Origin of the sequence: Klebsiella sp. K5-45 (genome assembly GCF_030128605.1) — a bacterium.
GTDB classification, from domain to species: Bacteria; Pseudomonadota; Gammaproteobacteria; order Enterobacterales; family Enterobacteriaceae; genus Klebsiella; species Klebsiella quasipneumoniae.
Map to the genome: position 1 here is coordinate 1 of NZ_JAKUZW010000017.1, position 53,743 is coordinate 53,743.

Genomic DNA, 53,743 nt, shown 5'->3' on the forward strand with positions numbered 1-53,743 from the left:
TCGATTACATTGAAGTGTTCTACAACCGGACCCGGCGTCACAGCCACCTCGGCGGCGTCAGTCCGGAGGCCTTTGAACAGGCCTCGTCGTGAGGACAGGAAATGTCTACTGTTGTGGGGTCAGTCCATTAAGATGACTTAAAGAGAGGTGCCCATGAGCGGTAAACGTTATCCCGAAGAGTTTAAAATTGAAGCAGTCAAACAGGTTATTGATCGCGGTCATTCTGTTTCAAGCGTTGCAACACGTCTCGATATCACCACCCACAGCCTTTACGCCTGGATAAAGAAGTACGGTCCGGACTCATCCACTAACAAAGTTCAGTCAGATGCTCAGGCCGAGAGCCGCCGACTCCAGAAGGAGTTGAAGCGGGTTACTGACGAACGGGACATATTAAAAAAAGCCGCGGCGTACTTCGCAAAGCTGTCCGACTGAGGTACGCCTTTATTCGTGACAACTCCCTTTGCTGGCCTGTTCGTCTGCTCTGCAGGGTGCTGGATGTTCATCCCAGTGGCTTTTACGCCTGGTTTAAGCAACCGTATTCTCAGCGCCACCAGGTAGATCTGAGACTGACGGGACAGATCAAACAGTTCTGGCTGGAGTCCGGTTGCGTTTATGGTTATCGCAAGATCCATCTGGACTTGCGGGATAGCGGGCAACAGTGCGGAGTGAATAGAGTCTGGCGACTGATGAATCGTGCCGGGATAAAGGCTCAGGTCGGGTACCGGAGCCCGCGGGCACACAAAGGCGAGATCAGTATCGTATCGCCCAACAGGCTCCAGCGACAATTCAATCCGGATGCTCCGGATGAGCGTTGGGTAACGGACATAACTTACATCAGGACCCACGAAGGCTGGCTGTATCTTGCCGTGGTTGTTGACCTGTTCTCACGCAAAATTATCGGCTGGTCAATGCAATCCCGGATGACAAAGGACATTGTCCTGAATGCGCTTCTGATGGCCATATGGCGACGTAATCCTCTAAAACAGGTGCTGGTTCATTCAGATCAGGGCAGTCAGTACACAAGCCATGAGTGGCAGTCATTCCTGAAATCACACGGCCTGGAGGGCAGCATGAGCCGTCGTGGTAACTGTCACGATAATGCGGTTGCAGAAAGCTTTTTCCAGTTGCTGAAACGCGAACGGATAAAGAAAAAGATCTACGGAACACGGAAGAAGCCCGCAGCGATATTTTCGATTACATCGAAATGTTTTATAACAGTAAGCGTCGGCATGGTTCGAGCAATCAGATGTCACCGACAGAATATGAAAACCAGTATTATCAACGGCTCAGAAGTGTCTAGATTATCCGTGGCGATTCACTGTTTGGCTTTTTCGGTGACCATTGGCAAAAAATCTATGGGGGCGGATGCGGCAAGCTTGATCATCCCTGTTTAACCGAAATTGGTAAGGAAGCCAACTTTAGGTCAGTTAAAGCAATCGTTGATTCTCTCAATCGGTTGCGACCAGCACTCCAGCAGTTCGTTGAAGATCTTAATGCTGAAGGTGAAGTACGAATCTTTCATACGAACGAGTGGCAGGGAGAACGGAGAAAAGGTGTACATTGGAGCGGGGATTTGCCTTCATCTGTTGGCCTGACCACTTTAGAGCGTGTCAAGACAATGCTTGCTCGTGAAGGTTGGGATTTATCACCCTGCCACACAAAAATACTCATGCTAACGCATAAGCTTTTAGCAAATCAGCAAGGCTATTCAAATTTAGCGGCAATATTTAGATACAACGAATCATTTACGAAGAAGGAGAACCAACATATTGCTTTCTTTGTAGATAAGCTGGAACCAGCATGCGATGCTTTCGCTGCCCATAAATACGGAATGATGTTTGAAGCACTTGGAGGCATCTCACCTCTGTTGCGTAGCCATGCAGACAAAGCAAGCTGGCACAATGCCATGACACAATTGCTTGCTATACGTGAAACCGGGACTGTAGGTGATGTAATCAAACACTTACGTACCTGGAAGAAACCGAGACTCCCAGATTCTGTTGAAAAACGTGAGCAAGAATTGCGTAATTTTGACAAAATGGCGGGTGTTGAAATGCCACGAGTTTTGGAGGAATTAGAGAAACTCCATCAGATTGCTTATTCTGAAGTAAAAGCACTCCGCCATTATCTTGATGGTCACTCACCATTCGAAACGAAACACGGCGTCAAAGGGGCAGAGTTTGAAAATGTTCTGGTCGTTATAGGGCGAGGCTGGAATCAATACAACTTTTCTGAAATGCTGGAACTCGCCGGTGCACAAGTGATTCCTGCTGTAAAAGAAGAAGCATATGAGCGTAATCGCAATTTATTCTATGTCGTCTGTTCCAGGCCTAAAAAACGACTTGCTATCCTGTTTACTCAGAGCCTGTCGCCAGACGCGATGGCTACACTTGAAAGTTGGTTCGGGAAAGAGACTATTATGCCAGTCCCATAGCTGCTTATTGACAATAGTGCAAAGCAAGCCTCCTATTACTGACATTAAACACCTTCGCCAAATGGTGGTCATTTTGGTGGTCTTGACAAACTGGATTTTTAATTTAGCTTAATCTTTAGCCAGTTAATGGCAAAGGCGATCCCAGTCAGAGGAGCCAAATTTTAAAAAGCCTGCTTTCGAGCAGGCTTTTTGCTTTTCTGTCTGCCTGTTTCCTTGCGGACGAAAAATCTGGAGTCACCGCCGGGACGTTTGTTTCGCTCACCCGAGCGCTGACGCTCCCCAGCGGGGAACGCCAGCGTTTTCCTCTTTATTCCCACGTCACCGGTTAGCGGAACGGCGGTTCGTTGAAGGTGCGTAGCTTACGCGAGTGCATGTGATCCCCCTCGGCGCGCAGCAGATCGATGGCCCGGATGCCGATCTGCAGATGCTCAGAGATGGCCCCCTCATAGAAGCGGTTGGCCTGACCGGGGAGCTTGATCTCACCGTGCAGCGGTTTGTCCGAGACGCAGAGCAGCGTGCCGTAGGGGACGCGAAAGCGATAGCCTTGGGCGGCGATGGTCGCGCTCTCCATATCGATAGCCACCGCCCGGCTGAGATTAAAGCGCAGCGCCGAAGCGGAATAGCGCAGCTCCCAGTTACGGTCGTCGGTGGTGACCACCGTCCCGGTACGCAGCCGCTGCTTCACCTCCTCGCCCGGCATCCCGCTCACCTGCTTGGTGGCGTCGTACAGGGCGCGCTGCACTTCGGCAATGCTGGGGATGGGGATATCCGGCGGCAGCACCGCATCCAGTACATGATCGTCGCGCAGATAGGCGTGGGCCAGCACATAGTCGCCGATGGCCTGGCTTTCGCGCAGGCCGCCGCAGTGGCCGATCATCAGCCAGACATCCGGGCGCAGCACCGCCAGGTGGTCGCAGATGGTTTTGGCGTTGGCCGGGCCGACGCCAATATTAATCAGCGTGATCCCTTTGCCGTCGTGGGTGATCAAATGCCAGGCCGGCATCTGGTGCTTCTTCCACGCCAGATCGGAAATGGCCTGCTCCGGCGCTTCGGTTTCGGCGGTGATCCAGATCCCGCCGGCGCAGGAGAGAGCGATATAGGGGCTGTCGGGATCGAGGATCTGGCTGCAGCCCCAGCTGACGAACTCATCCACGTAGCGGGTATAGTTGGTGAACAGCACGTAGGGCTGGAAGTGTTCCGCCGGCGTGCCGGTATAGTGCCGCAGACGCGCCAGCGAAAAATCGACGCGGCGGGCGTCAAAGTGCGACAGCGGATAGAACTCGGTAGGATGGAACAGGCCGTCTGCGGTCTCATCGCCAATCTGCGACAGCTCGGTGGTAGGGAAATAGCGCGTCAGACCGGCGCTCATCGAGCGGTCGAGTGTCAGGGTGGAACCATCTATCACGTAAGGATAGGGGATCTCATGCTGCGACAGCTCGACGCTGATATGCGCGCCATAGTCCTGATACAGCAGGGTCAGCTGTTCCAGCAAATAGTGGCGGAACAGTTTCGGATTGGTGATGGTGGTGGTATAGCACCCTGCATGGGTGAAACGTCCCCAGGCGCGCGTTTTGAGGGCTTTATGATCGGCGCCGTCCCAGGAGACCGAGAGCTGCGGATAGACAAAAAGACCTTCCGCGCGGGCTTCGGTATCGGGGAGCGTATTATGGTCGATATAGTCGCCGATGGCTTTGCGTAATGCCGTGACCGAGGCTTCATAGCGCGCTTCCAGCTCGGCAAGCGCTTGTTCCGGGGTCAGACTGGCGGCCTTGTTATTCATGATTCGCTCCTTGTTTCAGGTCTGCTGACATTCCCGATAGTATGTCACAGCGTGAAAAGGGCGAAGGGGAATTTATCTGTCAGATGCGAAGAGACCCAGATCATCTCTGGCAAAGGGGTCGGACCCGATTTATTTGCCGGCGTTTGCCCAGCGCTCACTGCTATAATGGGTTGCTTTGAGGATCTTCAACGTCTGTGTCGGGTTATTATTCAGACAATAACGCGCATCGGCCAGCGGAGTAAGTTTATCGCCTTCCTGCAGGTCAAGGCGACAGGCTTCAATTTCAGCAATCATCGCTAATGTACCGCTCTGAAGCACGACGCAGCAGGGGCTGGTCATTGAATTTTTTCTCACTTTTTTTACCCACCACTCCATCTATATCTTCCTGTCCTGATCACATCCCTGCCGATAATTCATGTTTCCTGAAGGCCTGACAATAAGATTATCCCCTTGGTTTATACAGTGTTTAAAAATAGGCGACCTAACGTTGATCTCAGCGGTAGGCTTTTTTTCGCTGAACATGAATGATCTGCCGGGTTTAATTTGCCGGAGCCGATGACTATGCTGAGAAGCAGACAGTGAAAATAGCCTGTCAGGAATAGGGCAGCTGAGTTCGGCTATGCGAAAAATAATAGAGAGAGCGTCATGAAGCATCTTTTACGCCACTGGCGAACGTCAGGCGCCGTTATTGGCTCACTGTTAAAAAAAGGGATCGTTGCGGTGCTGGCGCTGCTGGTGGTGTTTCTCGCCGGACGGATCTATGAGTCCCAGCGCGGCCCCGCGCTGCATCGCTGGCATACCTGGCATGGCAACGAGATGACGGCCAAAGAGATCGACCAGGCGACCTTTGCCCAGTATCTGGCGCGGGAGAAAACGATTTTCGCCGATCTTCAGCGTGAGGTGACAGAGGCCTTGCCGGAAGAAGATAAAACCCCAGTCAACCGCTTTTATCGCCACAGCCGGGTCTGGCCGGGACAGTTTACGCAGGACTGGAACCGCTCTTTTGTACTATTGCCGCAGGGCAAACCGCGCGGCAGCGTGGTGCTGCTCCATGGCCTGACCGATTCGCCCTACAGCGTGCGCTATCTGGCGCAACTCTGGCGGCAGCGGGGTTATGTGGCGGTGGCGCCGCGTTTGCCGGGCCATGGCACCGCGCCGGGGGCGTTAACCGCCGTTGACTGGGAGACCTGGCTGGCGGCAACGCGTCTGGCGGTGCGCGAAGCGACGCGCCTGGCCGGGGCGGACGTGCCGCTGCATCTGGTCGGCTACTCTAACGGCGGCGCGCTGGCGCTCAAGTATGCCCTCGATAGCCTGGAGGACAGCCATTTACGCCAGCCGCAGCAGATTATCCTGCTGTCGCCGATGATCGGCGTGACGGCGTTTGCCCGTTTTGCCGGTCTCGCCGGGCTGCCGTCCATCTTCCCGGCGTTTGCCCGCGCGGCCTGGCTAAACGTGGCGCCTGAATTTAATCCGTTCAAGTACAACTCTTTTCCGGTAAAAGCGGCGAGACAGTCCTGGCTGTTAAGCCAGGCGCTGCAGCAGCAGATTATTCGTGCGTCCCGTCAGGGGGAGCTGAAAGCGCTGCCGCCAGTCCTCACCTTTCAGTCGGTGATGGATTCCACCGTCAGCACCCGGGCGGTGGTGGAGTCCCTGTATCGCTACCTGCCGGACAACGGCAGTGAGCTGGTGGTGTTCGACATAAACCAGGCGGCGGATCTCCGTGTCCTGTTCCGTCCCGCGCTCTATGCGGCGGTGAATACGCTGCTGCCGCCGGCGCCGAGGGCCTATACCACCACGGTGGTGACCAACGCGACGGCGCACACGCTGCAGACCGTCGCCCGCACTACGCTGGCCCAGGAACGGGAAGAGCATCGTTATCCTCTACACCTTGCCTGGCCGGCGGATATGTACTCCCTGTCGCATGTGGCGGTGCCGTTTCCCCTGAGCGACTCGCTGTATGGCCGCGAGCCGGACGAGAAGAACCGCTACGGCATTAGCCTGGGCACCATTTCACTGCGTGGAGAAACCGGAACGCTGAGCGTGGGGCTGGAGACGTTAATGCGCGTCACCTCTAATCCTTTCTTTCCATGGATGCTGGCGCGTATCGATGAGCATATCGCCTGCGGCGAGCAGGCGGCGGTGGTGGCCTGCCTGAAGGCGCAGGCCAGCGCGCAGGCGTTAAAAGAGGCTCAGGTGCAGGACGGTGCGCAGCAGAATACCGACGATCGCCGCGGGAACCACGAAGCGAAACAGGCGGACAAACCGTGAGCTGATGCCGAGGAAAATACCGATTCCGGGCAGATCGAAAGTCTGGATCAGCAGGCCTGCCGAGGCGTTGACCTGGCTGACGGTGACTTTGCCCTGCTGGATCAGCTCGGAAATGACGCCAAAGTAAGCGGTGCCTCCGGCGACGCACTTCACCAGCGCCGGCAGCACAAAGTTCTGCGGAATGTGCAGCCAGCCGAGCACCGGTTTCAGCAACTGCTGCAGCAGGTCGATGGCGCCAGCGCCCTGCAGCAGTCCGACGATGGTTAACGACAGGATCAGCATCGGCACCGCGCCGAGCGCCAGGCGGATGGCGTCGGAGCCGGCGCTATTGATCACCGCCAGAATGCCCTGACTGTTCTGCTCGGCGTTGGGCAGCGCTTCCGCGCGAGGATTCTCGGCGACCGATAAGCGCCGTCCGGTGACGTGCCAGGCGACGGCGGCCGCGCACAGGCCGCCGACCACTGAGATAACGATCGAGGCCAGCCAGTGGAGGCCGAAAGGGGTGAGGGGATAGAAGACGTTGCCTTGCCCCATGGCGAAGACCATGGCCAGCGTGGCGGCCATTTGCCGGTCAGAAACGCCGCGTTTGTCCATAATCGACAGCGTGGCCAGCGGGGCGGCGAAGCTGACAAAGTTAATCTGGATCAGGGCGAAGGCGCTCATCCCGGTTAAGCCGAAGGGCTTCAGCAATGGCGCAACCCAGCGCACAATCACATCGAGGATGCCGCGGACCTCCAGATATTTCATGATAATCAGCATGATCACCATGATCGGCAACAGCGTATACAGCGCGACGTCAACGGACGATTTGCCCGCCGCCATAATGATGCTTATGACATCCATTTACGTTCTTTACCACTCGCAAAGCCATTCGTTCGCGTCATCATAATCCCGTGGGGAAGGAAATGATATGTCAGGATCGCCCCGGGGACCGGCGCCATGGGGCGCCGGGAGGAGAGAATTACTGGCCGATGTTGACCAGCGTGCGGCCATGAATATTGTTGCTGAGGAAATCTGCGGCATACGCTGGCGCCTGCTCCAGCGTGATTTCGGTGGCTGCCTGCTGGTAGTAGCCCTCCGGCAGCAGCTGGGCCAGACGCTGCCAGACCGCGTCGCGTTCTGCGGTGGGCACCATGACCGAATCCACCCCCTGCAGACGCACATTGCGCAGAATAAACGGCATTACGGTGGTCGGCAGATCGAAGCCCCCGGCCAGACCGCAGGCGGCGACGCAGCCGCGATATTGCGTTTGCGCCAGCACTTTAGCCAGCATCGTGCCGCCAACGGTATCCACCGCGCCCGCCCACAGCTGTTTCTCCAGCGGGCGGGTCTCTGCGAAGTCGCTGCGCGGCAGGATGGCGTCGGCGCCGAGCTGGCGAAGGTAATCGTGCGTCGACTCGCGGCCCGATACGGCTGTCACCCGGTAGCCGAGCGCTTTCAGCAGTACCACGGCGGTGCTGCCGACCCCGCCGCTGGCGCCGGTGACCAGGATATCACCGCTTTCCGGGGTGATGCCCGCACTGACGAGGGCATCGACGCACAGCATTGCGGTAAAGCCGGCGGTGCCGATGATCATTGCCTGGCGCGCGCTGAGTGCCTCCGGCAGGGCAACCAGCCAGTCGCCTTTGACACAGGCCTCGGTGGCCAGACCGCCCCAGTGGTTTTCGCCCACGCCCCAGCCGGTGAGGATCACGGCCTGGCCGGGAACAAAGCGCGGATCGCGGCTTTCACTTACCCTGCCGGCAAAATCAATCCCCGGCACCATCGGGAACTGGCGGATGATTTTGCCTTTGCCGGTGATCGCCAGGGCATCTTTATAGTTGAGACTCGACCAGTCGATGGCGACCTGCACGTCGCCTTCGGAAAGGGCGGGCAGGTCAATCGCTTTGACGGCGGCCACGGTGCGGTTATCAATCTGGTCCAGAACTAATGCTTTCATGACTGAGTATTCCTCGTCTGAAGGGAGTTATCGGCGCTATCGCCGTCCTGTGCAGGTGTTATTGTCATCATATTGTGCGCAAAGAAATCCCAGTACTGGTTAAGGGGAGCGGCGGACTGGACCAGTCTGGCGCGCATCACCGCGCCTTCCCAGCCGATCCAGAACACCTGGGCCAGCGCCTCCGGTGAGGTGTCGCTGGCGATCGCCCCGGCAGCCTGCGCCTCGTGCAGGCAGCGGGCCACGCGCGCCTCCCATGCCGCCAGGATGGCCTGCAACCGCTGGGTAAATGCCTCGGGCAACAGCGGAGCTTCCTGCAGCAGGTTGCCTACCAGACAGCCGCGACGAAACTGGTATTTCTCCATTCCCTGACCGGCATCTCGCACGAAGGCCGCCATCCGTTCCAGCGGCGGCACGGCGTCGTCCAGCAGGAATTTATCTAATTTATGCGCAAAGTAGTCGCCATAGGCGGCAAGCACGGCGAGGCCAAAGGCCTCCTTGCTTTTGAAACAGTGGTAAAACGACCCCTTTGGCACGGCGATATTCTTGATTACCGCATCAATCCCCGCCGCGAGATAGCCCGTTTCGGTCAGCACCTCCAGGCCCGAGCGAATCAGCGCCTGGCGGGTGTCGACAAACTGCCGATCGGCCTTTGGCGGTCGGCCGCGGCGGGGCTTCAGGTTGGCGGAGATAGCGGGAATCATCATTTAGACCGTATGGTTTAATTGTTTGTCAGGGTACCCCCAATCCTGGTATGGGGCAAGCAATGTATGGCAGCGAAGGGCGGGATTTCGAGGCATTCGGCTTATGAAAGGCAACGCGGATTATCAATAATGGCTAATGCATGGATATCGGGCCGTTACGACAGAGAATATCAATCCGCTGAGGCTATTCCGCTGACCATATATCTCTCTGGCCGCTACGGAATGATAAGGATGAATGGTAGAGATTATATTGCCGGGCTGACGATGATTTGCAGACCATGGCGGATTGACAATGCCGGCATGATAAAACACATTGTCCCCCCTGAACGGGCGCCGGTTGCCACCTCAGTTTAAATAAACACGCCGCCAGACAGGAAAGCCTGTCCTTTATTATCGGCGTCTGGATAAATAACCCGCCGCTGAAACCACACCTGCGAAAAAGGAATAACAGCCTGATGTACAGAATGAATATTGCCGTCAAAGGAGGGGAGGAATGTCGCTAATCGCTATTGTGCTGGTCTTTATCATGGCCATCGTGGTGACGGTGTTCATTTCCCATCTTCTGCCCGTTAAAGTGCCGCTGCCGTTGATCCAGATTGCGGCGGGCGCCGCGCTGGCCGCCGGTGGTTTTCAGGTCGATTTCGATCCGCACATCTTTTTGCTGTTGTTTATCCCGCCGCTGCTTTTCCTCGATGGCTGGCGGATCCCGAAAGACGCGTTTTTCCGCGATATGAAGCCGATTCTGTCGCTGGCGATAGGCCTGGTGATGGTGACTATCCTCGGTATTGGCCTGTTTATTCACTGGCTTATTCCGGCGATTACCGTGGCGGCGGGGTTCGCCCTGGCGGCGATTCTGTCACCCACCGATCCGGTGGCGGTATCGGCAATGACCGCCAGCTCGCCGCTGCCTTCCCGGATGGCGCATATCCTCGAAGGGGAGTCGCTGTTAAACGATGCTTCGGGTCTCGTCGCTTTTAATTTTGCCATCGCCGCGGTGCTGACCGGCAGCTTCTCACCGGGAGAGGCGGTGATGAAGTTTTTCCTGATGGCGTTCGGGGGCATCCTCAGTGGGCTCGTGGTGGTGTGGGTCACCGGCAAATGTAATAACTTTCTGGTGCGGCGCACCCGCGAGGAGCCGGCCATCCAGATCCTGATCAGCCTGCTTATCCCCTTCGCCGCCTACCTGCTGGCCGAGGCGTTCCATGTCTCCGGCATTCTTGCCGCCGTCGCCGCCGGCATTGCGATGCACTATGAGCAGCTGTCGGGGCCACGGCTTCCCGCGACGCGCATGAAAAGCAGCGCGGTGTGGTCCATGCTGCAGACTACCCTCAATGGGATGATCTTCCTGATGCTGGGCGAGCAGTTGCCCCGCATGCTCAGGACGTTGCCGGCGGTAGCCAGCCAGGCCGGAGTCCCTTCGCCCTGGTATCTGCTGCTGTACGCCGTGGCCATCACTCTCGCGCTCGGTCTGATGCGTTTCGCCTGGGTATGGCTGTCGATGACGCTGACCATTTTTCGCCGTAAACGCCGGGGCAAGGCCATCACCGTCCGTCCGCGATTCAGCATCCTCGCCGTCATGGCGCTGGCGGGGGTTAAAGGCTCCGTGACGCTCGCCGGTATTCTGACGCTGCCGGCGGTGCTGGCGGATGGTTCACCATTCCCGGGCCGCGAACTGCTGATCTTTCTCTCAATGGCGGTGATCCTGATGTCGCTGGTGGTGGCGGCTATCGGTCTGCCGTTCATGACCCGCTATCTTGCCGATGATTTACCCCATGACACCGGCAAGGACGATATTGGCGCCGTCATGACCGAAGTGGCCATCAACCGGCTAAATGCGCTACTCGACGAGCCGGTGGAGGATCCCACTGAGCAGGCCCTGCGGGCGGATGCCGGCAATATGCTGCTGGAAACCTACCAGCGTCGGCTTCACTATAACGACAATGACGAAGGGCAGGACGTCGGGCTGGAGCTGGCGAAGCGCGCCAGGCTGGAGAAATATATGCAAAGAGAGGTCATTATCGCCCAGCGTCAGGAGCTGTTCCGGCTGCGTCGCGCCCACAACATTAGCGATATCACCTTTTATGAGGTGCTGCGGGAGATAGACCTGAAGGAAGAGAGTTTGCGCTAGGGGCGCCATTGCTGGAGGGGAGCCTTCGCCCTCCGGCCGCGCAGCTGGCGCGGAAAAGCAAAAAGCCTGCTCGAAAGCAGGCTTTTTTAAATTTGGCTCCTCTGACTGGACTCGAACCAGTGACATACGGATTAACAGTCCGCCGTTCTACCGACTGAACTACAGAGGAATCGTGTGAACGGGGCGCATATTAACGATGCCACCCGGCCTTGTCAAAGCCTGATTCAAAGAATTGCGTTCGACTGCTGACAATTTCAGCAACCTCCGCTCATGCGCTGTTTTTTTCAGCAGATTGCACCGTTGTAGTGCGAATGTACCCCTAATGGGGCATACCACAATCTGCTTACCGGGCAAATAAAAACCGGATTGCTATCACTATCCCTTATAACACCGCCTGTGGCGGGCAGCGGCAGCGGAAATGAAAAGCTGGCAAGCAAATTGCAAAACCAGTTTCATCATACTTCCAGCGTTGACGCTGGCGTTCCTTACAGGAGGCAAAATGAACTTAAGACGACTGAAATATTTTGTGAAAATCGTCGATATCGGCAGTCTGACCCAGGCCGCTGAAGTCTTGCACATCGCCCAACCGGCCCTCAGCCAGCAGGTCGCGACCCTGGAAGGTGAAATGGACCAGCAGCTGCTGATACGCACTAAGCGAGGGGTCACGCCAACGGAAGCCGGTAAAATCCTGTATACCCATGCGCGGACCATCCTGCGCCAGTGTGAGCAGGCGCAGCTGGCGGTCAATAACGTCGGTCAGACGCTGCGTGGCCAGGTCTCGATCGGCCTGGCGCCGGGCACGGCGGCCTCTGCCATTACTATGCCGTTGCTGCAGACGGTGCGTAATGAACTGCCCGAGGTGATGGTCTATCTGCAGGAGAGCAGCGGCACGGCGCTGAATGACAAGCTGCTGGCGGGCCAGCTGGATATGGCGGTGCTGTATGAGCGTTCGCCGGTGGCCGGCATCGTCAGCCAGCCGCTGCTGAAAGAAGATCTCTACCTGGTCGGTACCCGCGATTGCCCGGGGCAGAGCGTGGACCTCACGGCGGTGGCGGAGATGAACCTGTTTCTGCCGCGCGATTACAGCGCGGTACGGGCGCGGGTCACCGAAGCGTTCACCCTGCGTCGGCTGTCGGCGAAAATTATCGGCGAGATTGAATCCATTACCACCCTGACCGCGGCCATCGCCAGCGGCATGGGGGCGACGGTCCTGCCGGAATCCGCTGCCCGCTCCCTGTGCGGCGCGGCGAACGGCTGGATGGCGCGGATTAGCACGCCGTCAATGAGCCTGTCGCTGTCGCTGAACATGTCGGCGCGCGGCGGTTTGTCGCCGCAGGCGCAGGCGGTGAAGGAGATCCTGCTGTCTCTGGTGAGCCGTCCGTCGCTGGAGAACCGCGAACTGCAGCTGGTGAGTTAAGCTATATTCTCTTAAGGAATAAGTTGCTGGTTTTTATTATTTGTTACCCGGGACAACAGACTTTAACAATAGCAGATACGTTAAGTCCATTGGCCCGGAGGAAAGGGTGAACTTCCAGCAACTGAAAATTATCCGTGAGGCGGCCCGTCAGGATTACAACCTGACGGAAGTCGCGAATATGCTCTATACCTCGCAGTCAGGCGTCAGCCGCCATATCCGGGAACTGGAAGAGGAGCTGGGGATCGAGATCTTTATCCGTCGCGGCAAACGCCTGTTAGGCATGACCGAGCCGGGTAAAGCGCTGTTATCCATTGCCGAGCGGATCCTCAATGAAGCCAGCAACGTCCGGCGGCTGGCGGATCTCTTCACTAACGATGCCTCCGGCGTCTTAACCATCGCCACCACCCATACTCAGGCGCGCTACAGCCTGCCCCCGGTGATTAAAGCTTTCCGCGAGCTGTTCTCCGACGTTCGCGTCGAGCTGGTGCAGGGCACCCCGCAGGAAATCGAAGCGCTGCTGCATAACGGCGGGGCGGATATCGGCATCGCCAGCGAGCGTCTGAGCAACGACCCGACGCTGGCGGCTTTCCCCTGGTTCCGCTGGCATCACAGCCTGCTGGTACCCAAAGACCATCCCCTGACCCAGGTGTCTCCTCTGACGCTGGAGGCGATTGCCCGCTGGCCGTTAATCACCTATCGCCAGGGGATCACCGGCCGTTCGCGGATCGATGAGGCCTTCAACCGCAAAGGGCTGATGCCGGATATTGTGCTGAGCGCCCAGGATTCCGATGTCATCAAGACCTACGTCGAGCTGGGGCTGGGCGTCGGGCTGGTCGCCGAGCAGTCCGGGGATGCCCGCGAAGCGGACACCTTTACGCGCCTCGATACCCGCCATCTGTTTGATGCCAATACCGTGTGGCTGGGACTGAAGCGGGGCCAGCTACAGCGTAATTACGTCTGGCGTTTTATCGAATTGTGCAATGCCGGACTGTCGCTGGATGAGATCAAGCGCCAGGCGATGGAGCCGGAAGAGGCCGCTATCGACTATCAGATTTAAGGAAATGCTGGCCAGCGGATCGGGGAGAGGAAATACCGCTATAATTCACACATGAGAGTCGCGACTGAGGAAGGGAAAATGACGATGCGGCGTGTGAAATTACTTTGTTCGGCGCTGATGCTGCTCGCCAGCCACAGCGCGCTGGCCGTTAGCTATCCGCTGCCGCCGGAGGGGAGCCGTCTGGTGGGCAGCGCATTTACCATTGCCGTGCCGGAGAATAACACTCAACCACTGGAAAGTTTTGCCGCCCAGTACGGCCAGGGGTTGAGCAATATGCTGGAAGCTAACCCCGGCGTCGATGTCTATTTGCCGCACTCCGGATCGACGCTGACCATTCCGCAACAGCTGATCCTGCCTGACACCGTGCGGGAGGGGATCGTCATCAACGTCGCCGAGATGCGTCTCTATTATTACCCGCCGCTGGGCAATAGCGTGGAAGTCCTGCCAATCGGCATTGGTCAGGCGGGACGCGAAACGCCGCGTAACTGGGTGACGGCGGTAGAGCGCAAGCAGGAGGGACCCACCTGGGTACCGACCGCCAATACCCGCCGCGAGTATGCGAAAGAGGGCAAAACGCTGCCGGCGATGGTGCCCCCCGGGCCCGATAATCCGATGGGGCTGTATGCGATCTATATCGGCAGGCTGTACGCCATCCACGGCACCAATGCCAACTTTGGTATCGGGTTGCGCGTCAGCCAGGGATGCATCCGCCTGCGTAATGACGACATTAAATTCCTGTTTGATAACGTCCCGGTGGGAACGCGCGTCCAGCTCATCGATCAGCCGGTGAAGTACAGCGTGGAGCCGGACGGCAGCCACTGGCTGGAGGTGCACGAGCCGCTGTCGCGCAACCGCGCGGAGTTTGAATCCGACAGAAAAGTCCCGTTGCCGATGACCTCGGCGCTGCGCGAGTTTACTCAGGGGCCGGGAGTGAGTTCTTCGCAGGCCGAGCAAACCCTGCTGCGCCGCTCCGGCATGCCGGTGAATATCAGCGCCACAGCGGCGCAGGGAAGTTTGTAGCGGTGGAAAAAGTTAAGCCTTGATGCGGGATGGCGGCCCGGCGGGACCCGAAAAGCAAAAAGCCTGCTTAAAAGCAGGCTTTTTAAATTTGGCTCCTCTGACTGGACTCGAACCAGTGACATACGGATTAACAGTCCGCCGTTCTACCGACTGAACTACAGAGGAATCGTGTGAACGAGGCGCATACTACTGGCCCGGCATTTTTGTGTCAACACTAAAATTAACTTGCTGATTCAAATGGCTAAATTTAGCTCAACACGTTGTTTTAGTGAACAGTGCGCCGATCGTCTTCGTCCTGCAGGCCATTCTCCCGTCTGCGCGCCAGCGGATCCTGGCGGTAAAAATGGCAAAAACGCTGCCACAGGGCCGGGAAGCGGGGCGCGAACAGTTCAGGCGCGCTGAAAAAATATTCCGATAGGACGGCAAAGCACTCAGCGGGATCGGTGGCGGCATAGGCGTCAATGCTGGCTGCGCTTTCCCCCACCAGATCTATCTCATCCTGAATGTTGTTCATCGCCGCGTGGAGATCGTGCTCCCAGCCGGCGACTTCGCGCAGTGGGATCAGCGGCACCCCGCTGGCCCGATCGCCATTCCGCGTATCGAGCTTATGCGCTACCTCATGCACCACAAGGTTAAAGCCTGACGCATCAAAAGAGTCCTGAATATCCAGCCAGTTCAGCACCACGGGACCCTGCTGCCAGCTTTGCCCCGATTGCACCACCCGCTGGTTGTGGACCAGGCCAATATCATCCTCCCATTCATCATCCACGACAAACGGGGCAGGGTAGATCAGCACTTCATGAAAACCGTCCAGCCACTCTATCCCCAGCTCAAGTACCGGCAGGCAAAAGAGCATAGCTATCCGCGCCTGATGCAGCGGAGTCAGCTCCAGTCCCTGAAGCGCTACCAGACGTTTTTGCTGTAGGAAACGGCCAGCCATCTGCGTCAGCTTATGCTGCTCAGCGGGCGAAAGGTGGGCTAAAACCGGAATGGCAAGCGCTTGCTCCCAGGGCATCTCTGCGTTGCCGGACTCATCATCTGCTTTCCAGGGCCATTTAAACATCATATTGCTCGCAAAGTCGTCACTTGAACACGATTACCGAAACGGGAGCTATTAAAATGCCAAAGATCCTGGCATTATAGCAACCACAACAGCGGAGAGATGCCGGAGCGGCTGAACGGACCGGTCTCGAAAACCGGAGTAGGGGCAACTCTACCGGGGGTTCAAATCCCCCTCTCTCCGCCACTATTCAAACACTTACAGCATTCCATTTCAGTGACCTGCCTCCCGATGAGAAAAATTGAGAAAATCCACTGAGAAAAATTCTAGCGCCGAAGCATGCTCCGACGCCAAAGAATCATCTCATTTTCTTGTTCAAAGTTGGGCTGATTTTAACTTTCCTGTCGTAAACAAGTACCTGTGACTCTGTCTTATGACCACTGAATTTTTGCTTGTCTCTGCCAGATCCTTCATAGTCTGAGATCCCTTTAGCCTTTAGATCATGGAAGGTGCAATCAAGTGGCCTACCAAGTTCTTCAGAAGCCGCATTTCTCGCTTTTCTCCATGCTTCATTAAATCCCTTATATGAATAACGCTCACCATACATTGTCCTGATAACAGGGCCATCCTGTCCCCATTCCCTGCAAATATCAACAGCCGCACTGAGACGCTCAGTCCAGGCTTTGATCTGTTTAATACCAGTCTTACCTTGCTGTATGAAAATTCCTTTATCAAGAATCTGATTCCAGTTCATTTTAAGAACATCAGAAACCCTTGCAGCGCATAGATACGCAATTTCCATCGCGGCTTTAACTGCAGGAGTCGCATGAGTGAAGATAGCAATGTACTCTTCATCGGTTATGTAGCGGTCGCGCTGGGGTTTAGGAAACTTATCGACACCAACACACGGATTACCTGGTACATAGCCACGCTGATACCCCCAGCGGTATACACGAGACATTGAACTATGTTCGTGATTAGCCTGAACACGGCTTCTTTTACCACGTGCATCCATGTAGCGCCGGACGTGTTCAGGTTTAATGGCCTTTGCTTCTGCATCGCCGAAAACCGCTAACAAGTATTTTTCATGTGCCAGGTAATCTTTTTGTGTCCTGGGGGCAAGGTCTGCATAGTCAGCACTATTTAAAAATTTTTTCCACAATTGTTGAAAGGTGAGTAGTTTTTTTCGACCTTCAACGACTTTCTCGTAAGCTAACCAAACCTCCGCTTTAGAAGCGTTTGCTGGGGCTAGATTCTCGGTAGTACCTCCTGGCTTCCAGTAGTAACCAGAAGGGCGGAAAAACACACCCTTCGGCATCCACTCATTACCAGGCGCTCTTTTACGGCCCATATTATCTCTCTACAGCGTCAAAGTTCATGCCTGGAGTAGGCATATGGCCTGCTGGTGGAAGTATGCGCTGTACGGGATGGTTAATATGAAACCAGGTCGTTTTGATTGCTCCGTCCCGGCGTTCAATAAAAAAGATCCCGTTCTGGGTTAATACCTCTTTCTGCAGTGACTTTTGGGGCGAACCCGTGGCCTCTGTCAGTTCTTCATCAGTCAGGAAGCGATCGCTCATGAGTTGTTCTCCACTGAACCGGCTGCAACCGGTTATCTGCCACTATATGAACAAGACGAACAGCCACCACGCAGTCCGTCATTACACCTTTTACACAGCTGGTGGTCCTCCCTTACCCCTTTAAACTGGTTATAAATTTCCGCTGGTACAATTACCGGCATAGGAACCAATAAACGTTGACTCCGTAGTGATGCGATTTCTGCAGTGCGTTCGAGGTACAACGATTTCCAGTCACTTGCTTCAGTCTTATATGCGGTCAAAGCATCCCGCATGCGCCGCCAGCGGCGACGCTTCAGCTTGTTCGCTTTCACTTCACCTCCTGCAGGGCGGCTGCGAAATGCTCAACACCTTTAGCCCAGATTTCTTTGATGGTTGTCCAGGAGACAGGTACCGTGATTTCAATTCTCCCGCTGCCGTCGCAGGTTTCGCACTCATCATCACCAAAGCATTCCGAGCAGTTTACGAACTTGGTTTCTGAAAACTCACCTGATAGCGCCCCCTTTGCGCCGTTCTCAGCCGTTAACCTCATTGGCACCATAACGTAACCGGGAGGTGCAACGTAACTAACCTCGACAGTGCGATCCGGACCGGATGCCAGGTCAATGCCGATTATGGGAAAGTTGCCAGTAAGCGCTGGCTGCTCGTTGATGTGCAACCGCGGTTCACCGTCTTTCGGCTCCGGCCATGAGCGCTGTTTGTTCACCGCCAGTTTTTCGATCATCGCTTGGGTAATCTGCTCATCTGTAATACCTGCACGGCGCTGGGCGTCCCACAGCAGGAACTGCATATCAGCCACTCCGACAGGTCGCCAGGCTCGGCAGCGGCTTCCAGTGCTTCTTTGCTGAGGTGCTTCAGCGGGCCAACCGGGCCGACATTACCGAATGTTGCCTGTGACCACTCTGCGTGCTCGCGGCGTACCTGCTCTCGGTCCTTTGCTGGTTGCGCTGGCGGATAATTTGCCAGCATCCAACTAATGACGTAGTCGGCCTTGAACCGCTCAACCGGAAATCCTTCATTCCAGTCACGGAAGTGATAGATAACTTTTGCCAGCTCAGATTGAAGCGCCACCGGCTCGTTGTCCATTGCGGCCAGCGCCATGCGAGCCAGCTCCTCAGCCTCTTCAGCTGGCAGCATTACGTTGCTTCCGGCACCGTAGGCGTCACGCCATGATTTAATTTTTTCCAGACGTTCTCTGGTTAACTGGTTATTAGTCATGGGCTGATTCCTTACCTCTACTGACAGACAAGTTTTTATTCACGATGGCATCCATCAGGCGTGATGCTGCAGCTTTCTGAGATGAGACATTCGCAATGACCGTTGGCCTGGTTTTCTCACAGCTGGCGCAAATACCATCCCATGATGAAATGAGGAAGAAATCTTCACGTTCTGCAATGCCAGTATTCATTACCAGGTCCTCAATCATCAGGGTGACCCCGCGAACTCCCCGGCCTTCGCTTAGCCGCTGGACGGCGTAACCGAAGGCATTAATCATCACGGCATGGAACTGGATATACTCGCGTTTGTATTCGGCCTGATTCGTACCGCGGCGAATATCATCTAAACCAGTCAGCATCAGCCAAGCATTCCACAACCCCTCAAGATCATCCTGTGAGCAGGAATCTGAAAATTTTGCCGTGGCATCACTAAGGGCTTTGAAGCTGACCCACTTATCACTTTTCGCAGGAACGACGTTATGCTCAAAATCGGTGACTTCAGAAAAGACGTCGTGTGAACTGATAAAACTGACCATCTCCTGCGCGTTCTTATCGCGCCCGTTATAGGCCATGTTGATAGCCGCAGATGGCTTCGAAACATTGTTGTTAATGTCGGAAAAGAACTGCTGCCGTGTTTTCAACGAGAGCTTATGTGTGAGCATTAGTGGTACGTGGATTGGTTCGCCAACTGTGCGGCAAAATTCGGCGATCCCCGCTGCACGGTGCTGGCCGTCGAAAAGCTTAATTTCTGCATCCATAGGGAAGCGCACAACACCAACGTTGGTATTGCCGAATTCCTGAAACTCAATCTCAGAGTTACAGTTACCGACCAGCGGTGGGATAATGAAGGGCTCTTTATTTTCGTGAGCATTAACCAGATATTCATAGAATTTCTTAGCACGCGCTGGGTTAATTTCACGCTGAGAACGTTCTAAAGTATCTCCGTAATTATCACTGGCGAGGACGCGTGCCAAGGTTCGTGCTGGCACTGTCATCATAAGGACAATCGCTCCGCCCTGAACGCCGCGAGACGCAGGGAACTCAAAGAAATAATCTCCAACTATGCTCATGCTACCCACCACTCAATAAACATGCAGATACCAACGGTTACTACGGCAATAAGCACCCAGCAGATCACATCGAACAAGGCGGCGAACCGACGTAGGGTGTATTTGCTGTAATTCTCATGATCAATATTCATACCGCCTCCCCAATCACCCAACGAAGTGCGCTTGCATACTCACCCTCGGCTGATTCAAGGGCTTTGATGATTTCTTTGCGGGTTTTCAGGCGCGGCTTTGCCTCGCCGAGGATCTGACGCTGACGCCGGGCTTTTTCATGGCCGGTTGTGCCAGCAGTTGCCGCTTCGATTTCAGAGACCTTCTCCCGCTGCTCTTCTGGTTTAAGCGATGCCAGCTGACGCGCCTGGGTAACGGTGACAGTTCCGGACTCCACTGCATCGCGAACAGCCTGGGTGGCATCCAGCAGTGACAGAGTTGCGCGTACGGTCTGGACACTCACGCCAAACATCAGCGCTAAATCGTCCTCGTCGTGCCCGCGTTCCAGCGCATCAGCCATTTTCTTTGCTCGGCCCAGTGGCGTATCTGCCTGGCGGATTTCGTTAGCACTTACCATCGCCTGCGCCATGCGAACGGCGGAGCCACGTTTAGCGACTGCTGGAACCAGTAACGGTTCTTTGCCCTCTTTCGACAGACGCTTGTTGGCTTCCAGTGTATGGCGCACACGCTGGCGACCATCGACTACACAAGACAGCCCTGTCTCCGGGTCTTTCCAGACGATAATCGGCTCAAGAACGCCCTGGTCCATGATGTTCAGCACCATTGCCTCGCTGATAGGCAGGTGGATACGCTCATCGTAAAGCGGGTGCGTTTTGTCGGTAACCAGGTGCAGGTTTTCAGGTTCGAACGTCAAAACGTTCGTTTTGCCACTCGCGCCATATACCAGCTTTGAGTCTTTAGCCATCAGACAGCCTCCGGATTGCTGGTGGATGTCGTTGAGATACTCTTCAGATCGCGCATTGCTTCCAGTACGTGCATATTGCTGCGGTTTTTTGTGTGACGCTCAACAATTCGATCGCATTCTTTCGCCCAGGAAATAACTTCTTCCTTCATAGCGTCACGTTCTTTACATGCCTGCCGAAGGGTAATATTCGAAACATCGAGCATTGTTGCCAGCTCTTTAATAAGTTCTGAATTTGCAGGAGGCATTGTTTTAGCTGCCTCAAAGGCATCTTTAATTAACTGCTGTACTGTTTTTCCCATTTTTTATTTCTCCAACTGACGCGCTGCAACGCGTTTTAGGGTGCAGCAACCCAACCCATGAGAATGGGGTAATTGCTGCTGTTCTAATCAGGCTGCTGGTTTTTGTTCTTCGAGCTCTTTGTAGGCGAGCAGATCACAAAGCTGGTTAATTACTTTACAGAACTGGAACATGTCCGTACCTGCCTGGTGACGCCAGCGGTAGGCTTTGTCGTCATCATCAGAATAATCATTATCCTTGGTATCGATCCGCCGGAAATGGAACTTATCTGTAAGCAGAAAAGAGACGCCGCAGCCTCTTAATTCCATGTTATCGACGATAAAACCTGTGTTCAGGCTCTCCAGAATTTCACTGCTAACGGAAGTGTGTTCCGCTGAGTAGCGAATAACTTCTTTCTGTTCTGCCAGGCGGGATAGCTGGACATAATCACCGACCTCAAACCCGGCAAAGGCTGATTCTTCGCCGTCCAGATGGTTTTTAAGGCGCGTTGTCAGGCCGTTTTTGATATCACTGATGTTGATCGTGACCGTTTTTACTGAGCCGATAACTTTAACCAGCATCGCCCCGACTAAATTGGCAATATTTTTATTGCCGGAATTAATGATCAGCAGATTTTCTTCAGTGTTATACAGGACCAGGATCAGAGACGACTTGATGAATGCCTGTTTGCAGAGCTGAACCTTAGCATCCTGGATAATGTTGTTACGGTCAGCACGCTTTAGTTTCTGACCACATGCATTTTCAATGCGCTGGATACGTTCATTGGCTTCTTTCATTACGACGTGCTGGGGTATTATTTTCTCATCGCGGCGAACCACGATTGCATAACCGCCAGTAATTGGCGTAACCAGCTCACCGGTAATCGGGTTAGGGACGAAGGAAGCCCGCGCGAACTCCGTTTCTGTAAGTTCAGAGTAGGGCAATTCCTGCAGGTGCCCTTCAACCGCTTCAATACTGGGCAAAGTAGCCCGATAGACAATGGCGTTACGTAACTTTGATAATTTCATTTCTGTGTCCTCTGCAAAGGATTAGTTAGTTATCTCCACACAACGGAAAGAGCACTGAAGCACTGGAAATTCACTTGACTAACACAGTGCTTTTTCCTGTTGTGTGCCGGTCTTTCCCGGCTGTCATCGTGCTTCCTCTGTTTGCCACGCTGGGCCGTCTACTTCCGGCTGTCACTGCCGTCGAGAGTGCTGGCAGCTCACTGACCTGATAACTCCCAGGATCAACTGGAGTGGTTGTTATCGCTACCAAAGCGCCACTGTCCAGGACATTTAAAAGGACCGTCTCCAAGTGGTAACTCTTCCAGTCCCGATAAACCTCCTCAGTAGAAGGGGCTTATCGGGAATGAATGTTGTGACACCAGATCGCTAATCTGCTTACTTCCCGCCGCTCTGTTTTGGTATTGGCAACCAGCTGCTGTTGCTCAGTCGATTTCCGGGTCTTTGCGTCGACCGGCGCTGCAGTACGCTTGTACACGTCACAACTGGAAGCGCACTCCTTCAGTTACAAACCGATCCCCACCGGAAAGAAGGGGAATGCGCTTCCATGTTGTGTGCATTCGGTTTTCGGATAAACGTAATGTAGGATAACTTACCTTGGGGTGTCAATGATGATGGTAGGAAATCTTACATTGAGGTGTAAAAAAAAGCCGACGATGAGGTCGGCTGTTTGTAAAAGAAGGGGGTTATAAGTCAGTTACAACCTGGCGAACGACTCCGACAATCTTGCAATTTCCGTTTACTTCAAGGACTCGGTAATTTGGATTCAGGGGGACCAGGTATTTTATAGGCCCATCGATTACAAATTTTTTGAGTGTAGCCTCGGCAGATCCCATTACCTGCGCGACAACTATCTTACCGTTAACCTCAAATAAACTACCGTAATCAGGGTCAACGACAACGATTGATCCTTCGGGGATGCTGGGGGCTCCGTTCGGGTTGGTCATTGAGTCCCCACGGACCTTGAGAGCAAATCCTTCATCACAAAGGTTAGCTGTAGTATAAATCCATTCGGAAACATCGCTTTCAGTCACGGGGGCTCCGCTCTCAGTCCACTCTCCAGCTTGGACCCAAGATAGTACGGGTATTCTTTTCACGCCAAACCGTTCTGTTGGTTTGTAAGCCGCCTCTTCAGCATCTGATTCACCTAAGCCGCTTATAATCCACTGAGGGTTTGTTTTTAACGCAGTAGCCAGCGCCTGAAGGTTAGATCCTCCAGGTTCATAGTCGCCTGATTCCCACCCAGTCACAGTTACACGATTCACGCCTACTAATTTGGCTAAAACCGCTTGGGTTAGTTTCAGTTCTTTTCGTCGAGCCCTGATGCGTTCATTCATTTTCATGTAGGTAATCCTACCACTTTGTAATGTAGGATTCCTTGACCTTGTAATGTAAGATATCCTACTATCATGAAGTCTATTCCTTTCCATCTGAGGCAAAAATGAAAAAAGAAGACGTGATCTCTTACTTTGGCACGGTCGGCAACGTAGCAAAGGCTTTAGGCATCTCACATGCATCTGTATCTGGATGGGGCGAGATTATTCCAAAAGGTAGAGCGTTTGAAATTCAGGCACTAACAGAGGAGAAACTGAAAGTTAATCCCGAACTTTATACAAAGCCTAATCAAACAGCAGCTTAACCGTAACTACAAATCGAATTTTAAAGGGGTAGGTGTGACAAAAAAAATTGAATCAGAGGTGATAAAGCGGTTGCAAGCGCTCAACCCTGAAACGGTAAGGCTGGATGAAATGAATCGAGTAGTGACTCTGAACGGGTGGACCTTATCAGAAAAACTTCCAGACACCTATAGCGATGAGAACAAAGGCAAGGATATCGAACACGACTCCGATTCGCTTGGGATTTCTCGGGTAACCAGAAATGGTTGCTGTAACCCGACCGAGGCCGTCGTACTGGAGCATTTCCTGGTAGGGGTGGTTAATCCACTCACCAATGCCCCAAAAAAAGACGCCAAGGGAAACCAGTGCTGTAGGGCCAGGAGGATATGCAGAAAGAACTCCAGTACCGTTCAGCAGAAAAACGAATGCACCAGCGACAATCAAAACTTTGTACCAGTAGTCCAGAGTCAATTTAGACAAAGGGTTATTCATTTAATACACCGGCTGTTCCGTGGGCTAAGAAAGTGATTTTAAGCGAAGGGTTATCAACATGGTAGAACAAAAGCAAAGTTTGAAAGATGTAGTCAAGGCTATGTGTAAGTCCATACATGGTGGGCGTGAGGCTATGGCTGGCGCGCTAGGCATGACCTTAACGCAGTTCAATAACAACCTTTATGAGAAAAATGGTTGTCGTTTCTTCGAAGTCAGCGAACTGGAAGCGATGGAGGACATTTCCAACACGTCGTTACTAGCTGACTACTTCGCTCGCCGTCGTGGTGCTCTGCTGGTGGATGTTCCGCACCTGGAAGAACTGGACCGCGTGGACTTGTTCAGCCGGGCAATGCGTACCTCTGCCGCCAGGGGACAGGTTGATCAGCTTATCGAACAGGCACTTGAGGATGGGGTAATCGAAAAACATGAAGCTGAAGAGATCATGGTGCATCACCGCCGCCACCTGGCTGCGCGTGAAGAAGAGATCGCGGCAATTATCACGTTGTTTGCACGCAAAAAGAAGTGACGCCAGCGAGTTGCAGCTCCTGGCGTCGTGGCGTGTCGTTATCAGTGGAGATTACTAACGCATGAACATCTTATCAACACAATACCGCAGGTCGCAACTTGTAGCGCGGCCAGTTCCTGGTGGAGCAGGACCGGTGCAGTTCGTGTATGGGGTAAGAGTACCAGGCGGGTTCGAGCCTGTCTGCTACCAGTTTGCTCAGTGGGTGGTAGGGGACTTTAACGGCCAGGCGGAGAAAGTATGCGAGAGCTCAACCGATGGTTCAGAGATCACTACGGTGTCCCGGTCAGGGTCATACGCTGGGAGCCCCAAACACAGCGCGTTATATACCTGCGTGAAGGGTACGAGCATGAATGCTTTAGCCCCCTCGAGCAATTCAGACGTAAATTCAGAGAAATAAAGGACGGTCATGAGCACTAAATTAACAGGATACGTCTGGGACGCTTGTGCATCTTCGGGGATGAAGCTATCCAGCGTGGCAATCATGGCGCGCCTGGCTGACTTCAGCAACGATGAGGGTGTTTGCTGGCCTTCTATTGCGACCATATCCCGTCAGATTGGCGCTGGTGAAAGTACTGTCAGAACGGCGATAGCTGCACTTGAGAAAGAGGGGTGGCTCACTCGCACGCAGCGCCGCAACGGCAACCGTAATGCATCGAACGTCTACCAGCTCAACGTTTCCAAACTACAGAAAGCGGCATTTTCTCACCTGTCAGTTTCTGACACATCAAAATCTGACGCGTCAAAATCTGATGCGTCAAAAATTGACCCCTCAAAATTTGATGCGTCGGAATCCATCAAAAAAACCAGTTTTGACCCGTCAGAATCTGGTGGGGATCCGTCAGTAAAATCAACTACTGATCCATCAGATATAAATCCTTCTTGTCCGGACGCTTCGCAACCGGACGAACAGGGCTCTGCTGATGAATTTCTGTCACGACATCCTGACGCGGTGGTGTACAGCGCTGCAAAGCGGCAGTGGGGCAGCCAGGACGATTTAACCTGCGCCGAGTTCATTTGGGGAAAAATTATCAGCATGTACGAACTGGCTGCTGAAAGTGATGGAGAGGTAGTTCGCCCTAAAGAACCAAACTGGACCGCATGGGCGAATGAGGTTCGCCTGATGGTGATGCAGGACGGGAGAACTCATAAACAAATTTGCTCACTTTTCAAGCGCGCCAACAAAGATTCGTTCTGGTGTAAAAACGTACTCAGCCCGTCGAAGCTTCGGGAAAAATGGGATGAGCTGTCGTTAAAACTATCTGCTCCACTCAATAGCTCCCGCCAGGAGGCGTCCATTTCGCGAGCCAGCTTCGATGGGGTTGATTACTCATTGCCAGAAAACTCGGGGTTCCGCACATGAGTAAGCCATTTCTCAAATGGGCTGGTGGAAAGTATACCCAGCTGGCTGACCTGTTCGTGCATATCCCGGCAGGGAAACGCCTGATAGAGCCATTCGTTGGTGGTGGGTCGGTATTCCTGAACAGCGATAAACATGCAGATTACCTGCTGGCGGACGTTAACCCGGATCTGGTTAATCTGTATCAGATGTTAGCGGTGGTGCCGGATGAAGTGGAATTAAAGGCCCGCTGGATGTTTGAGCACATGCGGTCACCAGATGGCTATGAGCTGATCCGTTCCGAGTTCAACGCTCAGACGCTGGATGCTACTGAACGCGCAGCTGCATTCCTGTATCTCAACCGGCATTGCTTCAATGGCCTGATGCGCTACAACCAGGCGAACAAGTTCAATGTGGGCTGGGGAGGCTACAAGGCGCCGTATTATCCGATGGATGAGATGAAAGCCTTCGCGGCTATGGCGCATAACTGCGTATTCATGACTGCTGATTACCGTCGAACAATCAGCCTGGCCGGGAAAGGGGATGTGGTTTACTGCGATCCGCCTTACGAACCGATGCCGGGAACAGCCGGATTCACTACCTACGCCGCTGGTGGTTTTAACTGGGAGAACCAGGTAGACCTGGCGAAGCAATGCGTATCAGCCTTTCACCGTGGGGCTCGGGTCGTGATTTCAAACTCATCAGCCCCGAAGGTTCTCGACCTGTACCGGGAGCATGGTTTTAACCTGCAATTCATCAAAGCGCGCCGTTCGATCTCCTGCAAAAGCAGTACGCGGGAAGTCGCAAAAGACGTTGTAGCGATCCTTTAAGGGGGCTAAATGAAACTGACTTTACCATTTCCACCGAGCGTAAATAGTTACTGGCGCGCCCCGAGCAAGGGACCGCTGAAAGGCAGGCATCTGGTAAGCGAGACAGGGCGCAAGTTCCAGCAGGCAGCGAGAGCGGCGATTATTGAGCAACTGCGGGCCGTTCCCCGGCCATCCTCTGATCTGGCCGAGGTTCACATAGTGTTGTATCCGCCGGATCAGCGCCGTCGGGATATCGATAACTACAACAAAGCGCTGTTCGATGCCCTGACTCTAACAGGCGTCTGGGAAGACGACAGTCAGGTTAAGCGCATGCTGGTGGAGTGGGGGAACATCGTGAAGAAAGGGAAAGTAGAAATCACCATCCGACGTTTTCGTGCAGCTGCCTGACGTGGAGATGATATGAGAGCACTACTAACCCCTGAGATTGCCCCACGCATGGGCGTTGTTCTTCTTCGCCCAGGTGCTGATCTCATGCCGATGTTCAGGAGAGGGCGGGTACTGATTGAGCCTGCACCGGAAAAATATAGTGACTACGCAACCGGCGCCATCCCTCCCGCTACGCAGCCACTGGCAGAAGACCCGGTTTTGAAACCAGTATTCGAAAACAAAGACGTCATTCTGCGCGCGGGTGGTATCAGCTCGCTGGAGGCCGAGCTGGAGCGTCGTTTTGAATGCCAGTATCCCCACGGCTCATGGCACAGCGAAAATTTTACGCTGTTCCGGCATGAGCCTGGCAGCATCCGCCTTTGCTGGGCCTGCGATAACCTGATGCGTGATCAGTACACAGAGACGCTGGCAGGCATTGCGCGTGGGAACCTGGTATCCTGGCTGATAACGGTCATCCGCTCACAGCTGGGGTTCAACGAAGACCATCAACTGACAATCCCGGAGTTGTGCTGGTGGCTGGTTATAAACAATCTGGCGCACGTAATCCCTGAATCGCTGGCCCGTAAAGCCCTGCGATTGCCGGAAATAAAGCATCAACCAGTGATGAAGGAGAGCGATATTGTGCCGGAGCCAGCGGCGAGCGAAGTAGTGCAGAAAAAGATTCTCGGTCTTCGCGTTGATCCTGAAACGCCGGAATCTTTCATGCTGCGACCAAGGCGCCGCCGCTGGGTAAACGAGAGCTGGACGCGCTGGGTTAAGACTCAGTCGTGTGTCTGCTGTAACAAGCAAGCAGATGATCCCCATCACCTGATAGGCCACGGACAAGGTGGAATGGGAACAAAAGCGCATGACCTGTTTGTGTTGCCGCTTTGCAGAGCGCATCACGACGAGTTGCACGCTGACACCGTGGCATTTGAGGAGAAGCACGGCTCACAGCTGGAGCTGCTGTTTCGATTTTTGGATCGTTCGCTGGCAATTGGCGTGCTGGCATAGTGGAGAACGCATAATGATTAACCCGTCCGAGGTTGGAAAAGCTGGTGAAATGGTCAGGCTGAAAACGCTTGAGGCCATCTGGATTCAAGGGAAGCTGCGCATGTGGGGCCGCTGGTCTTACATCGGCGGCGGTAGTGGCGGCAATATGTTTAACCACTTACTGGCTTCCGGGAAAGTCACTAAAACAGCCATCAACGAAGCATTACGCCGGATGAAGAAGTCTGGCATCTCGAAGCCAGAGCTTGAGGCGTTTTTTCGTGAAATACTCGCGGGGAAAAACAAAAGCGGCCTGGCCTTCTGTACAGACGATGAAGGACTGCTGATTGATAAGGTACTGGGGGCAGTCCTTATTACGGGTGGTCACAAAGAGTTGTATCACCTGCTGGTGGAGCATTACCGGTTACGGAAGAGCAAACGCCGCATAGCGGAAGAGCTCTATGAAAAGCATCCCGACTGGTGCTTTATGACCTGTAGACGCAGAGTTGATACGTGGCTTAGTTTGGCTGAATCGATGCTGTACGTACCAATGTGTGACGCATTCGGCACAAATGGCGACAGATTTTACTTGCAAGGTGAGCCAGAAACTGCTTGAATTGTGATAGGCTCGGGGCGTTAAAGCGAACTGAGCAGCATGAAATACATTAAAGGCCCAAGGCAACCCCCTTGGGCTTTGTCATTTCTGCACTCCGGTCAGAGCTCTTGGATAGAGACGTGCTGCACGATACGTTAAAGCCCTCTGCGCAGAGCCCTGAACCAGATTGCTGGTTTAGCTCAGAAGGTAGAGCGCCTGCCTTGTAAGCAGGATGTCGGCGGTTCGATTCCGTCAACCAGCACCAGAACGGCAGAGGGGCCAGCGTCTGAAGCGAATCCCGATCACAATGCGTAACTTATCTAGGGGAAGCTATGCAGCAACCATATTTTTTTAACCCGGGCATGACCACTCAACAGCTTGAAGACTGGCTTGGGCAACAGAAAATCTATCTTGCCTATTTCAACCGTCTGATAGCAGAAAAAGCCGCTCTTGAGGAGCGGCTGAGTCAGATCTCTGCGGAGATTGGGCGAGTCGCTACTGGTAGCTTTGAAGGAATGCTGAGTTTTCCCTGGGATCCCAGTCCTCTTGTGGAAAATCCTCAACAGGATAGTGGCCAGTCGGCAGATTGAGTGACGCCAGGACAGCGGCAGCATCTTCTGACATATAACTGGGCTTTAGTTGACTGGCAATGATAAAGAGACAGTCGTTTAGCGAGAGTCTTCTAATCTCTTCAGGTTTCCACTTGGTCATTTCGAAGATAAGGTGATGAAGAGCCTTATCGTTATCAAGATAATAATAATCCGATGAAAAATGTTTCCTGTACTCATCGAGAATACATTCAAGAGTGAATATTTGTCCTATTCGATACCAAACCTGCCTGGCTCTGTAACTGTGTGAGTCTGCCAGTAATGTTTGGGGGAAGTTGTTATTTTGACAAACCCGGGACTTGATTACCTGTAAAAGGTCTGAGTACTTACTCATATTTTCACCAGTTGATGTTTTAATCATTTGCGAATAAATTTTATCAAAGTGAAAAACAAGCCGCTACACGCTGATAACATCAGGCTGGGCGGTTATGGTGAGCCGATACCTCAGACAAGCAGAGTATTGAAACCTGAAAGACTGAATGTTAAATTTCTGGTGTGGTGAATCCCCCTATGCGGAGGGGCATTGCCAGTCTGATATGTTTTTTTGCGCATTGCGAGTCGTCTGTGGACTGGCGGCGACTTACCGGGAGGCACCCGGCACCACACCTAATAAAAAATGATGATAGCTGTAAGGCCCACTTCGGTGGGCTTTTTCTTTGGGCAAAAAAAAGCCCGCATGGTTTCATGTAGGCAAGGCAGTTACATTTAGATTTTGTCCCGGTATATGTTTTTTTTGTCCGGAAGTCGAAAGATACTGTCTCGAATACATTTTGTAAATAACGGATTCAAATCACAATGCCATGCATTTGCATGGCTTTTTTATTATCAGGTCCCGCAGGAATCATCATCGATACAGCGCGTTGTTAAATCAGCTCGATGGGCCTGACCCCTTTATTCACACAGCACCCCGTTAACCCGGAGGTGGAGACTATGAAAATGCCTGACAAAATCTTTTCGGCGGCTTCGTACTGCTCATCAGGCGGCCTGATATGTACGGGGCTGGCAAGGACCTATGACTGGTTTCATGGTCTTGACTGGAATTTTATTGCTCTGGCCAGCGGCGTGATAATCGGTGTAGCGACTTACCTGACCAATCTCTACTTTAAGCGCCGCTGGACAAAGATGTATCAGCAGTCCCTCGATCGTGGTTATGGTGGCCCGCCACCGCAGGATGAATAGCGATGGCTAACCTGAAAACAAAACTCAGCGCGGCCATGCTGGCGCTTATCGCCGCTGGCGCATCAGCTCCCGTTCTCATGGATAAGTTTCTGAATGAAAAAGAGGGCAATAGCCTCACGTCATACCGCGATGGCGCCGGCATATGGACGATATGTCGTGGAGCTACCCGGGTAGATGGAAGACCTGTAACCCAGGGAATGAAGTTAACCCAGGCCAAATGCGATCAGGTTAATGCCGTCGAGCGCAATAAGGCGCTGGCATGGGTAGATCAGAATGTGCGTGTTCGTCTGACGCCCCCTCAAAAGGTCGGGATTGCCAGTTTCTGCCCCTATAACATCGGGCCCGGTAAATGCTTTCCCTCCACTTTCTACCGCAAGCTGAATACCGGTGACCGTAAAGGCGCCTGCGCTGAAATTCGCAGGTGGATTTTTGATGGCGGAAAAGATTGCCGGGTGCGTTCCAACAATTGTTACGGCCAGGTCTCTCGCCGTGATCAGGAAAGCGCACTGGCATGTTGGGGGATAGATGAATGAGCCGATTAGCAGCCATTATCAGCGCCATTGTGATCTGCCTGGTTGTTTGCCTTGGGTGGCTGGCAATGCATTACCACAACGCTGCTGCTGAGCAGAAAACCCGAGCCGATGGCGCCGAGCAGCAGGTAAACGCAGCGCAGGCGATCACATCCAACGTTCTGACCACCATGACGATATTCAACTCCATCGCCGAGGCTAACAAAAATGCAAAAGATCAGATCGCACTGGACGCATCGGGAGCCTCGGCTGATATCCGGGTTGCTGTTGCGAATGATGATTGCACTAATCGCCCTGTGCCTGCTGGCGCAGTTAAGCGGTTGCAACAATACGCGAACGGTCTACGTCAAAGTGCCGGTGGTCCCGTTACCGGCCAGCCTGACGGCTGACACTCCGCAACCGGAAATCCCTGACAACCTGACGTGGGGCCAAAGCCTCGATTTAAACGTCAGCCTGCTATCGGCACTCGGTCAGTGTAACCGGGATAAGGCTGATATCAGGCAGGCTGAGAAGCAACGAACCAAACAGTAGTAGGACAATACTCGCACGCAGTATCTAAAATAATTCTTGTCCAGGACAACATGAGCACCCAGTGATATGATCAAAATAAAGTGAAGAAAGGATTGGCCGCATGAACGTAGCAGACAAAATCGCCTTATTCTCAGCAATTGGCGGATGGGTTTCAGGGATTGGAGCATTGGCCGCTGTGATAACTTCCCTCTATATTGCTAATAAAAAAGTAAAAGTAAGATTAAGTTGCCATGTAGCTGAGAAGGTCATACTTACTCCAGGGATGGGTGAAGAAAACAACCGTGAGTCTGGTATTGCGTTTGAGGTGGTTAATCTAACCACTCTTCCAATCACGATAAACACAATTGGTTGGAGATTTGATAGGCGTTATTATTGGCACCAAATGTTTGGAGACAGGATGTCGCATGCATTACCTAAACGACTTGATTATGGTGAAAGCGCCTTCTTCTGGGTAAGTCTCGAAGGTAAAGAGGACGAGTGGTTTAATGATTTTGCAACAGAGTTAAATTCTAAGGGTGCAAAGGCAAAGCGGGTCGAGTGCGCCATCTCCACCTCTACAGGAGGACCACGCTATTTTCCAGTAGATGAAAAATTAAAAGCTAAATTCAGAGGATTAATATCTTCAGCTATTTGATGAACATTAATAATCTGAAAAAATAGTAATTTGCTTTTAACTCATCACAAAGGTCACCTGCGGGTGGCTTTTTTAATGGTTTAACTAATGGTGGGTAAACATGGCGACTCTGAAGGATCTTTCCCTCCAGTTAATGCAGTTGCAGATACAAATACCTTTCGCCACCGCTCAGGCCATGACAGCCGTCGTTCGGGAAATCGCCGCAGCGCAAAAAGTCGCACTGGGCCGAAAGCTGGAATCGCCAACGCCGTTCACGGTCAATGCAGTTGGTTCTTCAGGAGCCCGTAAGAACGATCTTCGCGCAAAGGTTTATGTACGAGATATCGCGGCTGGGTATTTGGAACCTTTCGAGTTTGGCGGCGATCATAAGCTGAACAGCTCGGCGCTGCTTAACCCCAAAAACATCAAGCTGAACAAATACGGCAACATGCCGCGCAATAAGCTTTCACAGATGAAAGCGAAGCCAAATGTGTTCGTCGGTGAGGTGAATGGCGTCAACGCTGTCTGGCAACGTCGTAAACCAAAACCGGCGAAGAAGAAGAGGGCCAAACGATCTCCTAATGGTACACGCAGGCCCAAACCAAAACAGCGGCCACCTAAGCTGCTGGTGAGGTTTGGTGATGCACTTCCTGTGACCCCTGTACTGGGGTATATGGACCGCTCACGAGCGATGGCGGAAGCATTGATGCCCGGCGCGCTGAGCCGGGCCATCGCTGACGCGATCGGGACGGCAAAATAACCTATTTAATGAAGTAGCAAGAGGATACTGAAATGGATGAACGAGAATTTAAACACGTGATCGCACTGCTTCTTGAGGATGTACAACGGCTTCAGATACTGGAACCAAATGCAGGCACTGAGGCCCGCATCTGGCTGGCGAAGAATGCTTTAGATTCTGGAGACCACGACGATAAATGTCGTGATGGCCAAGATTATTAAACCTGTCCCAGATTCCAAGCCCTTCCGTCAGATTTGGTTACTAAAATATCTGGTGCCGGTTTTACTGACTTGGCAATTTCTTTGACTTCATCTCTAACTGCTGAGGCTTCAAGATTTTTCTCGCAGATATACTCGGCGGACGGAAGTTGATAGGTTTTTCCATTTGAGCTTATTTCTCGAGAGTAACCCTTAGCTTCCATCTTCTTGTGCAGATTGTCGTAATCCTCGGAATTAGCATCATGTAATTCGACGCGAACAGTAAATTTTGCCATTTCTTATCCTTGCGTGCTGTGTGAGAACTGCCAGCATACCACTGAGCCTGATGTGGCGAAATGACAGGTAAATCAGGGTACGGTGATCCCCTTCTGGATTTTGGGTCCTTCCTGAGACTTTTGTAAGGCACGGGCATTGCGCGCCGCAGTGTTTTCCTAGCTACAAATTTTCAAATTTAGGTAACAGGTAACAGGTAACAGTTACGTTTTGTTACGTATTGAGCTTTGTTCTTGATTACAAAAATATTCCCATCAATTGGCCGTTACCCTCGATGTTACCTCTTCTGGTTGGGTAACAGTGTCAGGTAACAGATCAGACTGCCGGTGAGGTAACAATGAACCAGTCAGATTTTGCACGGTTACATGGCGTTAGCCGCAAGACCGTTACGATGTGGAAAAGCCGGGGATGGCTGATCATGTCCGGCGATGATATCGATGTTGTCGCTTCAAATGCACAACTCGAAAAGTACAGGAAAAGCGTTAACCGACCCGATAAACAGAAAACGTCTGCGCCAGAAAAAAAGAAAGCTGACCGGCTGTTGCCTGCGCGGGAGCCGCCGGAAGAAAGTGACTCGTCACTGGAGGGGCTTGCGCGGGATTTCCTCCTTGAAAACGGCGCTGAGTTATCGCTGGATGAAGCGCGCCGGGTAAAGGAAAACTACCTGGCGTTACTGACAAAATTAGAGTTTCAGCAAAAAGATGGCCAACTCATTGAGATGGCTGCCGCCGAGGAGGTTCTTTTCAACGCCTTTCGCCAACAGCGTGACGCCTGGCTTAACTGGCCGTCAAGAGTGGCACCATTAATGGCTGCTGATCTGGGCGTGCCGGCGGACAGGATGACAGAGGTGCTGATTGAACATGTCCACAAACATATCTCAGTCCTCGGAGAACCAGAATTTAACCCAGCAGAAGATTGAACGCCTTCAACTGAGTGTCCGTAAGGGATGGACACCACCACCACGTATCAGCGTCCCTCAATGGGCCGATGACTACCGGAAGCTGGCGAAAGAAGCTGGCAGCACCTCCGGGAACTGGGAAACATCAACGGTTGAAATTGCCCGCGGTCCTATGCTGGCCGCGACGGAATCGGGCGTCCACATTATCACCGTGATGTGCTGTACCCAGTTAATGAAAACCGCGCTGCTGGAAAACCTGTTTGGTTATTTCGCGCACCTCGACCCATGTCCGATTTTGCTCCTGCAGCCGAAGGAAGAGGCCGCCGAGCAGTTTTCCAAAGAACGCATCAGCCCGCTGGTTAGGGTAACGCCAGTTCTGCGTAACATCATAGGTGACTCAAAGCAGAAGAGTTCAAAAGAAACCATTCTGTATAAAGCTTTCACTGGCGGATTTCTGGCGCTGGCCGGCGCCGGTAGTCCAGATAACCTTGCGCGCCGTCCGATCCGTGTTCTGCTTGCAGATGAGGTGGATAAATACCCGATTACTCGCGAGGGCGATCCCATTGCACTGGCGGAAGAGCGAACCGCCACATTTGGCCTTAACTGGCTGTCTGTGCGGGCCTGTTCGCCGACGGTTGAAGATGAAAGCCGGATTGCTGACAGTTACGAAGATTCAGATCAGCGGCGGGCCTCTGTAGTTTGCCCCCATTGCGGGCACCGACAGTTCCTTGATTTCTTCAAACATGTTCAATGGCCAAAAGAAGGTGATAAGCACCTGACCAAATCGGCCATGATCCATTGTGAATGTTGTGGTGCTGGCTGGTCAGAGGGGGAGCGTCTGCGGGCATTACAGACAATCCGCTGGCATCAGACCAAACCGTTTGAATGTTGTGGTTCCCGCCATTCACCATTAATGGAATACGACCAGAAATGGCATGAAGGCGATGAGGGAAGTGTTGATACTGTCTGGCGATGGTCGGAGTCGGAACGGCATGCCGTATACCGGGCGATTTGCCCGGACTGTGGGGCTGAGGCGCTGGATAATCACCACGCCGGATACCAGGCGTCAAAGCTGTTTAGTCCCTGGCAGAAAGATAAGCCGTCGGACATTGCAAAGAAATACCTCGATGCGAAAGGGGATCCGGATAAGGAACAGGCCTGGTGGAACACCCAGATGGGGTTGCCGCACCGACCTAACCACGGGAAACAGCTCCCGGTTGATGTCCTGCTGGCGCGCCGTGAAGTCTTCCCGGCCGTCGTTCCTGATGGCGTGGCATTGTTAACTGCCGGCGTCGATACCCAGGATGACCGATTCGAAATCACGATCACTGGCTGGGGACGGGACGAGGAATCGTGGTCAGTTGCGCATGACGTCATTTATGGCGACCTGGAAACAGAGGAACCGTGGAAGCGCCTTGATGCGTATTTGAAACAGATATGGCGACGCGGTGACGGGCGAGGGCTGAATATTCTGGCTGCATGTATGGATTCCGGTGGTCACCACACGCAAAAGGTTTATGAGTTCTGTAAAGAGCGCCTTGGGCGACGCATCTGGGCTATCAAGGGGGAGTCTGCGCAGGGCGGTAAACGTAACCCCGTCTGGCCAACCAAGCGACCGACGTCGAAAAGTAAAGCCAGCTTCAGGCCAATTATTCTTGGCGTGAACTCTGCGAAAGATGTTGTCCGTGGTCGTCTGCATCTTGAACCGCCGGCTTTAGGTACTGCAGGTGCGGGTTATATGCACTTCCCGGATGATCGTGACCTCGGATATTTCAACCAGCTACTGGCAGAGCGACTGGTTTACAAAGTGGTGGCCGGACAGCGATTCAGTGTCTGGGAGCCCATTCCAGGCCGGGCGAACGAAGCGCTCGACTGTCTCGTATACAGCTATGCCGCGCTGTGCGGACTGAAACATATGGGACTAAAACTCAATGTTCGGGCCGCTAACCTTCAGGCCGATCCCGATAAGTTCCTGCCGGCGCCAGCCGAGCCAGAAGAAAAAATCAATTACGAATTACCGGGTGCCATCGTGGATGAGGCTATGGCTCCCGTTAAGCGTAAGAACATTTCTAAACTCCTGCCGCAATAAGGAAAACCATGTTTAATCGAAACACGAGCTTACTTGCTGGTGGGATGACTGATGAGCAGCTCAGAGACGCTCTGCAGAAAGCGCAGCAGGCTTATATCGACCTGACTACCGGCAGCCGTGGCGTCTCATTCTCCTATACGCAGGGTGATGGGACGCGCTCTGTCTCCTATCAGCAAAGCTCTCTCGCCGACCTGCTGGCGCTGATTCAGTTGCTGCAGGCGCAACTGGGAATTGTCGCCCGGCCACGGAAGCCAGTGAGGTTCAGATTCTGATGAATAAAGTGCAAATCCTTGGTCCTGACGGGAGACCTTATCAGGCACCAAAACCCAGCATGTTGACGGGCGGTAGCCGGGTGCCATATGACGCCGCGGATTCCTTCAGCGATCAACTGGCGAACTGGCAGCCCGCACTATGGTCACCGGATAATGAAATTAATATCTACCGTGACCGTATCGTTTCCCGTGCGCGCGATCTGGTCCGAAATGATGGATGGGCCAATGGTGCCATAACTCGCCTGCTTGATAATGCGGTCGGCGCCAATTTCCGTCCGATCATGAAGCCTGACTATCGTGTATTACGGATGATGACAGGTAATAAAAGTTTTGACGCAGTATGGGCGGAAGAGTACGGAAAAGCACTCGCTTCCCACTGGAGAACCTGGGCATACGACACAGGCCGTTATTGTGACGTTGAGCGCAAGCTAACCGTTCCACAAATGTTACGCCTGGCCTTTCGCCACAAGCTGATAGATGGCGACGCCCTGATGGTGCTCCAGTATCGCACCGATCGCCTTGGACCAGGTAAGGGGCGTTATGCCACGACGGTGCAGGTTGTTGATCCCGACAGACTCAGCAACCCACAGCAGAATTTTGATATGCCCAATATTCGCGGCGGCGTTGAAATAGATGCTGATGGCGCACCTGTGGCATATCACATACGTGAAGCACATATCGGTGACTGGTGGAGTGGCGCCAAAACGATGACATGGCGGAGGATACCGCGGGAAACCGACTGGGGGCGCCCGCACGTTGTGCACGACTTTGACCATGAGCGTGGAGCTCAGCATCGGGGTAATGGCATTCTGACTCCAGTGGTGCAACGTCTGAAGATGCTGGTGAAGTACGACCAGAGCGAGCTGGAAGCGGCAATTCTGAATGCTATCTTCGCCGCGTATATTGAGTCTCCATACGATCCCGAAATGATCCAGTCCGCGCTGGGGGAAAACTTCGAGGAAGGGTTAGGGGCATATCAGGACGGCCGGGCTGAATTTCATAACGATCGTCGTTTAACGCTGCAGAATGGCGCCCGCATGCCAATCCTGTACCCCGGCGAGAAAATAACAACGGTCAATGCTGCCCGTCCGTACAGCAACTTTGAGGTTTTCGAGTCTGCAGTTCTGCGTAATTTCTCTTCCGGCACGGGGTTATCTCCGCAGCAGGTTACACAGGACTGGTCTGATGTGAATTACAGCTCTGCGCGTTCCTCCTTGCTGGAGGCATGGAAAACACTCACCCGCCGGCGCGATGATTTTTCCATGGGTACCGCGCAGCCTGTGCTGACAGCCTTTGTTGAAGAGGTCCACGATAACGAGGATTTGCCTCTTCCGTCGAATGCCCCCGATTTTGTTGAGGCCCGGGCAGCGTATTCCCGTGCGCGCTGGATGGGGCCGGGGCGTGGATGGGTGGATCCGGTGGCGGAGAAAAAAGGCGCCATCCTTGGCCTCGATGCCGGTCTTTCCACTCTCGAAATTGAAGTGGGTGAAAACGTGGGTGAAGACTGGGAAGAGATACTTGATCAGCGCCAGCGGGAAATTGAGTCCTGCCTGAAGCGCGGGCTGCCATTACCGAGTTGGGCGCAGGCGGACCAGTTCGCCAGCCAGACAATTACCGATCCGGAGGAAAAGTGAATCTACCTCATCTGGCCCAGCGCCTTTTTAATACACCGCTGGCGCTGCACCCAAGTAAAGCTGAAGTCATCATGGCATCCGTTATGGACCGGTTTGGTATCAGTAAAATCGAATCCTCTCTTGCCATGGATGATGACTGGTATGGATACGACGATAACCGGGGGCGGGAATCCCGTAGCGACCCGGGTTATGACAATGTGCTGGGCGTCGCTGTCATCCCGATATGTGGGACCCTGGTGCAGAAGCTGGGTAGCCTGCGCCCATACAGTGGCATGACAGGCTATGACGGCATTCGCCAGGCCTTCCTGACCGCGATGGAGGATCCCGATATTTCCGGGATTTGCCTGGATATTGATTCGCCTGGCGGCGAGGTCGCGGGATGTTTCGATCTGGTCGATGTCATTTACGGTGCCCGCGGGAAAAAGCCCATTCATGCCATTCTGACGGAAAGCGCCTATTCCGCCGCCTATGCGATTGCCAGTGCGGCGGACCGGATTTCTGTTCCCCGAACCGGTGGTGTGGGTTCAGTTGGTGTGATCACCATGCACCTTGACTGGACCCAGCGGATAAAAGATGACGGCCTCAAAGTCACCATTATCACCTACGGTTCCCGTAAGGCTGAGGGGTCACCGCTGAGAGAACTCTCAGATGAAGCGCTGGCGGCTATTCAGCAGGACATCAACACCATGGGCGAATTGTTTGTGAATACCGTCGCCAGAAATCGGGGGATTAGCGTAAAGGTTATCAAAAGTACTCAGGCTGCCTGTTTTATGGCTGCTGATGGTGTGGAACTTGGACTGGCTGATGAGGTGTGTCCTCCTGATGCTGCGTTCAGAAACTTACTTGAAAAAACAGGAGCCTGAAATGGCGAAGAAAAAGACATTTAGTTTTGCTCATCTTATTGGCCGTGGCGCGACTTCTTCCGAAGAGGAAGAAGATAAAAAGGCCAAAAAAGCGAAAGGCCGTCGCGCGGAAGAGGATGAGCGCGAAGATGATGCCGAGGACGATGAACGCGATGATGACGCGGAAGACGACGAGCGTGATGATGACGCTGAAGATGACGGTGACGACCCGGAAGCGGCGGAAGACAATGACGATTCCGAAGATGATGGCGACGATGACCGCAAAGAAAGCAAAGCGGTGAAAAATGCCCGCGCCGCCGAGCGTAAACGTTGTGCCCGTATCTTCGGCAGTAAGCATGCTGCGGCGAATCCTTCACTGGCCGCGTCGCTGGCATTCAATACCGGCATGAGCTCAGCTGCCGCCATCAATGTTCTGGCTTCAACCGCGCCAGCTTCGCAGCCAGCCACAACCCGCAAGCGTTCACTTGACCAGCGGATGCAGGCCAGCCATCAGGCCCGTCTGAATCCGGATAGTGGCAAGAAAGAGAGCGGTAAATCGGCACTGGTAAACCAGATGACCGGCCTCTACAACTCCATTAAAGGAGAGAAATAATGGATCAATTTGGTCAGAATGCCTTTGCACCTGGCATGAAGAGTTCAGCGTTTGTGCCGGATCAGTTAATTGCCGGGACGCTGCAACTGGTCACGGATACCGGCACGATCACCGGCGGTGTGTATAAGCGTGGCACTGTGCTTGGCATGATCACCGCTAGTGGTAAATACACCGTCAGTGTGAAAACCGCAACGGATGGTAGCGAGACGCCGGCGGCCATTCTGGTTGATGATGTTGACGCGTCCACCCATGGCGATCAGTCCGGCGGCCTGTATCTGATGGGGGAGTTCAACCAGAATCATATTATTTTTGACACTTCCTGGACTGCGTCGGAACTGAAAACAGCACTACGCCCGCTGGCCATCTTCCTGAAAGACAGCGCCCAGGCACCTTTAACCACCTCCTGATTTATCCCTCATTTCTCCTGGCGAATGCTTTAACCGGCAGGCGTTGACCCATTTAAAATTTATGCCAGCGTGCGGCTGGCATTATCAAGAGACTGAATATGGAAAATATTTATGATACCAGTGTGCTGGTACAGGTTGTTCCTAACCTGAAAACCAGTCAGAACTGGCTGCTTGATCGCTTCTTCCCGAACGTCGTGACTTATGAGACTGAAGAAGTGGCGATTGACGTGGATGTCGGCCTGCGTCGTATGGCGCCATTCGTCTCCCCGCTGGTGGAAGGTAAGCTGGTCGAGTCCCGTAAATACCAGACCAATACGTTCAAACCAGCTTATATCAAAGATAAGCGCGCGCCGGATCTGCGTAAACCGATTCGTCGCCAGATTGGTGAGCGTATTGGCGGTGAATATACCGCCGCAGAACGCGAAATGTTGAACCTGCAGTTTGAGATGACCGATCAGATTGACATGATCAACCGTCGTCTTGAGTGGATGGCGGCCAGCGCGCTGGTGTCCGGTACCGTCACGGTTGCCGGGGAAGGCTATGAAACCAAAGTAGTGGATTTCGGGCGCTCTCCGGATTTGACTATCACTCTGAGTGGTTCAGATAAGTGGCCGCTGACGGTTGCCGCGGGTGCCACTAATACCCAGCCCTCTGATGATATTGAAATCTGGCAGACGCTTTTCCTGAAAGAATCCGGTTCCGTCGCGACGGATCTGGTGTTCACAAGCAAGTCATGGCGTGCTTTCCGACTGGACACCACCATCAAAGATAACGCCATCACGTTCCCGGCGCTGAGCCCGTTTGGTAACCAGATTAACGCTGGCCCACAGGCGATGAAGGGCGCTATTTATAAAGGACGATGGGGTAACTTTGACCTCTGGTTATATAACGACTGGTTTATTGACCCACTTGATAATGTCGAGAAGCCGATGATCCCCGACGGCGCCGTTATTATGTCTGGCGCTGATCTGATGGGTACCCGCGCTTTTGGCGTTATCCTGGACCCGGCATTTAACTACGGTCCCCTGGCCTATGCGCCAAAATCCTGGGTGAAAGAAGATCCGGCCCAGCGTCTTATCCTGATGCAATCCTCTCCGCTGGTTATTCCGAGCCGGGTAAATGCATCCCTTTGTGCAACGGTGGTCTGATATGGCTAAAACAACCAAAACTGTACTGGGCGATGATCTGAATGCGGAAGGCGCCACCGAAGACGCCCTGAATATCGACGACCTGAATGCTGGTGGCAGCGTTTATGAGACCCAACAGCATGACGATAAACACGGCGAACCATCAGAGGATGAGGATACCGCTGAAGAAGATGACCAGGAAGATGCCCCGGAGCCTGAGTTTGTGGTGCTGAAAGGGAATTGCATCCGCCATGACGGTGAGGTCTATCGGGAAAACTCCCTTATTCCGGTCTCCGGTAAGGATGCCGAGCGTCTGCTGGGAGCAGGTGTAATTGCCGATCTCCATGCTCTGCGACAGCGCGCATTATCTGCTGTGCGTGGTGTGAAAATCACAACGGAGTAAGCTGATGGGCGTGGACTGGGATTTACATCTTCTGAGTCCGCTCCATGGCGTGTTTGGCGATGAGCATGAGTACCGTCCCCGCAACGGTACTCCTTTTACGATTAACGGTATTTTTGACCGTGGCTATGCGCAGGTTGCAGAAAATCTTGATGGTGAATCAGAAATTAACACCTCCAGCCCGATGCTGGGTGTGCGTGATGCTGAATTTCGTCAATTGGGTAAACCGCAGCCTGCCGTATCTGACCGTGTGTTTATTAAAACGGTCGGGGGTCAGGTCATCAATCAGTTATTTGTTGTGTCCAACGTCGAACCGGACAGCCATGGCGGCTCGCGTCTCGTTCTCAATGTAGCGAAAACCCGATGAATGCTTCCGCAATACGACAAATGGTCGTGGCCGCGCTGAAAGATAAAACCGCCGCCGGCGATCGTGTGTATTCCCCGCGTGACTGGGCAACTTCGCCGGACTTGTACCCTGCATTGCTTGTTCAGACGCCATTTGATCACAAAAAGGCGCAGGGGCGAAATACCCCGGCCTTCACCTCTCTGACCACCGTTCGTATTACCGGCCGGGTTCAGGAGTATGACAGTGAAACCACTGATGATGGCGCCATGCGCGCGGAGGTTGCACTGGAGGAGCTCCGGGAACAGGTGGAAAGGGCGGTGATTAACAGCTACGAGTTGACCCGGAACATCCAGAAATATGCGGAGGTTCGCTCGACGATTGATGTTGATGCGGATGGCGAAGCGCATATGGGCCAGCTGCTTATCGAAATTGATATTGAGCACTATCAGGGACCGGAAGACTTTTATCCGATCGATACGGTACCGCTGGCGGGGATCGACATCACCATCAACATGCCGGACGGTACGCCGCAGCCTGGCGTAAAAATAGACCTTCAGGAGTAATCATGTTTGTAAAACCGAAGGACGGGATCAGCGTTCGCTGCCCTGTCAGGGGGGAGCCTTTGCCCAAAGATGGCGCGGAGGTACCTGATAATACGTTCTGGCGCCGCCGCATGAAGGATGGTGACGTCAGCCAGGTACCGGAAAAGGGCGTTAAAAACGCCGTAAAAAAAGAGGGCGTAACTAAATGACCGTTCCATTTTCGCGAGTTCCCGGCAATTTACGTGTGCCGCTTTTTTATGTGGAGTTTGATAACTCCATGGCCAACACGGCGACCGCTACACAGCGAACGCTTCTGATTGGTCAGATGCTGGCATCAGGTTCTGCACAGGAAAAAATCCCGGTAAAAGTCTCTTCTCCCAATGCGGTGGGTGAGCTTACCGGAAAAGGCTCAATGCTGCATGGCATGATGACGGCGTATCAAAAAAACGATACTGCTGCGGAGGTCTGGATCCTTCCGCTGGCTGATGATGCGGATTCGATGGCAGTGGCAACAGGCAGTATCAAGGTTGCCACACAGGCGACAGAAACCGGCGTTATCTCTCTTTATATTGCTGGCGTTCGCGTACAACTGACCGTACTGGCGACTGACACTCCGGTTCAGATTGCCACTGCGCTGGTCGCGGCGATTACCCGCAAAACGGAACTGCCGGTGACCGCTGCTGTAAAAGCCGATGCCACAGATACCGTGACACTGACGGCCAAGAATGCCGGCTTACTGGGCAATGGTATTGATATCAGGCTGAATTACCTCGGCGTTCAGGGCGGCGAGGTGACGCCCGCAGGACTGACGCTGACCATCACGGGCATGGCCGGCGGCGCAGGCGCGCCGGATATTATTGATGCCCTTGGCAACCTGCAGGATAAGACCTTTGATTTTGTCATTAACCCTTATGATGACACCGCATCACTGGATGCCATCCGGGAGTTTCTGAATGATGCAACGGGCCGCTGGGCATGGGATAAACAGCTTTATGGCCACGCTTTCACCACCACCAATGGCACTTACGCTGAGCTTGGCACCAAAGGGGAAACCCGTAATAACCAGCATGAGTCACTGCTTGGCGTGTATCGCTCACCGTCACCGCGTTATATCTGGGCGGCGGCACTGACTGGGGCCGCCGCACCCAGCCTGCGTAACGACCCCGGACGCCCGCTACAAAGTCTGCCTGTTTATGGCGTGCTGGCGCCGGATCTGGCGGATCGCTTTGAGCTGACAGAGCGCAACAACCTGCTGTACAGCGGCATCTCCACTTACACCGTAGGTGATGACGGGACGGTGATGATTGAAAACCTGATTACCACCTACCAGAAAAACAGCTATGGCGACGAAGACGACAGTTACCTGCAGGTGGAAACGCTGTTCAGCCTGATGTTTGTCACGCGATATCTCCGCACTGCAGTCACCAGTAAATTTGGTCGCATGAAGCTGGCCGCGGACGGCACGCGTTTTGCGCCGGGGGCGGCGATTGTGACACCTAACATCATCAGGGCCGATCAGATTGCGGAATACCAGACGCTGGTCTTTAACGGCTATGCGCAGGACGCAGAGGCCTTTGCCAGAAACATTATTGTTGAGCAGAACAAAACGAACCCGAACCGCGTTGACGTACTGTGGCCGGGAACGCTTATGAACCAGTTGCGCATCTTCGCGTTGCTTAATCAGTTCCGCCTGCAGGCTGAGTCAACAGGAGCATAAATCATGGCAGGAGATACCACTAACCGCCTGGCGGGTACCGCTTATGTCACCGTCAATGGGGTGACTGTGATGGTGGAGGGCTCGTTTAAATACCAGTCAGCTACTGTCAATCGCACCACGCTGACAGGCATGGACGGAGTACATGGTTATAAAGAAAAACCGGTTGCCCCGTATATTTCAGCCCGTCTGCGTGACAGTGGCGGGACTAACGTGCTGGGGTTTAACGGTCAGACGAACGTCAACGTGATCGCCGAGCTGGCGAACGGAAAGACTATTATCGGTCGCGCACTCTGGACGGTTAACGTTCAGGAGGTGGAAAGCGAAGACGCAGTGTTTGATGTTCGCTGGGAAGGTCGGGACGTAACGGAGAACTAAGATGGCAGAACTTGAACGCACCAAAGTCATTCCTCTCATCAAGCCTCTTGTCGATGAGGCGCAAAAAACGCGCTATGAGCAACTGGAGCTGAAGGCACCGACGCTCAGCCAGGCAGAGCAGTTCTACGAAAAGCAGACATCGTCCACTTCTCTGGCGGCAATGCGTCTGCTGATCTCGCTGGTCACGGATACGCGGGAAAGTGTGCTGCAGCCGATGGATTTTATCGACTTCCGAAAATGCGAGGAGTTTTTGCTCGGTTTTTTGACCTGGAAGCCCTGACCGCCTGGCAGGAAACGGCCGCTGACGTCACATTTTATTTCCGCTGGACAGAAGACAGGGCGTGGGGCATGACCTATGCCCGTCTGAAGTGGTGGGTATCGCAGGCCACCCGTATCAATAAACTCAGGAATACCAAACCCGATGAGTAATTCTTTCGACTTTGAGCTGGTGGCCAGCGATCAGGCGACGGAAGCCATTGAGCGTATCAATGAGGCTATCCGTGATCTGGAGCCAAAGCTGGATAAAACCAAAGAGGGACTCCAGTTAGGAGGACAGGAGACCCTCGATGGACTGAACGGCTTTATATCCCGCTTCGAAAATCTGTCCAAAAATGCCCGTGATAACGTGCAGTATATCGGGGATATGGTGCCGCCGCTGAAGATGGTCGGTGAGCTCTCCGGTAAGCTGGCGTCGCTGGGCGTGGTCGGGGCGGCGGGATACGGGTTAAAACAGATTGCCTACGGTTTCCATGAGGCCTCAAGGGAAGCCTATAACCTCGATGTTGCCGCGAAAAATGCGGGTATGCGGGTGGAGGATTTTTCCAGACTGTCCGGCGCCATGCGGATACTGGGGGCTGATGGTGACAGTGCCAACGCTTCCATCGAGGGGATGGCTAAAAGCCTGAAGGAGGCCGCCAGCGGTGCCAACAGCCAGGTGCTTGGCGCATTGTCGCAGATTGGCGTTCAGATCCAGAAAAACAATGACGGCTCCGTTGATACGCTGAGAACGCTGGAGTCGATAGCGCGCGTTTTCCCGAGCCTGCGTCCTGACCAGCAGAAGTCGGTTTCCGATGCCCTCGGATTGACGCCGGAAATGCTGGCGCTGATGCGTGAAGGCGTACGGATGAAAGCATTGCTGGCTAAATCTGATGAACTTGGCCTGACGGTTGATCCGGAACTTAACCGGCAATTGTCCGAGGTTAACGGCACCATGAATGAGCTGGGCGCAGCATGGGATGGGCTGAAAAACCGTTCGAAAAACTCTCTGTTCAAGGGATTGCTTTCCGATGGTTCGGTGAAAGACGGTCTCGAAGGTATGACCGACTTGTTCTCTAATGGCGATTTCACCGGGCTGTCACATGCGTTGGGGTTTATCAGTAGTAAAGATGCCGAAAAGCTACGCCGCATCCAGGGTGATAAAGCGTTGTATAACACCCTTTCCCGAGGAGAGCGCGGGGCGGTAGATGCCGGCTTTATGACGGATGCCGTCCGGAAACGCTACGACGCGCAATATGGCGCCAGTGACAGAGCTGAACAACTCCGTAATGATTTGTCTGTTATCCTGCCAGCAGGTGCAGCAGCTCCACGCGGGGAGGTGAATTACAGCCAGCCATCTAACCAGGCACTGGGCCTCAGAAATAATAACCCGGGCAATCTCCGGATAGCGCCTAATGCGACCGGGGTGAATCGTGGTTTCGTCACTTATGACAATAGCAACGACGGGTTGGCGGCAATGGCCAGGCAGCTGATGTTATATGGCGATCGTGGGAATAACACGCTGAACAGCATGATCCACACCTATGCGCCGCGGTCAGAAAATGACACTCAGTCCTATATCAATTCAGTCTCAGCCGCGACGGGATTTCAGCCCCAGCAGCGGATGGATCTGCATAACCCGGAAGTACTGAAATCTGTCATGGCAGCCATGATTCAGCATGAGAATGGCGCGCAGCCATATTCTGAAGATGAGATACAGGCTGCAATTCAAACGGCCATCAGTGACCCGCGTTGGTCAGGTCTTCGTGATAGTAGTGTACTCAGCCAGCAGAGACAGAATATCCTCGCGCCTCAGCCTGATACGTTTGACAGCTCTTCTATCCTGACAGCCTCCGGCAACGGGAGAGAGGCAGCCAGTGAAAACCTGACCCGGTCCCTCAAAGAGGCGATGGCCGATCAGAAAATGAAGCTGGAAATCACCCTGGTCAATGATAAGGGGGAGAAGAAAACCTATAACGTTGAGGATAACGGCAGAATAACAACCGCCATGAATTACTAACCCGTTTAAACTGCCGCCCTGGCGGTTTTTTTTATTCCGGAGGCCCGATGGCAATTATTCAGGATGCAATAACTTCCCTGATGGGCGGAGGCGGTAGTGAGGACTGGCTGGGTCAATTACGGCCAGGCTCCTTCCGTGGCGTGCCCTTTGCTGTGGTTAATGAGGAAGGCAGCCATGGTCGCCGGCAGGCCGTCCACGAATATCCATACCGTGATACCGCCTGGATTGAGGACATGGGGCGAGGGACGCGGCGATTTATTATCCGTGGTTTTATCGTCCAGAACAGTTTGGTCTACGGTGGCGGGGATGTCATTTCCCAGCGACAGGCGTTGATTAATGCGTGTGAAGCGAAGGGGAGCGGTACGCTCATTCACCCCACGCTGGGGGAAATGACCGTTTCCATACCTGAGAGCGGGTTAAGACTCTCCGGCTCCGCCGATAATGGTCGTTCGTTTGAGTTTACCCTGATGGTGATTGAGTCGGGGTTAAAGGTCTTCGCCGTTACAGACAGCACCGCCGCGGGTGACACCGTCGGCACCAACTATCTGAAGTTGGTCAGCACGGCGGTTGCCAGTACCCTGGCGAGAATCAAAAGTGAGATCCGCGGCGTGAGCCAGGGGATTAAGACCATAAAGGGAACCGTGACGTTCTGGACCAATATGGTGGACAACACCATCAGTGAGGTGACGAACGTCAGTAACGTGCTGAATTCCACCTTCGGGAACAACCGGTACGGTCGGTACAGCAAAGGGACGGTTGGCGGGAGTTCGTCGGGTATTAACGGAAATCGTGATGCTGACGATACAGAAGACTATCAGGCTTTATCTGAACAAGTTTCCGCACAGGCCGTGATGGACCGACAGGCTGTACTTGATACGACCGCTGCACTGAATGAATCGGTATCTGCTGATGAATTTGTTCAGGGCGTTGCCGATGTTATTAATCGCATTCTGACCAGCGCCGGCAGCGTGAGCGATAAAATTGCTGCGTTTGAAAAACTGGCGGCATCAACCAGTACCGAATACCAGCGATCCGAAAGTAGCCAGCAACTGGCTGGCACAATGAATACGCTCATCATTGTGCTGTGCAGCGGGGCGATGACGAATGCGGCGGCCGATTACAACCCTACCAGTCGTAATGAGGCCGAGGAAATCACGCAACGCGTGGCCACGCAGCTGGATGCAGCGTTACTTCTGGCGGGCGACCGGGCGGATGACGATCTCTATAGCGCGCTGATGGCAGTGAGAAGCGCCTTCCTGGACACCATGTCCCAGATTTCAGCCGGGCTGAGTGATCTGATGCAGGTTAATACCGCGCTGCCCATTCCTGCACTGGTTATGGCTAACCGTCTGTATCAGGATGCCTTACGGGCAAATGAACTGATACAGGAAGCCAGTGTGCCGCATCCGGCGTTTATGCCGACGACGATGAAGGTGTTGAGACAATGAGTACGGATAACGATCAGGATATCGTCTCTCTGACTGTGGGCGGGAAAGTTATTGAGGGGTGGGATTCTGTGCGGGTGACCCGCGGCATTGAGCGTTTCCCCTCCGATTTTGATCTGGGTCTGATGGATTATTTTCCCGGTAGTGATCAGAAACAGCTGGTGAAGGAGGGGATGCCCTGCCAGGTAAAACTAGGCAGCGATCTGGTTATAACAGGCTATGTAGACGACTGGTCACCATCACTTTCCCGGTCGCGCCATGAAGTCAGGGCAACGGGGCGCAATAAGTGCTGTGATCTTGTCGATTGCTCGGCAGAATGGCCGAACAACGTTATCAACGGCGGCAATGCGCTGGATATAGCATCCAGGCTTGCATCGTATTACGACATTACGGTTTCCACTGATATCGATGATTTAGTCAGCGTTCCCCAGTTCACGCTCAACTGGGGGGAGTCGCCGCAGGAAATACTTGAACGGGTCTCCCGCTGGTCAGCTCTGCTCTATTACGATCAGCCTGACGGCAATTTATTTCTTACCCGGGTGGGCGCAAAGCGCGCGTCCAGCGGTATCACTGAAGGGGTAAATATCGAACAGGCTTATTACCGCCGTTCGATGGCAGACCGCTTTTCTGATTACGTCGGCGTATCGATGAGCATTTCTCCGATTGCAGGATTCTCACCGGATACAGCTTATGACTCGGTGACGCTGGCGACAGCGCGTGATCCGGAGGCGGCAAGCATGCGCTACCGGAAACGGATCATTATCGTTGAAAGTACGCTGATGGCATCCCAGCAGGCGCAGCGCGCCATCGACTGGGAGATGAACCGACGATACGGCCGCTCAAAGCCATTGAGCGTCACGATTGATTCCTGGCGCGATAAAGCGGGAAAACTCTGGGAGCCGAACACGCTGATCCCGGTAAATATCCCCTCAATGCAACTTCCGGATACGGAAATGTTGATTGCCGAGGTGACCTACATCAGAGACAGCGACGGCACTCACGCCAGAATGTACCTGTTACCGCCGGAAGCCTTCAGTGTCCAGCCCTACGCCTTCTATCAGCAAATCCCGGGATTAAACCAATGATTCAAAATTTAAGAAAATCGGCGACCCGCATCGCGGGCATGCTGGGCATTGGTCGTATTACCAGCCAGAAAGATAGCGGGGTGGTACAGGAAGTGCAGTATCAGACCCCGCTGGAAGTGGCCAGTGCGCCACGGTTTTCCGATTTTGGCTTTTCATCGGGGTTGCCGGCGGGCGCTGATGTGGTTATTGCGTTTCTGGGAGGTGATCGTTCCAGCCCAGTTGTCATCGCTTCTAACCATCAGGGGTATCGCCATACCGGGCTGAAGCCAGGGGAAACGGTAATCTACAACCAGTGGGGGCTGAATATCCATCTGACCGAGTCGGGCATTTTTATTGATGCCAAAGGTAAAGATGTGGAGATCAGTAATGCCGCAAATATCACCGCGACGGCAACGGAGCAGGTAAAACTGGTTACCCCCAGACTCCTGGTGACGGGAGACATCATCGACAACTGCGAGAAGAACGATAAAACGCTCAAAGCGTTGCGCGATGCTTACAACGGTCATGACCATGACGTTAAAAACGTTCAGTCCGGTGACAGCATCAAAACCAGCGAAAAAACAGAGAGTCAGGTATGAGTGATATTTCCTCTTTCTGGAATGTTGATGCCCTTCACGCAGACTGGCAGGCCGGAAACGGCATCTTAACCTCAGAAAATGACATGTACACGGCAGTGATTATCAGCCTGTTTACCGACGGGCTGGCTCGCGCTGACGACAATTATGAAGGTACCGACCGCCGCGGCTGGTGGGGTGATCTGGACAACGATCAGAATATTGGCTCAAGGCTGTGGCTACTGCGACGTGAAAAGCTGACTCGCGAAGTGGCGATGAGAGCGGAAGATTATGCCGAAGAGGCGCTGGCCTGGATGAAATCGGATGGCATTGTGGCAGAGATACAGGCGCAATCGGAAATTGTCTTCCCTGACAGGCTGAATCTGATCATCCGGTATTTGCCGCCGGCAGGGGACTGGCAGGAGTTCAAATTCTTCTGGCTATGGGAGCAACTGAATAATGCCATTTAAACGGAAAACACTGAGTGAGCTCCGTGACGAGAACCGCCAGTTCATGCAGGCAGAGCTGGAGAACGTTGGCGCGCTGCTACGATTCGGTAATCTGAAAGTGCTTGCCGACATGGACGCGGGTATGGCGCACCTGCATTATGCCTATCTGGATTATATCGCCAGACAGAGCACGCCGTTCACATCAACCGATGAATGGCTTGCCGGATGGATGGCGTTGAAGCAGATCTACCGTAAAGCGGCGACCGCGGCTCGCTCACCGGCAGCGCAAATTACCGGTACGCCGGGGCGGGTTTTAGCCAGGGGCTCTGTAATTAACCGTGCGGATGGCTACCAGTACAGCACGGACGCCAGTGTAATGATTGATTCCACGGGTAGCGCCACTGTTGCGGTGACGGCCAGACTACCGGATATCTCAGAGGATATCACTGGCGGTGGCAGCCGGGGAAATTCCGATGCCGGAACGCTCCTGACACTGGATGCCAACGTGCCGGGTATTGACAGCTCGGTTACGTTAATTGAACCGGCTACCGGCGGCGCCGACATCGAAAATGAAGAAGATTTTCGACAGCGGGGACTGCTGGCGTTTCAGAATCCTCCGCAGGGAGGGAGCGATACAGATTATCGTGGATGGGCTCTGGCGGTTCCTGGCGTTACCCTGGCATGGATACGGCGCCGGGGGATGGGGTCGGGGACGGTTGTGATTTACATCATGTGTGATGGCAGTGATAAAACAAATCATGGTTTCCCGGTCGGTACAGATGGCATCTCGCAGCTGGAAGAGTGGGGGGCGGTCAAGGCCACCGGTGATCAAGGAAGGGTTGCTGATTATATCTATCCGCTCGCGCCGGTTACTTCCCTGAATTATGTCTGCTCACCTGTCGAAAGGGTTATCGATTTTGAAATTAGCGGCATATCAGATGCCGGAAGCGAGACTACGGCTGCCATTGCTGATGCTATCGATGGCGTTTTGTTTGAATCTGCAAACCCCCTCGGTACAGGAAAAATTTACCTTTCTGATCTAAACCGTGCGATAGGGGATGTCGCCGGAACTGCCGGATTCATTCTGGTTTCGCCCTCTGTGAATATTGTACCAGAAACAGGGGAGCTGGCCGTTCGTGGCGAGGTGAACTATACATGAGCCTCTTCTCAACTGACGACTACCTTAAAGCGCTACAGGCACTAATCCCGTCAGGGAGAGCCTGGACAAGAGATAAAAACGCAGTGCAGACGGCAGTGCTTCGGGCGCTGGCAAGGAGTTTTCAACGTAGTGATAATGACGCTCAGGCTCTTCTTAGTGGCGCTTTCCCGAAGACAGCGACCATCATGCTTACTGACTGGGAAAATACGCTCGGATTACCTGATGATTGCTCCATTGGCGAGGTCGACACAATCGCCAAGCGACAAAATGCAATCGTCTCAAAATTAATAAGCACCGGCGGTCAGTCAAAAAGCTATTTCATCAGTATTGCTGCCGCAATGGGTTATACCATCTCAATTAAAGAATACCGGCAGGCGCGAGCGGGATTATCAGTTTGTGGTGATGGGTTAAATGGTGATGACTGGCCATTTGTCTGGATGGTTGAAGGAGAGGAAACGAATATAACATACTCCCGAGTCGGGATAAGTTATTGCGGAGACCCATTACGTTCATGGGGAAACAGGCAGCTAGAGTGTCGCATTTCAGCGCTGTCTCCATCCTATACGCTTGTAAAATTCGGTTATATCTATTTTGGGTTTAATGACGATGAGGTGTACGAAGTCACTCCTGAGTTTGCAACTATTTTTGATATCGCCTCTGGATATATTTCAGGAAACTAACATTTAAAGGTTAATCATGAGAAAAGTTGGAAGTACGACAGATACTGCTGATGCTAATGGTGAATATACTAATGGCAATGTTGCTAATGGGATTTCACCGACCATTATCAATGCTGAAATGCTGAACACATTTCAGCGTGAATTGGTTAATGTGGTTGAAGGGGCCGGGATAGCGCTTGATCCTAATGATGATGGGCAGGTTCTTAAAGCGTTGGATAAAATCATTGATGATAAGTTTGATTGTTCAATTTCTTTTAATGGTTATCAAAAATTTGCATCGGGTTTAGTAAGGCAGTGGGGGCGCACTTCTATAACGACTGATTCAGATGGGAATTTTTTGATAACACCTGATGCTGAGTTGTTTAAACAAGGTGTTTTTTTTGGACGATTGGACCTTGGAGAGTCTAGTTTTACTGGTGTGAGTCGTGTAATTTCTATCAATACATATCCAAATACGACTTTAAAGAAGAATATTAATGGTTGTGCCAGATATGCGGACAATGGTGCTGTAGTAGCCAATTCAAACATATTCGTGACTTTTGATGTAATAGGGAAATGACAAAGGGGAGTTCTCACTCCCCTTCCAACTTTACTTAAGTGAGTAAATTTCATTCAAAACGCTAGGCATTGATGCGGCTCCACCAATGTTAATTTTTATTGTTTTATCATATTCGTTGTTAAATAAAAAGAACATAACCCCAGTGATGTTGTCATGCTTTGTTTCTTTCATGAGGTTAATTGCTCGCTTAACTTCGTTTAAAACACGAAGTTCAATTAGTTTTTCTGGTTGTCCATTTTTGATGTTGCCTTGAGGGTCAAATTCCATAACACCATTGCTGCTTGACTCTGAAATCAAAACTATCTCGCCATTGGGTGAGGTGTTTTTTATTTCATTTTCTAATAACTGTAATACAACACCCATACGGCATGAATACAAAGAATCAAGGACTTCTTTGTCTTTATGTATATCATCCTGCGTTGTATTCATTGAACCCGTTCTGAAAAAACTGAGTTCGGATTTTATATCCCACATTGTCTTTCCATTAAAAACATCGCAACTGTCTTCAATTTTTTGGGATGCTAACCAAGCAGGAACGTTATGATATAAGTTATCAAGCAATATTGTTGATAGGTAAAAATCAAAGCTATAGATATCAAATCCTTTAGGTATACCACCATCAGTATAGATATTCCCGGCAGAGTCGTATGTGGTTAGTCTGTTTCTCTCGATTATTTGCAACCATTCAATTTCCTCATCGGTTGCTAGGTTGTTTTGCTTCTTTTTTACAATTTCATTATAGTGATTGTCTATTGTTTTTACATACTCGGCAGATAGTGAGTCTAAGTTCTTGGCGAATGATTTATTAAACATTGCGCTCGCAAAAATAACGCCAAGTTTTATGTTGTTTAAATTGTTGTCATTAAGTATTTTTCTGGTTGAGTTTGCCACCGACTCTAAATCTGATTTATTGAGTCCGTTGAGATATGGCTCGTCTGCTAAAAATATAGCGGAGATGTTGCTTTTGTATTCTTTGATGAGCGGGATGTATTTGTTTATTCTGATTTTCAA

Annotated in this window: 63 protein-coding genes, 4 tRNA genes and 4 pseudogenes (1 of these 71 cut by a window edge); 50 read left to right on the plus strand and 21 right to left on the minus strand. The window is 53.0% G+C overall.

All coding sequences use genetic code 11. The annotated features are described in order from the left end of the window. The 3 genes and pseudogenes from MKS11_RS27730 to MKS11_RS24540 all read left to right on the plus strand — a co-directional run. On the plus strand, nucleotides 1-92 hold a 92-nt coding region (locus MKS11_RS27730; RefSeq protein WP_323802304.1), incomplete at its 5' end, for an IS3 family transposase. Nucleotides 93-153: 61 nt separating this feature from the next. Continuing rightward, a pseudogene (locus tag MKS11_RS24535) lies at nucleotides 154-1,300 on the plus strand (IS3 family transposase). A gap of 273 nt (nucleotides 1,301-1,573) precedes the next feature. After that, nucleotides 1,574-2,434: a 3'-5' exonuclease gene (locus MKS11_RS24540; protein WP_227506920.1), complete on the plus strand. Its 861-nt coding sequence runs from the start codon at nucleotides 1,574-1,576 to the stop codon at nucleotides 2,432-2,434. A gap of 325 nt (nucleotides 2,435-2,759) precedes the next feature. Here MKS11_RS24540 and MKS11_RS24545 read toward each other — a convergent pair whose 3' ends face one another. Both MKS11_RS24545 and pmrD read right to left on the minus strand, forming a co-directional pair. Continuing rightward, a complete protein-coding gene (locus MKS11_RS24545) occupies nucleotides 2,760-4,214 on the minus strand; it encodes an AMP nucleosidase (protein WP_004203506.1) in 1,455 nt (484 codons plus the stop codon). Between the two features lie 129 nt (nucleotides 4,215-4,343). Next, nucleotides 4,344-4,589: a signal transduction protein PmrD gene (gene pmrD, locus MKS11_RS24550; protein WP_023318654.1), complete on the minus strand. Its 246-nt coding sequence runs from the start codon at nucleotides 4,587-4,589 to the stop codon at nucleotides 4,344-4,346. 270 nt (nucleotides 4,590-4,859) lie between these two features. Here pmrD and MKS11_RS24555 point away from each other — a divergent pair, with 270 nt between their 5' ends. Beyond that, the gene (locus MKS11_RS24555) at nucleotides 4,860-6,482 is read left to right on the plus strand and encodes a carboxylesterase (protein ID WP_194068945.1); all 1,623 of its coding nucleotides are present in this window, start codon (nucleotides 4,860-4,862) and stop codon (nucleotides 6,480-6,482) included. On the opposite strand, the gene MKS11_RS24560 is transcribed toward MKS11_RS24555, so the two are convergent. The 3 genes and pseudogenes from MKS11_RS24560 to MKS11_RS24570 all read right to left on the minus strand — a co-directional run bounded on the left by MKS11_RS24560 (nucleotide 6,393) and on the right by MKS11_RS24570 (nucleotide 9,122). Then, nucleotides 6,393-7,325: a nucleoside recognition domain-containing protein gene (locus tag MKS11_RS24560; protein WP_004203502.1), complete on the minus strand. Its 933-nt coding sequence runs from the start codon at nucleotides 7,323-7,325 to the stop codon at nucleotides 6,393-6,395. The two genes, MKS11_RS24555 and MKS11_RS24560, sit on opposite strands and share 90 nt — an antisense overlap. Nucleotides 7,326-7,443: 118 nt before the next feature. Next, nucleotides 7,444-8,358, minus strand: coding sequence for an MDR family oxidoreductase (locus MKS11_RS24565; RefSeq protein WP_228295693.1), 915 nt, complete (start codon nucleotides 8,356-8,358; stop codon nucleotides 7,444-7,446). Continuing rightward, nucleotides 8,297-9,122, minus strand: a pseudogene (locus MKS11_RS24570) (TetR/AcrR family transcriptional regulator). The gene MKS11_RS24565 and the pseudogene MKS11_RS24570 overlap by 62 nt, the downstream one beginning before the upstream one ends. 129 nt (nucleotides 9,123-9,251) lie before the next feature. Between MKS11_RS24570 and MKS11_RS24575 the strand changes: the two are divergent. Next, complete coding sequence (locus MKS11_RS24575) at nucleotides 9,252-9,476, plus strand: hypothetical protein (RefSeq protein WP_142927948.1); 225 nt, start codon at nucleotides 9,252-9,254, stop codon at nucleotides 9,474-9,476. Between the two features lie 139 nt (nucleotides 9,477-9,615). After that, a complete protein-coding gene (locus MKS11_RS24580) occupies nucleotides 9,616-11,250 on the plus strand; it encodes a Na+/H+ antiporter (protein WP_004203499.1) in 1,635 nt (544 codons plus the stop codon). Nucleotides 11,251-11,343: 93 nt separating this feature from the next. Here MKS11_RS24580 and MKS11_RS24585 read toward each other — a convergent pair. Continuing rightward, nucleotides 11,344-11,419: transfer RNA gene (locus MKS11_RS24585), tRNA-Asn, on the minus strand. A gap of 330 nt (nucleotides 11,420-11,749) precedes the next feature. Here MKS11_RS24585 and nac point away from each other — a divergent pair. From nac to ldtA, 3 genes are all read left to right on the plus strand, one after another. Continuing rightward, nucleotides 11,750-12,667, plus strand: coding sequence for a nitrogen assimilation transcriptional regulator NAC (nac, locus tag MKS11_RS24590; RefSeq protein ID WP_004203498.1), 918 nt, complete (start codon nucleotides 11,750-11,752; stop codon nucleotides 12,665-12,667). Between the two features lie 106 nt (nucleotides 12,668-12,773). Beyond that, nucleotides 12,774-13,724: an HTH-type transcriptional regulator Cbl gene (gene cbl, locus MKS11_RS24595; RefSeq protein WP_004180456.1), complete on the plus strand. Its 951-nt coding sequence runs from the start codon at nucleotides 12,774-12,776 to the stop codon at nucleotides 13,722-13,724. Between the two features lie 78 nt (nucleotides 13,725-13,802). Next, on the plus strand, nucleotides 13,803-14,744 hold the full coding sequence (gene ldtA, locus MKS11_RS24600; protein ID WP_017900811.1) for a L,D-transpeptidase: 942 nt from the start codon (nucleotides 13,803-13,805) through the stop codon (nucleotides 14,742-14,744). Nucleotides 14,745-14,833: 89 nt separating this feature from the next. Here ldtA and MKS11_RS24605 read toward each other — a convergent pair. Both MKS11_RS24605 and mtfA read right to left on the minus strand, forming a co-directional pair. Beyond that, nucleotides 14,834-14,909, minus strand: a tRNA-Asn gene (locus MKS11_RS24605). A gap of 100 nt (nucleotides 14,910-15,009) precedes the next feature. Beyond that, complete coding sequence (gene mtfA, locus MKS11_RS24610; protein ID WP_072140495.1) at nucleotides 15,010-15,810, minus strand: DgsA anti-repressor MtfA; 801 nt, start codon at nucleotides 15,808-15,810, stop codon at nucleotides 15,010-15,012. Nucleotides 15,811-15,900: 90 nt separating this feature from the next. Between mtfA and MKS11_RS24615 the strand changes: the two genes are divergently transcribed. Beyond that, nucleotides 15,901-15,990, plus strand: a tRNA-Ser gene (locus tag MKS11_RS24615). A 112-nt stretch (nucleotides 15,991-16,102) separates the two neighbouring features. Here the strand turns inward: MKS11_RS24615 and MKS11_RS24620 are convergent. From MKS11_RS24620 to MKS11_RS24660, 9 genes and pseudogenes are all read right to left on the minus strand, one after another. Further along, a complete protein-coding gene (locus tag MKS11_RS24620) occupies nucleotides 16,103-17,095 on the minus strand; it encodes a tyrosine-type recombinase/integrase (RefSeq protein ID WP_023317562.1) in 993 nt (330 codons plus the stop codon). A gap of 1 nt (nucleotide 17,096) precedes the next feature. Then, nucleotides 17,097-17,324, minus strand: coding sequence for a DUF4224 domain-containing protein (locus MKS11_RS24625; protein WP_004184757.1), 228 nt, complete (start codon nucleotides 17,322-17,324; stop codon nucleotides 17,097-17,099). A 307-nt stretch (nucleotides 17,325-17,631) separates the two neighbouring features. Next, nucleotides 17,632-18,278 (minus strand): annotated as a pseudogene (locus MKS11_RS24630) (DUF550 domain-containing protein); the annotation flags it as partial. A gap of 253 nt (nucleotides 18,279-18,531) precedes the next feature. After that, nucleotides 18,532-19,608 (minus strand): DGQHR domain-containing protein, encoded by a 1,077-nt coding sequence (locus tag MKS11_RS24635; protein ID WP_055314381.1) that lies wholly within the window; start codon nucleotides 19,606-19,608, stop codon nucleotides 18,532-18,534. Further along, a complete protein-coding gene (locus MKS11_RS24640) occupies nucleotides 19,605-19,739 on the minus strand; it encodes a hypothetical protein (RefSeq protein ID WP_254913183.1) in 135 nt (44 codons plus the stop codon). Before MKS11_RS24640 ends, MKS11_RS24635 begins: the two co-directional genes overlap by 4 nt. Beyond that, nucleotides 19,736-20,521, minus strand: coding sequence for a hypothetical protein (locus MKS11_RS24645; RefSeq protein WP_032418730.1), 786 nt, complete (start codon nucleotides 20,519-20,521; stop codon nucleotides 19,736-19,738). Before MKS11_RS24645 ends, MKS11_RS24640 begins: the two co-directional genes overlap by 4 nt. Beyond that, nucleotides 20,521-20,820, minus strand: coding sequence for a hypothetical protein (locus MKS11_RS24650; protein WP_032418731.1), 300 nt, complete (start codon nucleotides 20,818-20,820; stop codon nucleotides 20,521-20,523). Before MKS11_RS24650 ends, MKS11_RS24645 begins: the two co-directional genes overlap by 1 nt. 87 nt (nucleotides 20,821-20,907) lie before the next feature. Continuing rightward, nucleotides 20,908-21,825 (minus strand): recombination-associated protein RdgC, encoded by a 918-nt coding sequence (gene rdgC, locus MKS11_RS24655; RefSeq protein WP_284109738.1) that lies wholly within the window; start codon nucleotides 21,823-21,825, stop codon nucleotides 20,908-20,910. 683 nt (nucleotides 21,826-22,508) lie between these two features. Beyond that, nucleotides 22,509-23,165: a LexA family transcriptional regulator gene (locus MKS11_RS24660; RefSeq protein ID WP_049186508.1), complete on the minus strand. Its 657-nt coding sequence runs from the start codon at nucleotides 23,163-23,165 to the stop codon at nucleotides 22,509-22,511. A gap of 98 nt (nucleotides 23,166-23,263) precedes the next feature. On the opposite strand from MKS11_RS24660, the gene MKS11_RS24665 reads away from it, so the two are divergent. Next, complete coding sequence (locus MKS11_RS24665) at nucleotides 23,264-23,461, plus strand: Cro/CI family transcriptional regulator (protein ID WP_038992039.1); 198 nt, start codon at nucleotides 23,264-23,266, stop codon at nucleotides 23,459-23,461. A gap of 145 nt (nucleotides 23,462-23,606) precedes the next feature. On the opposite strand, the gene MKS11_RS24670 is transcribed toward MKS11_RS24665, so the two are convergent. Continuing rightward, nucleotides 23,607-23,930 (minus strand): hypothetical protein, encoded by a 324-nt coding sequence (locus MKS11_RS24670; protein ID WP_032429376.1) that lies wholly within the window; start codon nucleotides 23,928-23,930, stop codon nucleotides 23,607-23,609. A 58-nt stretch (nucleotides 23,931-23,988) separates the two neighbouring features. On the opposite strand from MKS11_RS24670, the gene MKS11_RS24675 reads away from it, so the two are divergent. From MKS11_RS24675 to MKS11_RS24715, 9 genes are all read left to right on the plus strand, one after another. Next, nucleotides 23,989-24,456, plus strand: a complete 468-nt coding sequence (locus MKS11_RS24675; RefSeq protein ID WP_284109739.1) for a YmfL family putative regulatory protein — start codon at nucleotides 23,989-23,991, stop codon at nucleotides 24,454-24,456. A 237-nt stretch (nucleotides 24,457-24,693) separates the two neighbouring features. Continuing rightward, on the plus strand, nucleotides 24,694-24,873 hold the full coding sequence (locus tag MKS11_RS24680) for a DUF4222 domain-containing protein (RefSeq protein WP_284109740.1): 180 nt from the start codon (nucleotides 24,694-24,696) through the stop codon (nucleotides 24,871-24,873). Then, a complete protein-coding gene (locus MKS11_RS24685) occupies nucleotides 24,863-25,816 on the plus strand; it encodes a helix-turn-helix domain-containing protein (RefSeq protein WP_151471427.1) in 954 nt (317 codons plus the stop codon). The genes MKS11_RS24680 and MKS11_RS24685 overlap by 11 nt, the downstream gene beginning before the upstream one ends. Next, the gene (locus MKS11_RS24690; protein WP_284109741.1) at nucleotides 25,813-26,622 is read left to right on the plus strand and encodes a Dam family site-specific DNA-(adenine-N6)-methyltransferase; all 810 of its coding nucleotides are present in this window, start codon (nucleotides 25,813-25,815) and stop codon (nucleotides 26,620-26,622) included. Before MKS11_RS24685 ends, MKS11_RS24690 begins: the two co-directional genes overlap by 4 nt. A 9-nt stretch (nucleotides 26,623-26,631) precedes the next feature. Then, nucleotides 26,632-27,009 (plus strand): RusA family crossover junction endodeoxyribonuclease, encoded by a 378-nt coding sequence (locus MKS11_RS24695; protein WP_000779146.1) that lies wholly within the window; start codon nucleotides 26,632-26,634, stop codon nucleotides 27,007-27,009. A gap of 12 nt (nucleotides 27,010-27,021) precedes the next feature. Then, the gene (locus tag MKS11_RS24700; RefSeq protein ID WP_284109742.1) at nucleotides 27,022-28,002 is read left to right on the plus strand and encodes a DUF968 domain-containing protein; all 981 of its coding nucleotides are present in this window, start codon (nucleotides 27,022-27,024) and stop codon (nucleotides 28,000-28,002) included. Nucleotides 28,003-28,015: 13 nt separating this feature from the next. Continuing rightward, nucleotides 28,016-28,594: a DUF1133 family protein gene (locus MKS11_RS24705; RefSeq protein ID WP_284109743.1), complete on the plus strand. Its 579-nt coding sequence runs from the start codon at nucleotides 28,016-28,018 to the stop codon at nucleotides 28,592-28,594. Between the two features lie 168 nt (nucleotides 28,595-28,762). Next, a tRNA-Thr gene (locus MKS11_RS24710) sits at nucleotides 28,763-28,838 on the plus strand. 67 nt (nucleotides 28,839-28,905) lie between these two features. Next, the gene (locus MKS11_RS24715) at nucleotides 28,906-29,163 is read left to right on the plus strand and encodes a hypothetical protein (RefSeq protein WP_284109744.1); all 258 of its coding nucleotides are present in this window, start codon (nucleotides 28,906-28,908) and stop codon (nucleotides 29,161-29,163) included. Here the strand turns inward: MKS11_RS24715 and MKS11_RS24720 are convergent. Then, entirely contained in the window at nucleotides 29,069-29,542 is a 474-nt protein-coding gene (locus MKS11_RS24720) for a hypothetical protein (protein WP_004216292.1), read from the minus strand. The two genes, MKS11_RS24715 and MKS11_RS24720, sit on opposite strands and share 95 nt — an antisense overlap. Before the next feature lie 569 nt (nucleotides 29,543-30,111). Here MKS11_RS24720 and MKS11_RS24725 point away from each other — a divergent pair. From MKS11_RS24725 to MKS11_RS24755, 7 genes and pseudogenes are all read left to right on the plus strand, one after another. Then, on the plus strand, nucleotides 30,112-30,360 hold the full coding sequence (locus MKS11_RS24725) for a phage holin (protein WP_004146526.1): 249 nt from the start codon (nucleotides 30,112-30,114) through the stop codon (nucleotides 30,358-30,360). 2 nt (nucleotides 30,361-30,362) lie between these two features. Beyond that, the gene (locus MKS11_RS24730) at nucleotides 30,363-30,893 is read left to right on the plus strand and encodes a lysozyme (protein ID WP_284109745.1); all 531 of its coding nucleotides are present in this window, start codon (nucleotides 30,363-30,365) and stop codon (nucleotides 30,891-30,893) included. Further along, a complete protein-coding gene (locus tag MKS11_RS24735; protein ID WP_202712462.1) occupies nucleotides 30,890-31,279 on the plus strand; it encodes a DUF2570 domain-containing protein in 390 nt (129 codons plus the stop codon). Before MKS11_RS24730 ends, MKS11_RS24735 begins: the two co-directional genes overlap by 4 nt. Beyond that, nucleotides 31,164-31,421: an Rz1 lytic protein gene (locus MKS11_RS24740; RefSeq protein WP_142294942.1), complete on the plus strand. Its 258-nt coding sequence runs from the start codon at nucleotides 31,164-31,166 to the stop codon at nucleotides 31,419-31,421. Before MKS11_RS24735 ends, MKS11_RS24740 begins: the two co-directional genes overlap by 116 nt. A gap of 100 nt (nucleotides 31,422-31,521) precedes the next feature. Continuing rightward, the gene (locus MKS11_RS24745; RefSeq protein WP_040210591.1) at nucleotides 31,522-32,055 is read left to right on the plus strand and encodes a hypothetical protein; all 534 of its coding nucleotides are present in this window, start codon (nucleotides 31,522-31,524) and stop codon (nucleotides 32,053-32,055) included. A gap of 100 nt (nucleotides 32,056-32,155) precedes the next feature. Continuing rightward, nucleotides 32,156-32,794 (plus strand): hypothetical protein, encoded by a 639-nt coding sequence (locus MKS11_RS24750; protein ID WP_284109746.1) that lies wholly within the window; start codon nucleotides 32,156-32,158, stop codon nucleotides 32,792-32,794. A gap of 32 nt (nucleotides 32,795-32,826) precedes the next feature. Continuing rightward, nucleotides 32,827-32,946, plus strand: a pseudogene (locus MKS11_RS24755) (hypothetical protein); the annotation flags it as partial. A gap of 44 nt (nucleotides 32,947-32,990) precedes the next feature. Here the strand turns inward: MKS11_RS24755 and MKS11_RS24760 are convergent. Continuing rightward, the gene (locus tag MKS11_RS24760; RefSeq protein WP_040210587.1) at nucleotides 32,991-33,266 is read right to left on the minus strand and encodes a hypothetical protein; all 276 of its coding nucleotides are present in this window, start codon (nucleotides 33,264-33,266) and stop codon (nucleotides 32,991-32,993) included. Between the two features lie 335 nt (nucleotides 33,267-33,601). Here MKS11_RS24760 and MKS11_RS24765 point away from each other — a divergent pair, with 335 nt between their 5' ends. From MKS11_RS24765 to MKS11_RS24875, 23 genes are all read left to right on the plus strand, one after another. After that, a complete protein-coding gene (locus MKS11_RS24765; protein WP_053290028.1) occupies nucleotides 33,602-34,183 on the plus strand; it encodes a hypothetical protein in 582 nt (193 codons plus the stop codon). Then, the gene (locus MKS11_RS24770) at nucleotides 34,125-36,251 is read left to right on the plus strand and encodes a phage terminase large subunit family protein (RefSeq protein ID WP_220181787.1); all 2,127 of its coding nucleotides are present in this window, start codon (nucleotides 34,125-34,127) and stop codon (nucleotides 36,249-36,251) included. The genes MKS11_RS24765 and MKS11_RS24770 overlap by 59 nt, the downstream gene beginning before the upstream one ends. An 8-nt stretch (nucleotides 36,252-36,259) precedes the next feature. Then, entirely contained in the window at nucleotides 36,260-36,523 is a 264-nt protein-coding gene (gpW, locus tag MKS11_RS24775) for a gpW family head-tail joining protein (RefSeq protein ID WP_000483310.1), read from the plus strand. Next, nucleotides 36,523-38,157: a phage portal protein gene (locus MKS11_RS24780; protein ID WP_023281757.1), complete on the plus strand. Its 1,635-nt coding sequence runs from the start codon at nucleotides 36,523-36,525 to the stop codon at nucleotides 38,155-38,157. Before gpW ends, MKS11_RS24780 begins: the two co-directional genes overlap by 1 nt. Next, the gene (locus MKS11_RS24785; protein ID WP_247050682.1) at nucleotides 38,154-39,020 is read left to right on the plus strand and encodes a S49 family peptidase; all 867 of its coding nucleotides are present in this window, start codon (nucleotides 38,154-38,156) and stop codon (nucleotides 39,018-39,020) included. The genes MKS11_RS24780 and MKS11_RS24785 overlap by 4 nt, the downstream gene beginning before the upstream one ends. Nucleotide 39,021: 1 nt before the next feature. After that, nucleotides 39,022-39,612, plus strand: a complete 591-nt coding sequence (locus MKS11_RS24790) for a hypothetical protein (RefSeq protein ID WP_040210577.1) — start codon at nucleotides 39,022-39,024, stop codon at nucleotides 39,610-39,612. Further along, nucleotides 39,612-40,019 (plus strand): head decoration protein, encoded by a 408-nt coding sequence (locus tag MKS11_RS24795; RefSeq protein ID WP_040210576.1) that lies wholly within the window; start codon nucleotides 39,612-39,614, stop codon nucleotides 40,017-40,019. The genes MKS11_RS24790 and MKS11_RS24795 overlap by 1 nt, the downstream gene beginning before the upstream one ends. A 98-nt stretch (nucleotides 40,020-40,117) precedes the next feature. Continuing rightward, nucleotides 40,118-41,167 (plus strand): major capsid protein, encoded by a 1,050-nt coding sequence (locus MKS11_RS24800; RefSeq protein ID WP_021543308.1) that lies wholly within the window; start codon nucleotides 40,118-40,120, stop codon nucleotides 41,165-41,167. 1 nt (nucleotide 41,168) lies between these two features. Further along, nucleotides 41,169-41,549, plus strand: a complete 381-nt coding sequence (locus MKS11_RS24805; protein WP_226498852.1) for a hypothetical protein — start codon at nucleotides 41,169-41,171, stop codon at nucleotides 41,547-41,549. A gap of 4 nt (nucleotides 41,550-41,553) precedes the next feature. After that, nucleotides 41,554-41,913 (plus strand): hypothetical protein, encoded by a 360-nt coding sequence (locus MKS11_RS24810; protein WP_032708389.1) that lies wholly within the window; start codon nucleotides 41,554-41,556, stop codon nucleotides 41,911-41,913. Beyond that, the gene (locus MKS11_RS24815; protein WP_040210568.1) at nucleotides 41,910-42,455 is read left to right on the plus strand and encodes a hypothetical protein; all 546 of its coding nucleotides are present in this window, start codon (nucleotides 41,910-41,912) and stop codon (nucleotides 42,453-42,455) included. Before MKS11_RS24810 ends, MKS11_RS24815 begins: the two co-directional genes overlap by 4 nt. Nucleotides 42,456-42,457: 2 nt before the next feature. After that, a complete protein-coding gene (locus MKS11_RS24820; RefSeq protein WP_040210566.1) occupies nucleotides 42,458-42,643 on the plus strand; it encodes a DUF2635 domain-containing protein in 186 nt (61 codons plus the stop codon). Further along, the gene (locus MKS11_RS24825) at nucleotides 42,640-44,151 is read left to right on the plus strand and encodes a phage tail sheath subtilisin-like domain-containing protein (protein ID WP_152843016.1); all 1,512 of its coding nucleotides are present in this window, start codon (nucleotides 42,640-42,642) and stop codon (nucleotides 44,149-44,151) included. Before MKS11_RS24820 ends, MKS11_RS24825 begins: the two co-directional genes overlap by 4 nt. Before the next feature lie 3 nt (nucleotides 44,152-44,154). Continuing rightward, on the plus strand, nucleotides 44,155-44,526 hold the full coding sequence (locus MKS11_RS24830; protein ID WP_040210562.1) for a phage tail tube protein: 372 nt from the start codon (nucleotides 44,155-44,157) through the stop codon (nucleotides 44,524-44,526). Nucleotide 44,527: 1 nt separating this feature from the next. Beyond that, nucleotides 44,528-44,806, plus strand: a complete 279-nt coding sequence (locus MKS11_RS24835) for a phage tail assembly protein (RefSeq protein ID WP_040210560.1) — start codon at nucleotides 44,528-44,530, stop codon at nucleotides 44,804-44,806. 141 nt (nucleotides 44,807-44,947) lie between these two features. Beyond that, a complete protein-coding gene (locus MKS11_RS24840; protein ID WP_040210558.1) occupies nucleotides 44,948-46,801 on the plus strand; it encodes a hypothetical protein in 1,854 nt (617 codons plus the stop codon). A 47-nt stretch (nucleotides 46,802-46,848) separates the two neighbouring features. Then, nucleotides 46,849-48,249 (plus strand): DNA circularization protein, encoded by a 1,401-nt coding sequence (locus tag MKS11_RS24845; protein WP_284109747.1) that lies wholly within the window; start codon nucleotides 46,849-46,851, stop codon nucleotides 48,247-48,249. Continuing rightward, the gene (locus MKS11_RS24850) at nucleotides 48,246-49,331 is read left to right on the plus strand and encodes a phage baseplate assembly protein (RefSeq protein ID WP_127113401.1); all 1,086 of its coding nucleotides are present in this window, start codon (nucleotides 48,246-48,248) and stop codon (nucleotides 49,329-49,331) included. The genes MKS11_RS24845 and MKS11_RS24850 overlap by 4 nt, the downstream gene beginning before the upstream one ends. Beyond that, nucleotides 49,328-49,909: a phage baseplate assembly protein gene (locus MKS11_RS24855; protein ID WP_060619210.1), complete on the plus strand. Its 582-nt coding sequence runs from the start codon at nucleotides 49,328-49,330 to the stop codon at nucleotides 49,907-49,909. The genes MKS11_RS24850 and MKS11_RS24855 overlap by 4 nt, the downstream gene beginning before the upstream one ends. Further along, on the plus strand, nucleotides 49,906-50,355 hold the full coding sequence (locus MKS11_RS24860) for a phage GP46 family protein (protein ID WP_284109748.1): 450 nt from the start codon (nucleotides 49,906-49,908) through the stop codon (nucleotides 50,353-50,355). The genes MKS11_RS24855 and MKS11_RS24860 overlap by 4 nt, the downstream gene beginning before the upstream one ends. Further along, nucleotides 50,345-51,493 carry a baseplate J/gp47 family protein gene (locus MKS11_RS24865; RefSeq protein ID WP_284109749.1) on the plus strand — a complete coding sequence of 383 codons (1,149 nt, stop codon included), beginning with the start codon at nucleotides 50,345-50,347 and terminating at the stop codon, nucleotides 51,491-51,493. The genes MKS11_RS24860 and MKS11_RS24865 overlap by 11 nt, the downstream gene beginning before the upstream one ends. Beyond that, nucleotides 51,490-52,173 carry a YmfQ family protein gene (locus tag MKS11_RS24870; protein WP_040210547.1) on the plus strand — a complete coding sequence of 228 codons (684 nt, stop codon included), beginning with the start codon at nucleotides 51,490-51,492 and terminating at the stop codon, nucleotides 52,171-52,173. Before MKS11_RS24865 ends, MKS11_RS24870 begins: the two co-directional genes overlap by 4 nt. Before the next feature lie 16 nt (nucleotides 52,174-52,189). After that, nucleotides 52,190-52,732 (plus strand): hypothetical protein, encoded by a 543-nt coding sequence (locus MKS11_RS24875; protein WP_071033504.1) that lies wholly within the window; start codon nucleotides 52,190-52,192, stop codon nucleotides 52,730-52,732. 30 nt (nucleotides 52,733-52,762) lie between these two features. Here MKS11_RS24875 and MKS11_RS24880 read toward each other — a convergent pair whose 3' ends face one another. After that, on the minus strand, nucleotides 52,763-53,743 hold the 3' portion of the coding sequence (locus MKS11_RS24880) for a hypothetical protein (protein ID WP_071033502.1). The gene runs 348 nt beyond the window's last position; only the last 981 of its 1,329 coding nucleotides appear in the window; its start codon lies off the right edge, out of view — the gene reads right to left on this strand; it ends in the stop codon at nucleotides 52,763-52,765.

What these genes read in the sequence shown, in the direction of transcription:
- MKS11_RS24545 (WP_004203506.1), bottom strand. Translation starts at nt 4,214, where the DNA reads ATGAATAACAAGGCCGCCAGTCTGACCCCGGAACAAGCGCTTGCCGAG.
- pmrD (WP_023318654.1), bottom strand. Translation starts at nt 4,589, where the DNA reads ATGGAGTGGTGGGTAAAAAAAGTGAGAAAAAATTCAATGACCAGCCCC.
- MKS11_RS24555 (WP_194068945.1), top strand. Translation starts at nt 4,860, where the DNA reads ATGAAGCATCTTTTACGCCACTGGCGAACGTCAGGCGCCGTTATTGGC.
- MKS11_RS24560 (WP_004203502.1), bottom strand. Translation starts at nt 7,325, where the DNA reads ATGGATGTCATAAGCATCATTATGGCGGCGGGCAAATCGTCCGTTGAC.
- MKS11_RS24575 (WP_142927948.1), top strand. Translation starts at nt 9,252, where the DNA reads ATGGCTAATGCATGGATATCGGGCCGTTACGACAGAGAATATCAATCC.
- MKS11_RS24580 (WP_004203499.1), top strand. Translation starts at nt 9,616, where the DNA reads ATGTCGCTAATCGCTATTGTGCTGGTCTTTATCATGGCCATCGTGGTG.
- nac (WP_004203498.1), top strand. Translation starts at nt 11,750, where the DNA reads ATGAACTTAAGACGACTGAAATATTTTGTGAAAATCGTCGATATCGGC.
- ldtA (WP_017900811.1), top strand. Translation starts at nt 13,803, where the DNA reads ATGACGATGCGGCGTGTGAAATTACTTTGTTCGGCGCTGATGCTGCTC.
- mtfA (WP_072140495.1), bottom strand. Translation starts at nt 15,810, where the DNA reads ATGATGTTTAAATGGCCCTGGAAAGCAGATGATGAGTCCGGCAACGCA.
- MKS11_RS24620 (WP_023317562.1), bottom strand. Translation starts at nt 17,095, where the DNA reads ATGGGCCGTAAAAGAGCGCCTGGTAATGAGTGGATGCCGAAGGGTGTG.
- MKS11_RS24625 (WP_004184757.1), bottom strand. Translation starts at nt 17,324, where the DNA reads ATGAGCGATCGCTTCCTGACTGATGAAGAACTGACAGAGGCCACGGGT.
- MKS11_RS24635 (WP_055314381.1), bottom strand. Translation starts at nt 19,608, where the DNA reads ATGAGCATAGTTGGAGATTATTTCTTTGAGTTCCCTGCGTCTCGCGGC.
- MKS11_RS24640 (WP_254913183.1), bottom strand. Translation starts at nt 19,739, where the DNA reads ATGAATATTGATCATGAGAATTACAGCAAATACACCCTACGTCGGTTC.
- MKS11_RS24645 (WP_032418730.1), bottom strand. Translation starts at nt 20,521, where the DNA reads ATGGCTAAAGACTCAAAGCTGGTATATGGCGCGAGTGGCAAAACGAAC.
- MKS11_RS24650 (WP_032418731.1), bottom strand. Translation starts at nt 20,820, where the DNA reads ATGGGAAAAACAGTACAGCAGTTAATTAAAGATGCCTTTGAGGCAGCT.
- rdgC (WP_284109738.1), bottom strand. Translation starts at nt 21,825, where the DNA reads ATGAAATTATCAAAGTTACGTAACGCCATTGTCTATCGGGCTACTTTG.
- MKS11_RS24660 (WP_049186508.1), bottom strand. Translation starts at nt 23,165, where the DNA reads ATGAAAATGAATGAACGCATCAGGGCTCGACGAAAAGAACTGAAACTA.
- MKS11_RS24665 (WP_038992039.1), top strand. Translation starts at nt 23,264, where the DNA reads ATGAAAAAAGAAGACGTGATCTCTTACTTTGGCACGGTCGGCAACGTA.
- MKS11_RS24670 (WP_032429376.1), bottom strand. Translation starts at nt 23,930, where the DNA reads ATGAATAACCCTTTGTCTAAATTGACTCTGGACTACTGGTACAAAGTT.
- MKS11_RS24675 (WP_284109739.1), top strand. Translation starts at nt 23,989, where the DNA reads ATGGTAGAACAAAAGCAAAGTTTGAAAGATGTAGTCAAGGCTATGTGT.
- MKS11_RS24680 (WP_284109740.1), top strand. Translation starts at nt 24,694, where the DNA reads ATGCGAGAGCTCAACCGATGGTTCAGAGATCACTACGGTGTCCCGGTC.
- MKS11_RS24685 (WP_151471427.1), top strand. Translation starts at nt 24,863, where the DNA reads ATGAGCACTAAATTAACAGGATACGTCTGGGACGCTTGTGCATCTTCG.
- MKS11_RS24690 (WP_284109741.1), top strand. Translation starts at nt 25,813, where the DNA reads ATGAGTAAGCCATTTCTCAAATGGGCTGGTGGAAAGTATACCCAGCTG.
- MKS11_RS24695 (WP_000779146.1), top strand. Translation starts at nt 26,632, where the DNA reads ATGAAACTGACTTTACCATTTCCACCGAGCGTAAATAGTTACTGGCGC.
- MKS11_RS24700 (WP_284109742.1), top strand. Translation starts at nt 27,022, where the DNA reads ATGAGAGCACTACTAACCCCTGAGATTGCCCCACGCATGGGCGTTGTT.
- MKS11_RS24705 (WP_284109743.1), top strand. Translation starts at nt 28,016, where the DNA reads ATGATTAACCCGTCCGAGGTTGGAAAAGCTGGTGAAATGGTCAGGCTG.
- MKS11_RS24715 (WP_284109744.1), top strand. Translation starts at nt 28,906, where the DNA reads ATGCAGCAACCATATTTTTTTAACCCGGGCATGACCACTCAACAGCTT.
- MKS11_RS24720 (WP_004216292.1), bottom strand. Translation starts at nt 29,542, where the DNA reads ATGATTAAAACATCAACTGGTGAAAATATGAGTAAGTACTCAGACCTT.
- MKS11_RS24725 (WP_004146526.1), top strand. Translation starts at nt 30,112, where the DNA reads ATGAAAATGCCTGACAAAATCTTTTCGGCGGCTTCGTACTGCTCATCA.
- MKS11_RS24730 (WP_284109745.1), top strand. Translation starts at nt 30,363, where the DNA reads ATGGCTAACCTGAAAACAAAACTCAGCGCGGCCATGCTGGCGCTTATC.
- MKS11_RS24735 (WP_202712462.1), top strand. Translation starts at nt 30,890, where the DNA reads ATGAGCCGATTAGCAGCCATTATCAGCGCCATTGTGATCTGCCTGGTT.
- MKS11_RS24740 (WP_142294942.1), top strand. Translation starts at nt 31,164, where the DNA reads ATGATGATTGCACTAATCGCCCTGTGCCTGCTGGCGCAGTTAAGCGGT.
- MKS11_RS24745 (WP_040210591.1), top strand. Translation starts at nt 31,522, where the DNA reads ATGAACGTAGCAGACAAAATCGCCTTATTCTCAGCAATTGGCGGATGG.
- MKS11_RS24750 (WP_284109746.1), top strand. Translation starts at nt 32,156, where the DNA reads ATGGCGACTCTGAAGGATCTTTCCCTCCAGTTAATGCAGTTGCAGATA.
- MKS11_RS24760 (WP_040210587.1), bottom strand. Translation starts at nt 33,266, where the DNA reads ATGGCAAAATTTACTGTTCGCGTCGAATTACATGATGCTAATTCCGAG.
- MKS11_RS24765 (WP_053290028.1), top strand. Translation starts at nt 33,602, where the DNA reads ATGAACCAGTCAGATTTTGCACGGTTACATGGCGTTAGCCGCAAGACC.
- MKS11_RS24770 (WP_220181787.1), top strand. Translation starts at nt 34,125, where the DNA reads ATGTCCACAAACATATCTCAGTCCTCGGAGAACCAGAATTTAACCCAG.
- gpW (WP_000483310.1), top strand. Translation starts at nt 36,260, where the DNA reads ATGTTTAATCGAAACACGAGCTTACTTGCTGGTGGGATGACTGATGAG.
- MKS11_RS24780 (WP_023281757.1), top strand. Translation starts at nt 36,523, where the DNA reads ATGAATAAAGTGCAAATCCTTGGTCCTGACGGGAGACCTTATCAGGCA.
- MKS11_RS24790 (WP_040210577.1), top strand. Translation starts at nt 39,022, where the DNA reads ATGGCGAAGAAAAAGACATTTAGTTTTGCTCATCTTATTGGCCGTGGC.
- MKS11_RS24795 (WP_040210576.1), top strand. Translation starts at nt 39,612, where the DNA reads ATGGATCAATTTGGTCAGAATGCCTTTGCACCTGGCATGAAGAGTTCA.
- MKS11_RS24800 (WP_021543308.1), top strand. Translation starts at nt 40,118, where the DNA reads ATGGAAAATATTTATGATACCAGTGTGCTGGTACAGGTTGTTCCTAAC.
- MKS11_RS24805 (WP_226498852.1), top strand. Translation starts at nt 41,169, where the DNA reads ATGGCTAAAACAACCAAAACTGTACTGGGCGATGATCTGAATGCGGAA.
- MKS11_RS24810 (WP_032708389.1), top strand. Translation starts at nt 41,554, where the DNA reads ATGGGCGTGGACTGGGATTTACATCTTCTGAGTCCGCTCCATGGCGTG.
- MKS11_RS24815 (WP_040210568.1), top strand. Translation starts at nt 41,910, where the DNA reads ATGAATGCTTCCGCAATACGACAAATGGTCGTGGCCGCGCTGAAAGAT.
- MKS11_RS24820 (WP_040210566.1), top strand. Translation starts at nt 42,458, where the DNA reads ATGTTTGTAAAACCGAAGGACGGGATCAGCGTTCGCTGCCCTGTCAGG.
- MKS11_RS24825 (WP_152843016.1), top strand. Translation starts at nt 42,640, where the DNA reads ATGACCGTTCCATTTTCGCGAGTTCCCGGCAATTTACGTGTGCCGCTT.
- MKS11_RS24830 (WP_040210562.1), top strand. Translation starts at nt 44,155, where the DNA reads ATGGCAGGAGATACCACTAACCGCCTGGCGGGTACCGCTTATGTCACC.
- MKS11_RS24835 (WP_040210560.1), top strand. Translation starts at nt 44,528, where the DNA reads ATGGCAGAACTTGAACGCACCAAAGTCATTCCTCTCATCAAGCCTCTT.
- MKS11_RS24840 (WP_040210558.1), top strand. Translation starts at nt 44,948, where the DNA reads ATGAGTAATTCTTTCGACTTTGAGCTGGTGGCCAGCGATCAGGCGACG.
- MKS11_RS24845 (WP_284109747.1), top strand. Translation starts at nt 46,849, where the DNA reads ATGGCAATTATTCAGGATGCAATAACTTCCCTGATGGGCGGAGGCGGT.
- MKS11_RS24850 (WP_127113401.1), top strand. Translation starts at nt 48,246, where the DNA reads ATGAGTACGGATAACGATCAGGATATCGTCTCTCTGACTGTGGGCGGG.
- MKS11_RS24855 (WP_060619210.1), top strand. Translation starts at nt 49,328, where the DNA reads ATGATTCAAAATTTAAGAAAATCGGCGACCCGCATCGCGGGCATGCTG.
- MKS11_RS24860 (WP_284109748.1), top strand. Translation starts at nt 49,906, where the DNA reads ATGAGTGATATTTCCTCTTTCTGGAATGTTGATGCCCTTCACGCAGAC.
- MKS11_RS24865 (WP_284109749.1), top strand. Translation starts at nt 50,345, where the DNA reads ATGCCATTTAAACGGAAAACACTGAGTGAGCTCCGTGACGAGAACCGC.
- MKS11_RS24870 (WP_040210547.1), top strand. Translation starts at nt 51,490, where the DNA reads ATGAGCCTCTTCTCAACTGACGACTACCTTAAAGCGCTACAGGCACTA.
- MKS11_RS24875 (WP_071033504.1), top strand. Translation starts at nt 52,190, where the DNA reads ATGAGAAAAGTTGGAAGTACGACAGATACTGCTGATGCTAATGGTGAA.